Below are 57671 nucleotides of genomic sequence, written 5' to 3' on the forward strand. Positions count from 1 at the left end.
GCGCATCCGCGAAGACATCGCACTGGCCAAGCCGTTGAAGGTGGTGGTCGATTGCGGGAACGGCGTAGCCGGCGTGATCGCGCCGCAACTGATCGAAGCACTGGGCTGCAAGGTCATCCCGCTGTTCTGCGATGTGGATGGCAACTTCCCCAACCATCACCCGGACCCGGGCAAGCTGGAGAACCTTGAAGACCTGATCGCCAAGGTCAAGTCCGAGAACGCCGACCTGGGCCTGGCCTTCGATGGCGATGGCGACCGCGTCGGCGTGGTAACCAACGCGGGCACGGTGGTCTTCCCTGATCGCCTGCTGATGCTGTTCGCCAAGGATGTAGTGTCGCGCAACCCGGGCGCCGACATCATCTTCGATGTCAAATGCACCCGCCGCCTGACGCCTTTGATCAGCGGCTATGGTGGCCGCCCAGTAATGTGGAAAACCGGTCACTCGCTGATCAAGAAAAAAATGAAAGAGACCGGTGCGCTGCTCGCAGGCGAGATGAGTGGACACATCTTCTTCAAGGAACGTTGGTACGGCTTCGACGACGGCATCTATAGCGCCGTTCGCCTGCTGGAAATTCTCAGTCAGGACAAGCGCAATGCCGAACAAGTATTTGCCGCTTTCCCCAATGACATCTCGACGCCGGAAATCAACATTCAGGTAACCGAGGAAAGCAAGTTCACCATCATCGAAGCATTGCACCGCGACGCCCATTGGGGAGAAGCCAACATCACCACCCTGGACGGCGTGCGGGTCGATTATCCGAAAGGCTGGGGTCTGGTGCGCGCATCGAACACCACGCCGGTGCTGGTATTGCGATTCGAAGCGGAGACCGAGGAAGAGCTCAAGCGGATACAGGAAGTCTTCCGCGCGCAGCTTTATACTGTTGCGCCCGATCTCACCCTGCCGTTCTGACTTGCGGAGCCTTGCATGACCCTCAGCCGTGAAGCTGCCACCCAATTCGCTCAGGTTCTGTCTGAAGCGTTGCCCTACATCCGCCGTTTCGTCGGCAAGACGCTGGTCATCAAGTACGGCGGCAACGCGATGGAAAGCGAGGAGCTGAAAACCGGCTTCGCCCGCGACATCGTGCTGATGAAAGCAGTGGGCATCAATCCGGTGGTGGTGCACGGCGGCGGGCCACAGATCGGTGACCTGCTCAAGCGTCTGAATATCGAAAGCCACTTCATCGACGGCATGCGGGTGACCGACAGCCAGACCATGGACGTGGTGGAGATGGTGCTGGGTGGCCAGGTCAACAAGAGCATTGTCAGCCTGATCAACCAGCACGGCGGCAGCGCCATTGGCCTGACCGGCAAGGACGCGAAGCTGATTCGCGCCAAGAAGCTCAAGGCCACGCGGCAGACACCCGAGATGACTTCACCGGAAATCATCGACATCGGTCATGTCGGCGAAGTTACAGGCGTCAATACCGAACTGTTGGAAATGCTGGTGCGCGGCAACTTCATTCCGGTCATCGCCCCAATCGGCGTTGGGCCGGACGGTGAGTCGTACAACATCAACGCCGACCTTGTAGCGGGGAAAGTTGCAGAAGCCTTGAGGGCAGAGAAACTGATGCTGCTGACCAACATCGCCGGCTTGATGGACAAACAAGGCCAGGTCCTGACCGGACTGACCACAGCGCAGGTGGACGATCTGATCGCTGACGGCACCATCTACGGCGGTATGCTGCCCAAGATTCGCTGCGCCCTAGAGGCAGTACAAGGTGGCGTACACAGCGCGCACATCATTGATGGCCGCGTCCCGAATGCCGTACTTCTTGAAATCTTCACGGATATAGGTGTCGGTACGCTGATCACCAACCGCAGGTAGGTCGGCCGTAAACAAGAAACCCAGCACTTGGACACAGGTGCTGGGTTTTTTAATGCATCACTGAGACTGGCCTAGCAGCTCTCCGACTCGCTGATGTTCACGGGCAAAACTGCTTTCAGCTTGCTTACGCGCTTGCCTGTAGCGCTCGATATCCCGCCGCAGGCTAGCCTGCTCCTTGCTGAGGTTATCGATCTGGGTCACGAGTTGTTCGGGCACTGTGCGACCGGCGCGCTCATGGCCTGCGGCCTGACTTTGAAGATTTGCCTGCTGCGTACGCAAGGATTGCAGATTCCCGCGCGTGATTCCGATAACGCTATCGAGCTCCGAGAGCTTGCGCACCTTGGCTCGCTCGACATCTTCGACACTGGCATACAGACGCAGCAGTTGAGCATCCGACGTGGCGCGCGCTTGCGCCTCGAGCAACCGCTGGCGTTCTTCCGGCGTAGGCGCAGGTGGCACTACACGGGTCACGCGGCCCTGAGCGTTGAGAACCTCATACCCCTTGCCGATATGCTGCGGCGGAACGCCTTGACGATTGAGCACCACGACGCCCTTGTCATCGACGTAGCGATACAGCTCAGCCTGCACCGCTGCTGCCCCCAACATCCCCAACAGCAGCAGTAACCCGCTCCCTATTCGCATCTTCCTGCCTTTTCGTTTTCAGTGTGCCCGGCACAGCGCACCGAAACGCCTGATATTTTTATGTCGAGCACTGCGCGTATTTACAAACCTTAGCTCTGCGTTCAGCAATAAGCACACCAACTGACGAGTCCAGCCTTGGCTCGTCTCAAGGTATTCCCATAACCTCTGCCAGAGCAGCGCTTTGAGGCTCTCGCGGTATGCTGCGCTACTTCGTGGCAGCTAATGGTCCTAACCGCCCCAAAATGTCAGTAGCTGACAAACCAGAGTTCAGCGTTACACAACGACTCGCCGGAGAAGGCTTTCAATCAGGCTGAGCGGCTGCAGATGACACTCAAAGTCAAATCCCGTATTGGTCGCGATACGCCATGACTGCCGGCAAATGCTGACGAAGCTGCTCATCCTCTGCCAGGAAATCCAGGACCTGCGTCAGCGACACGATGCTCACCACAGGCATGCCGTAATCACGCTCCACTTCCTGGATAGCTGATAGCTCACCCTGACCGCGCTCCTGTCGGTTCAGCGCAATAAGCACGCCCGCAGCCTCGGCGCCTTGGGCGCGAATGATCTGCATGACTTCGCGAATGGCCGTGCCGGCCGTGATCACATCGTCCACGATCAGCACGCGCCCATTGAGCGGGGAGCCTACCAGCGTGCCGCCCTCGCCATGATCTTTAGCCTCTTTGCGATTAAAGCACCAGGGCAAATCACGGTCGTGGTTTTCGGCAAGGGAAATTGCCGTTGCCGCTGCCAGCGGGATGCCCTTGTATGCAGGTCCGAAGATCACATCGAAATCGATCCCACTGTCCATGACCGCAGCGGCGTAGAACCGTCCGAGCTGAGCCAAAGCCGAACCGCTATTGAACAGTCCCGCGTTGAAAAAATAAGGGCTGGTACGGCCCGATTTCAAAGTGAACTCACCGAAGCGCAGAACCCCGCGTTCGATGGCGAAGCGAATGAAGTCGCGCTGGTACGCCTGCATGAAGAATATTCCCGGAAGACACTGGCTTAGCTAATTGCAAAGAGCTTGGGTTATCATACACGCACGTGTTTTTAGGGGCCATTTATGCGGATCATCAGCGTCAACGTGAATGGCATTCAAGCGGCGGCACAGCGGGGTCTTCTCAGCTGGTTGCAAGCGCAGAATGCCGATGTCATCTGCTTGCAGGACACCCGTGCCTCCGCAGTTGAACTTGACGATCCCGCTTACCAGCTCGACGGGTATTTCCTCTACAGCGTCGACGCGGAAATTCCTGAACAGGGCGGCGTCGCTCTGTACTCGCGGCTCCAGCCGAAAGCCGTGATCATGGGTCTAGGCTTCGAGACTGCCGACCGCTATGGCCGCTATCTTCAGGCCGATTTCGACAAGGTCAGCATTGCAAGTCTGCTCCTGCCTACCGGCCGCGGCGGGGACGAAGATCTGAACCAGAAATTCAAGTTCATGGACGACTTCGCCCACTATCTGGACAAGCAGCGCCGCAAACGCCGTGAATACATCTATTGCGGCTCGTTGTACGTCGCCCATCAGAAGCTGGACGTGAAGAACTGGCGCGACTGCCAGCAGGCCACAGGCTTTCTCGCCCCAGAGCGCGCATGGCTGGACGAGATATTCGGCAACATGGGTTACATCGATGCCCTGCGCGAAGTCAGCCGCGAGGGTGACCTATACAGCTGGTGGCCGGACACCGAACAGGCTCAAATGCTGAACCTGGGCTGGCGCTTCGATTACCAGATCCTCACATCAGGCATGCGCCGCTTCGTGCGCAACGCGCGCCTGCCGCGGCAGCCTCGCTTCTCTCAGCACGCACCTCTTGTCGTGGACTACGACTGGACATTGAGCCTGTAAGGGCAAACTTCTGCCCACTCGCTGACTCATAGCCCTCGCGCAACCTTGCAATAAGAGCCGTAGCTGGCAGTTACTTCACGAGCCGCCAGCAGAATGGATACCGGTAAGGCTTGCCTTCATTGGCGCGGATGCCGGCGATTACCACCAGCACCAACGCGACCACACTGATCAGTGCCATCAGTGGAAAGCCAATCAGTATCCAGGCCAGCGCACCGCAGATCATCAGCAAAATACTGAAGGTGATCTGGAAATTCAGCGCTTCCTTGCCTTGCTCGTCAACGAAGGGATCCATGTCCTTCTTGAGCTGCCAGACGATCAGCGGCCCCAACACGTTGCCGATCATTGGCATGAGAAACCAGAAGAACGCCGAGTAGTGACAGAACATGGCCCACTGGCGCGCTTGCGCAGAGGGTTGAGGAATAAGTTCTTGATCAGCCATGGCGTTCTCCTTTTTCAGTCAGCCAGCGCAGCGGTTTGCAGGGCGAACAGCTCGTTCATGCCGCCCTGTGCGAGTGCGAGCATGGCGTTCAGCTCATCGGGCTGGAAAGGCGCGCCCTCTGCAGTGCCCTGTATTTCAATGAAGCCGCCAGCACTGGTCATCACCACGTTCAAATCGGTTTCTGCCGCAGAATCTTCCAGGTAGTCCAGGTCGAGCACGGGCTCACCCTGATAAATACCCACCGAAACTGCCGCCACCATCTGCTTGAGCGGATCACCACCCTTCAACCCGCCCCGCTTCTTCATTAGCTTCAAGGCATCTGCCAACGCAACCATTGAACCGGTTATCGAAGCCGTACGGGTACCGCCGTCAGCTTGAATCACATCGCAGTCGATGTAGATGGTGTTCTCGCCCAACTTGCTCATGTCCAGCGAAGCGCGCAGTGAACGGCCTATCAAACGCTGGATCTCCAACGTTCGGCCACCCTGTTTGCCGCGACTGGCTTCTCGCTGATTACGATCGCCTGTCGCACGAGGCAACATGCCGTACTCGGCTGTCAGCCAACCTTGACCCTGCCCTTTGAGGAAGCGAGGTACGCCATTCTCGACGCTGGCGGTGCAGATCACCTTGGTGTCACCGAACTCCACCAGCACTGAACCTTCGGCGTGCTTGGTGTAGTTGCGCGTGATGCGGATGGAACGCAGCTGATCGGCGGCGCGGCCACTGGGTCGCTTCATGAGGCTTGTCCTGCTTATGGGAAATGAACGGCGACCATTATAGAGCGCAGTAACGTCACAACGGCCACCGCCGAGCTAAATGGCGCCGCGCTTCGTCTATCACCTTGGCGGTGCGGGCTTAAAGGTGCCGGGTCGACTGGCGGGCGCAACACAGAGGTTTTTCCTTTACAATCCTTCGCCTTTCGCACCGCACTGAGGGCTTCCCAATGATCCACAGCATGACCGCTTTCGCGCGTGCCGAGCAGGCTGTCGATAACGGCACCCTCAGCTGGGAAATCCGCTCGGTGAACCATCGTTATCTTGAGCCACACCTGCGTCTTCCGGATGCGTTCCGGGAGCTGGAAGGAGCCACTCGCGAAGCGCTACGCAAGGGCCTATCGCGGGGCAAAGTGGAATGCACCCTGCGCTTCGCGGAAGACTCCGCGGGCCGCTCGATGCAAGTGGACAACGAGCGCGCCAGCCAGTTGATCGCCGCCGCTGAAAGCGTCGCTGCGCTGATCAAGCAGCCGGCGCCGCTCAATCCGCTCGAGATCCTCGCCTGGCCAGGGGTCCTGGTGGGTGACTCGGCCGATCCGCAGACGCTCAACACCGCAGCCCTGCAGTTGTTTCTCACGGCGCTGACGGAAATGAAGGCGGGACGGCTCCGCGAAGGCGAAGAACTTGCGCGTCTGATCAACGAGCGCCTCGACTTGATCGCCGATGAGACCGCCACGCTACGCGCCCAAGTTCCGCACATGCTCGCTGCCCAGCGTCAGAAGATCCTCGATCGTTGTGCAGAGATGCGCGTCGAACTCGACCCGCAGCGCCTCGAGCAGGAAATCGTGATGCTTGCACAGAAGAGCGATGTGGCCGAGGAGCTTGACCGCCTCAGCACCCATGTCAGCGAAGTGCGACGGGTGCTCAAGTCAGGCGGCGCCGCCGGACGGCGACTCGACTTCCTCATGCAGGAGCTCAATCGAGAAGCCAATACCCTGGGCTCCAAGGCATTCGATACGCGCAGCACCCAGGCCGCGGTCAACCTCAAGGTGCTCATCGAGCAGATGCGCGAACAGGTCCAGAACATCGAATAGCAACTACGCTTGGCTATGGTGAATAGACGCCCGCCAGGCATAACTCAGCAATCGTACAGAGAATCACATGTCAGCCTCTACCGGCACGCTCTACATCGTTTCTGCACCTTCCGGGGCGGGCAAAACGAGCTTGGTCAAGGCCCTGCTCGATGCGCAACCGCAGGTTCGGGTCTCGGTTTCCCATACGACACGCCCAATGCGTCCGGGTGAGGTAGACGGGGTCAACTACCATTTCGTCAGCCGCGAAGAATTCCTACAGCGTTTGGAACACAATGAGTTTCTCGAGCACGCTGAAGTGTTCGGCAACCTGTACGGCACGTCGCAGCGCTGGGTCGAACAAACGCTTGAGGAAGGCTACGACCTGATCCTGGAGATCGACTGGCAGGGCGCGCAGCAGGTGCGCCGCCTGATGCCCCAAGCGAAATCCATTTTCATCCTGCCTCCGACCCAGGAGGCGCTTCGTCAGCGCCTGACCAATCGCGGCCAGGACAGCGATGAGGTGATTGAAAAGCGCATGCAGGAAGCGGTTAGCGAAATGACGCACTTCGTCGAGTATGACTATCTTGTGATCAACGATGACTTCGCCCACGCCCTGATCGATCTGCAGGCGATCTTTCGCGCCAATCAGCTTTTGCAGACCTCACAGCAGCAACGATTTCAGCACCTGCTGGAGCAGCTACTCGCCTGAGTGCAGCCGCTCAGGTTCTTGCCCGTGGCTTTCGTATTGCACGAGCGGACTGATTCATGGGTAGCCTTCCGGCGCGGAAACGTTTTACCGCTTCCCTATTGGCTGGTGATTTTTTAGACTATCCCGTCCGCTCGCCCATTCGGGCACGCTTTACCGCTATTGATGAGGAACACCATGGCCCGCGTTACCGTTGAAGACTGTCTGGACAACGTAGATAACCGCTTCGAGCTGGTCATGCTCGCTACCAAGCGCTCGCGCCAACTGGCCACCGGTGGCAAAGAGCCCAAGGTAGCCTGGGAAAATGACAAGCCAACCGTTGTTGCCCTTCGTGAAATCGCCTCCGGCCTGGTGGACTACGACGTCATCGCCCAGGACGAAATCGTTGACGACGAACCGCTGTTCGTACAATACGAGGAAGAGCCGAACGAGGCCCTCTGACTAAATGCCAGGTCGAAGTCGAACCGCAGACATAGCGCCGCGCCAGCAGGGAGAATCTCCTTGCCAGCCATAGACGCTCTTGCCGATCGCCTGTCGACCTACCTCGGCGCTGACCAGGTCAATCTGGTCCGCCGTGCCTATTTCTACGCCGAGCAGGCCCACGACGGCCAGCGTCGACGCAGCGGTGAAGCCTACGTCACCCACCCCCTCGCAGTAGCCAATATCCTCGCCGACATGCACATGGACCATCAGAGCCTGATGGCCGCGATGCTGCATGACGTCATCGAAGACACCGGCATTGCCAAGGAAGCACTGACCGCTCAGTTCGGTGAAACCGTCGCCGAACTGGTGGACGGCGTCAGCAAGCTGACCCAGATGAAGTTCGAAACCAAGGCAGAAGCCCAGGCCGAGAACTTTCAGAAGATGGCCATGGCAATGGCCCGCGACATTCGCGTGATCCTGGTCAAGCTCGCTGATCGTCTGCACAACATGCGCACCCTCGAGGTACTCGCCGGCGAAAAACGCCGGCGCATCGCCAAGGAAACCCTGGAAATCTACGCGCCCATCGCCAACCGGCTGGGCATGCATGCCATGCGCATCGAATTCGAGGACCTGGGATTCAAGGCGATGCACCCCATGCGATCGGAGCGCATCCGCGCAGCAGTTCGCCGCGCGCGAGGGAACCGCAACGAGATCGTCGAGAAGATCGAACAGTCGCTCATCCACTGCCTGGAGCGTGACGGACTGCAAGGTGAGGTAGTCGGGCGAGAAAAGCACCTCTACAGCATCTACAAGAAGATGCGCGGCAAGCGTAAGGCGTTCAACGAGATCATGGATGTCTACGCCTTCCGCATCGTCGTTGACAAGGTCGATACCTGTTATCGCGTGCTCGGCGCGGTGCACAGCCTCTACAAACCGCTGCCTGGTCGCTTCAAGGATTACATCGCGATCCCCAAGGCCAACGGCTACCAGTCCCTGCACACCACGTTGTTCGGCATGCACGGCGTGCCCATCGAGATCCAGATTCGCACCCGTGAAATGGAGGAGATGGCAAATAACGGCATCGCCGCGCACTGGCTCTACAAATCCAACGGCGAGGAGACGCCTAAAGGCACTCACGCGCGGGCCAGGCAATGGGTCAAGGGCGTGCTTGAGCTGCAGGAGCGCGCCGGTAACTCGCTGGAATTCATCGAAAGCGTCAAGATCGACCTGTTCCCGGACGAGGTCTACGTTTTCACCCCAAAGGGCAGCATCATGGAGTTGCCCAAGGGCTCGACGGCGGTGGACTTCGCTTATGCGGTCCATACGGATGTCGGCAACACCTGCATCGCCTGTCGCGTCAATCGGCGCCTGGCGCCGCTGTCCCAGGCGCTTGAAAGTGGCTGCACAGTTGAAATTGTCACAGCCCCTGGTGCTCGCCCGAATCCCGCCTGGCTGAACTTCGTGGTCACCGGCAAGGCGCGAACGCACATTCGCCACGCGTTGAAGCTTCAGCGGCGCTCGGAGTCGATCAACCTCGGCGAGCGCCTGCTGAACAAGGTGCTCACCGGGTTCGAAACAAGCCTGGACAAGGTCTCGCAAGAGCGCATCCAGGCGGTGCTCAACGAGTACCACATGGAGGTCATCGAGGATCTTCTCGAAGACATCGGCCTTGGCAATCGGATGGCCTATGTCATCGCCCGGCGCCTTCTGGCCAGTGAAGGCGAACAGGCACCGAGCGCCGAAGGTCCGCTGGCCATCCGCGGCACCGAAGGCCTGGTGCTGAACTACGCCAAATGCTGCACCCCGATTCCTGGCGACCCTATCGTGGGGCATCTTTCCGCCGGCAAGGGCATGGTCGTGCACCTCGACACCTGCAGGAACATCGCCGATGTCCGCCACAATCCGGACAAGTGCATACAGCTGTCCTGGTCCAAGGACGTCACCGGCGAATTCAATGTAGAGCTACGCGTCGAACTGGAACACCAGCGTGGTCTGATCGCACTGCTTGCCGGGAGCGTCAATGCAGCTGACGGCAATATCGAAAAGATCGGTATGGACGAGCGCGATGGCCGCATCAGCGTTGTCCAGTTGGTAGTGAGCGTGCATGACCGCGTGCATCTGGCCCGCGTGATCAAGAAGCTACGGGCGATCAAGGGCGTCATGCGTATCACCCGGATGAAAGCCTAGTTCCGACAACGATGCCGCCCAGGGCTTTTGCAGCTTCGCTTCAGCCCGTATCCTCTGAGGCCGCACTCTTCTATCGGAGCACCCCATGAGCAAGACCGTGATCCACAGCGACAACGCCCCAGCCGCCATCGGCACCTATTCTCAGGCGATCAAAGCGGGCAACACTGTCTACATGTCCGGCCAGATCCCATTGGATCCGAAAACCATGGAACTGGTCGAAGGTTTCGAGGCGCAGACCGTGCAAGTCTTCGAGAACCTCAAGGCGGTAGCCGAAGCGGCCGGCGGATCGCTGAAGGACATCGTCAAGCTGAATATCTTTCTTACCGACCTCGGCAACTTCGCCACCGTCAACGAAGTCATGAGCCGTTACTTCCAGCAGCCCTACCCCGCTCGTGCCGCTATCGGCATCGCCGCGCTACCGAAGGCGGCACAGGTCGAGATGGACGCCATTCTGGTGCTTGAGTAACGAACGGCTATCCAGCCTAGCCTTCGGCCGGTTGCAAGGAGCGCGACTGATGGCGCTATCCGGCCGTCTGGCACCACGCTTGCTGCTCGCCTCTACTGGCCTGCTCGCCGCTTGCGCCCTGTACCTGGCTGAACCGAGGTTCTTGCAGGCTTTTCGGAATAACCTTTTCGATCAGTATCAACGCTGGCAGCCGCGTCCAGCGCCCGAGAACTCCAAGGTGCTGGTGCTCGATATCGACGAGGACAGCCTTACGCGCCTTGGCCAATGGCCCTGGCCCCGAAACCTGATGGCGCAATTGCAGACTCGTCTGCACGATGCCGGCGCAGCGGTAGCTGTGTATGACGTGCTTTTCGCAGAACCGGATCGCAGCTCACCGGCCCAGCTGGCCAAGCAGCTGCCCATCGAGCTGGCAACTCAGCTCAATCAGTTGCCCGACCACGATCAGCAATTCGCCGCATCCCTCTCACTTCGGCCCAGCGTGCTAGGGTTTGCGGCAACACGGGCACCCACCCAGGCAACCCCAACCCATCGCTTCGCCGTGAAGCTCAATGCCGACGCCGGCATGCCCGGATTCCCGGCCTATGCCGGAGCCATCACGGCGCTACCGGAATTAGAGGCCGCCGCGGCTGGCAGTGGCGCCATGACCTTCCAGCCCGATGGGGATGGCGTTGTGCGGCGCGTACCGCTGATGATTCGGGCAGGCGATCACCTGCTGCCCTCGTTGTCGGCAGAGGCATTACGCGTCTATCTGAAACACCACATTTACCGGGTCGACGCCGACGAGCGCGGCGCCATCACGCACATCGATATCGGCAGCACCCGCCTCCCGACCAATCGCAGCGGCGAGCTCTGGGTGCACTACCGGGCCGACATGAGCGCTCAGAGCATTCCTGCGTGGCAGCTGTTTCAGGAGCAGCCGGACGCCAGGTTGCAGGGAGCAGTGGTGTTGATCGGCAGCTCGGCGCAAGGCCTGCAGGACCTGCGTTTCAGCCCGCTAGGCGGCATGATCCCCGGGGTCCATATACATGCCCAGGCAATTGAGCAGTCGCTGTTCGGCGCGCCCTTGCAACGGCCACATTGGGCGAGCCCGATCGAGGCACTGACGCTTCTGCTAGCCGCACTCCTGCTCTGTGGCGTCACGCTGACCACGGGTGCGCTGACAGGGGCCCTGGTATCGGCAGGCATGCTGGTTGCGCTGAACCTCGCCGCCTGGTGGGCCTATTCGCGCCATGGTTTGCTGCTCGATGCACTTAGCCCATCCATCGGCCTCGTGCTGACCTATCTAGGCGCCAGCGTTGCCCGGCACCGGGCCAGCGAAAGACAACAGCGCTGGGTGCGTGACGCCTTCTCGCGCTACATTTCACCCAATCTGGTAGAGCATCTGGTCAGTCACCCCGATCAGCTGCAGCTCAGCGGCGAACGTCGGCATTGCAGCTTCGTGTTCACCGATCTCACGGGCTTCACCACTCTGATGGAAGGCCAATCGCCGGAGCGGGTGGTAAGCATGCTCAACGAATATCTGGAAGGCATCATCCAGATCGCGTTTCGTCACGAAGGAACCCTGGAGCGCATTATCGGCGACGGCATGGCCATTCTGTTTTCAGCGCCAGTGGTTCTGCATGATCACCAGCGCCGCGCCCTCGCCTGCGCACTCGAAATTCGCCAGTTCACCCGTCAGCACGCGGTTGCCCAGCAAACCAGCGGGATAGCTCTGGGCGTGACTCGCATCGGTGTCCACAGCGGCGACGTAGTGGTGGGCAACTTCGGCGGCGCGACGCTATTCGACTACCGCGCGCTGGGCGATGCGGTCAACGTCGCGGCACGCCTGGAAAACCTCAATCGCCATATCGGCACCGAACTCTGTGTCTCGGAGACGATTCGCGACGCCAACCCGGACGCACCCATGCGTCCTGTTGGCAATGTAGTGCTCAAAGGCCGGCAGCAGCCGATCAGGCTCTACGAGCCCTGCGACACGGAAAGAGATTTTGCCTACGAGGCAGCCTATGAACTGATGGCGGGCGGGGACGAAACAGCTCGAGAGGCTTTCGAAAGGTTGCACGCTCAACGGCCGGCCGACAACCTGGTGCGCTTTCACCTGGAACGTCTGCGCACCGGCATGGGTGGTGAGCTTATCGTGATGACTGAAAAGTGATGCTCAGCGAACACTGATCTCTACCCGACGATTACGCGGCTCGGAAACACCATCGGCCGTCTTGATCAGCAGGTTGCGCTCGCCATGGGACTCGATGCGCAAGTCGATCACCTCGATATTTCGTTGCCTGAGCAGCTCTGCCACCGCCTTTGCACGGATCAGCCCGAGCTGTTCGTTCCACCGCGCGCCACTGAGCGTATCGGTGTGGCCAATCACCGAAACCGCCGATGGTCCGCGCAGACGTATTGCCTCGAAGACATCGTCGATGGTGCGCTCCGATTCCTCCGTCAAATCAGCGCTGCCAATCTTGAAATGCAGCTGGAAGCGTTGGGGCAGCGGCGGCTGGGCGGCCAGTGCAGCGGCAAAGTCGCGGGATATACGCGCCTCGGTTACCTCGAAGGGCCCCGACCTCGTCCCGCTGGGGCCGATGTTGGTGCCTTGATTCTTACGATCCAGCCGTGTCTGCCCGTTGGCATCTTCGATCACCACGGAACCCGTGGTCCCATCCGGACTTTCCAGCAGCACTACGTAATTGCCCGTCGCGCATCCCGAGATCACAAGAGCCAGGCACAACAGCGCAAACCTTCTACAAAACTTTCGAATCACTCGCTGACCTTCACCAGAAAATGCGTGCCCCTGACGCCAATGGTGCCGGTCGGGGTCTTCAATTCGACGGCTTCCGGCCTTAGCTTGGCAATCACGCCGGAGATGAAGTTCAGCGTGCCGCGACTGATTCGGGCGCTCAACTTCAGTTCTTCACGGGCTGGTTCGAACGCGTACTCATCCAGGATGAATTCGCTGTTTGGGCCGAACGACATCACGGTGTTATCGCTCAGGGTGACGCCCATCGCGCCCTGGGCGCCAGTACGCAGCGTGGCGCCGAGAATCACGGCCTGCCCCACGCGCGCCTCGATGGTCTGACCACGGCTGGTCACTGTTGCCGGAGCTTGGACCTTCATGATGTAGCCGATCGGCTCACTTATCTCGTCGGCCAGCGACACTCCAGACATCGCCAAAAAGCCAAGGACGAGCACTGTTCGGGTGAATTTCGACGCTGCATCCTTTTTACTGACCATGATTTATGTACTCTCCATAGCTGGCCAATGGCCTGCGAGTCGACGCTACTGCAACCTAAGGTTCGGTCGCCCGATGTTCTGGCACTGCCGTCAAGTAATCGCCGCAGGATGCAGTATGACCTCAAGCAAATACAAGCTCAGCTACGAGACCTGGGCCTCGGCGCTAGTCACCCTGTTCGTGCTCTTGCCCACCGTACCGGCGCTCATGCTGGTTAATTTTGAGTGGTTCGACCTGCGCAGCTTGTTGCTTGCAGAGCTCCTGCTCATGTTTGCGGGCCTACCGGTGCTGCTGGCCTGGCTGAGCAGCATCCGCCGCTCGCTCCGCGTTCTGAACGAAGACACGCGGCGCATCCGCCAGCTCGATTTCAGCGCGTGCAACAGTTCCGGCTCGCTGATTCGCGAGCTTGACGACCTGCATCGCCAGCATGACGCCATGCGCGGTTCGCTGAGAGCCCAGAACCAGGCCCTCGAAGAAGCACAGGAGAAGCTCGCCAGCCTGGTGGAAAACGGCCTGTTGCTCTCCTCCGAGCGGGATAAGCATCGGCTGCTGCAGCACATCCTTCTGCAAGGCAAGCGCATCTCTAACGCTGACGCCGCAACGCTGTACCTGATGACCGACCATGACAGCCTGCGCTTCACGTTGCGTTCGAAGGCCGACCATTTACCAGACATCGAACTACCGCTACATGATCCGCAGACGGGTGTGCCCAACGAGCGGCACGTTTCGACCTATGTGGCGCTACGCAGGGAGACGGTCATCATCGATGACGTGTACCGCGATACGCGCTTCGATCTCTCCGGCACGCGCCGGTTCGATGAGGAGTCAGGCTACCGAACGGTATCGATGCTCTGCATACCGCTGATTGCACGCGGTGGCGAAGTGCTCGGCGTATTGCAGTTCATGAATGCGCTGGATCCGGCCAGCCGCGAAGTCACCAGTTTCTCCAGGCAAAGTCTGAGATTTGTCGAGGCGCTGGCCTCGCAGTCGGCGGTGGCACTGGAAAACCACAACCTGATCGACTCACAGACCGCCCTGATCGATTCCATGATCGAGATCCTCGCCGGTGCGATCGATGCCAAGAGCGCCTACACCGGCGGACACTGCGCCCGCGTTCCCGAGCTCGCCATGATGCTGGCTGAGAAGGCGTGCGAAGCCGATGAAGGCCCCCTGGCGGACTTCAGATTCGAAACCGATGACCAGTGGCGGGAGTTTCGCATCGGCGCCTGGCTTCATGATTGCGGCAAGATCACGACCCCAGAACACATCGTCGATAAGGCCACCAAGCTGGAGACCGTCTACAACCGTATCCACGAGATCCGCATGCGCTTCGAAGTGCTGCTGCGTGATGCCATGATCGAACGGCTGGAAGCGCTGGCTACGGGCGAGTCACCAGAAGCGGTCGAGGCACGCTACACCGAAACGGCAGCACGCCTGACAGAGGAGTTCGATTTCGTCGCCGAGTGCAATATTGGCAGTGAGCAAATGGCACCGGAGCGCATCGGACGGCTCCAGCGGATCGCCGAGCAAGGCTGGACCCGCCATTTCGATGATCGCCTCGGCATCTCTCACGAGGAAGCGGCTCGCCTGGAGGCTTTCCCAACCGTCGCATTGCCGGCGTTCGAGAGACTGCTGGCGGACAAAGCCGAACACCTCATGCCGCATACTGCGACCAAGGCGCTGGACCCGAAATACGGCTTCAAGATGAGCGTGCCCGAGCACCAGTTCAACTTCGGCGAACTCTATAACCTGAGCATCAACCGCGGCACGCTGACAGCCGAGGAGCGTTTCAAGGTCAACGAGCACATCGTCCAGACCATCGTGATGCTTGAGAACCTGCCATTCCCAAAAGAACCTGCAGCGGGTGCCGGAATACGCCGGCACGCATCACGAAACGCTTCTGGGGACCGGCTACCCAAGAAAGCTGGGGCCCGAGCAGCTATCCATTCCGGCGCGGATCATGGCCATCGCCGAACATCTTCGAAGCGCTGACCGCCTGCGATCGCCCCTACAAGGAGGCCAAGCCGCTGAGCGAGTCGCTGCGGATTCTGGCGCGCCTGCGCGACCGCGGTCACATCGATGCGGATCTCTTCCGGCTCTTCCTGACGTGCGGCCTGCACAGCGCCTATGGCGAACGCCACCTTCGGCCCGAGCAACTGGACCAGGTGGACGTCGCTTCGCTTCTACAGCCGCAAGTTACGTCAGCAGAGTAGCCAGAGCGCCCGAGTTCAGATCGCGACCCGACCGTCCCACAACTCTTTGTCGTCGAGCTGAAGGGTATCGACATAACGCGGCAAACCGCTGATCTCTTCCAGCTCGGTCATACCGGCGAGCTGGCTGACGATGCGATAGCGCTTGCCGGCGGTTTTGTCTTGTAGCGGATAAAGCACAGCGATCTGCTGGGCCAACTCGGTCAGGGTCGACATGGTGCGGGGACTGCTCTGGGTGTGTGAAAAACCAGGCTATTTACTACGAATCGCTGCCGATTGCGCGACACAGCCGACGCCTAGCAGCCCACTCATCGGAACGGCTTGTTCAACTCCGCAACCAGTGAATCGTAACGGCGCTCAGCATTGGCTTTAGCCAGGCATGCGGCGGTGAAAATCCGACCGCTTCGGACAATTTTTGTCGGTAAACCAGCCGTGCGGTAATTAATTGCCAATCATCGGGCAACTTTCGCCTCACCCGTTGTCTCGTTCATGGGCGTGCACCAAACCAACCATAAGCGCGCCGCATCAGAGCCTGACGTGAGGTCCCTTTCCAATGCTGACACTTTCCATCAACGGCGCCGACCTCGAGGCCGACGTTCCCGAAGACATGCCCCTGCTATGGGTCCTGCGCGACGTACTGGGCCTGACGGGTAGCAAGTACGGGTGCGGTATCGCCCAGTGCGGCGCCTGCACCGTTCACCTCGACGGCCAGGCAGCACGCTCGTGCGTGTTGCCGGTGGGTGAGGTGAAGGATCGCAAGGTCGTGACCATCGAAAGCATCGGCAACACCGATCTCGGCCAGCAGGTGCAACAGGCATGGTTGGAGGACGAGGTGGTGCAGTGCGGTTACTGCCAGTGTGGGCAGATCATGTCGGCCGTTGCGCTGCTGGAGAAGAACCCCCAGCCGGACGACAAGGCCATCGACCAGGGCATGGCCGGTAATCTGTGCCGCTGCTGCACCTATACCCGCATTCGCAGCGCCATCAAGCGCGTCGCTCAAGCATGAGGAAGCGCAAGATGGCCAACCGGGAAACGACCCTGCAATCCCCTTCGCGCCGCACCCTCCTGAAAATCAGCAGCCTGGCATTGGGTGGCCTGGTAATCGGCTTTTCGCTCCCATTTGCCGGGCGCAGCTTTGCCGAGCAGATTCTCAATGAGGGGCCTGAAGATCAGCCCATGTCCAACGCCACGGCGCTGGATGCCTTTATCAGCATCGACCGCGACGGCCAGGTGACCTTTACCGTACCGAAGATCGAAATGGGCCAGGGTGCGCAGAGCGGCCTGGCCGTGATGGTGGCCGAAGAGCTGGAGATCGAACTCGACCAGATCACCCTGAAGGAAGCACCGCCTAACGAGCAGATCTACAACGACAAGCTGCTCAATTTCCAGGCCACGGGCGGTTCGACCTCGATCCGCAGCAACTGGGAACCGTTGCGCCAGGCCGGCGCGGCGGCGCGGCTGCTGCTAATCCAAGCTGCTGCACAACGCTGGCAGGTTGGCGCCGACACCCTTCGCGCCGAGAAGGGCCGCGTGCTGGGCGGCACGAATGGTCAGAGTTTCGGTTATGGCGAACTGGTCGAAGACGCCTCCAAACTGCCAGTGCCAGAGGATATTCCACTCAAGCCCGCCGAGCAGTTCCGCCTGATAGGCAAGCCCACCCGCCGACTGGACACGCCAGCCAAGGTCAACGGTACTGCCCGCTTCACCATCGACCTGGTCGTTCCCGGCATGAAGTACGCCTCTGCCCGCGCCTGCCCAGTACTAGGCGGCACGGTACGCAACGTCGACGAGCGCGCCGCCCGGGCCGTTCCGGGGGTGATCGAGATCATCCGTCTGGAAAATGCCGTGGCGGTGATCGGTGAGCACACCTGGGCAGCTTTCGCCGGCGTGCGTGCGCTGGGCATCGAATGGGACCTCGGCGACAACGCCGGCATCGATTCCGCGCAGATGGAGCGCGACATCAAGGACGCGCTGGACAAGACCGGGGCCATCGCCAATGAACAAGGCGACATCGATAAGGCGCTCAAGGATGCGGCCAAGACATTCGAAGCCGAATACCAGATGCCCTTCCTTGCCCATGCCGCGCTGGAACCCATGACCTGCGTTGCCCAAGTACGCTCCGACGCAGTTGAACTGTGGGTCGGCACCCAGGTGCCGGTAAGGGCGCAGACGGCAGCCGCTGAAGCCTCGGGACGCCCCGCCGAGCAGGTCATCGTCAACAACCAGCTCATCGGTGGCGCCTTCGGCCGTCGCCTGGAGGTGGACTTCATCAGCCAGGCCGTAGCGATTGCAGCCAAGGTGGACTACCCGATCAAGCTGACCTGGACGCGAGAAGAAGACACCACCCACGACATGTATCGCCCACATTACATCGACCGCTTCTCCGCTGCGCTGGATGCCGAAGGCCGCTTGCAAGGCTGGCGTCATACCATTGCCGGCGCTTCGGTCCTTGCGCGCTTTGCGCCTGCTGCGGTACCCGAGAACGGCCTGGATGGCGATGCCGTGGAAGTGGCCATGCATCCGATCTACGCCATGCCCAACTTGCGAGTGAATTACGTGCCGGTGCCGCCCAAGGCGCTGCATCAGTCCTGGTGGCGCGGCGTCGGGCCGTTACGCAGCACCTATATGTTGGAAAGCTTCATCGATGAAGTTGCACGCAGCGTAGAGCAGGACCCAGTCGAGTACCGCATGGCGCTGCTCGGTAGCCATCCACGTGCTCAGGCGGTGTTACGCCTTGCAGCCGAGAAATCGGGATGGGGCGAATCGCTGGAAGCCGGCCACGGCCGAGGCGTCGCTGTGCAGGAAGTGTTCGGCAGCTTTCTCGCCACGGTGGTCGAGTTGCAGGTGACCGAGGACAAAGGCATCAAGCTCAAGCGCCTGGTCGTCGCGATCGATTGCGGCCAGGTGATGAACCCGGTGTCGGTCAAATCGCAGATCGAGGGCGGCACGCTGTTCGGGCTGTCCGCAGCGCTGTTCAACGAGATCACCGTCAGCCAGGGTCGCGTCGAGCAGACCAACTTCCATGATTACCGCCAGCTGCGGATCAGCGATGCGCCACCGGTGGAGACCTACATCGTAGAGAGCCGCGAAGCACCCGGAGGCGTCGGCGAGGCCGGCACCGCGATGATCGCGCCCGCACTGGTCAATGCCCTGGCCACTGCCAGCGGCACCCGTATCCGCCGCCTGCCGCTGGCTCGCGCCGGCTATTACGTGATTTGAGGAACCCGGCATGAAGATTCGATTATTACACCGCAGCCTGCTGGGTGCTGCGCTCGCCGTCTGCGCTGGTGCAGCCTTAGCGCAGCCGGCGGACCAAGCGCTGCTCGAACGCGGCCAATACCTGACGCAGGCGGCCGACTGCCTGGCCTGCCACGTCACCGACGGTGGCAAGCCCTACGCTGGCGGTCTACCGGTGAAAATGCCGTTCGGCACCCTGTATTCGACCAATATCACCCCGGACAAGGAGACCGGGATCGGTAATTGGAGCGACGATGACTTCGTAGAAGCCATGCAGCAGGGCGTTAGCCCGGACGGGAAACACTATTACCCGGCGTTTCCGTACACGTCCTACACCTTGATGCCACGCGAGGACATTCTGGCGATCAAGGCCTACCTGTTCAGCCTGGAGCCGGTAAACCAGCCGAACAAGGAAAACGACATCGGCTTTCCGTTCAACCAGCGCTGGGGCATCGCGCTCTGGAACATGCTGTTCCTTGACGATGAACGCTTCGAGCCGGACCCGGAGCAATCCGAGCAATGGAACCGCGGCGCCTATCTGGTAGAAGGCCCGGGTCACTGCGGCGAGTGCCACACGCCGCGCAACTTCATGCAAGCGAAGAAGGCTTCCGAGGCCCTCGGCGGTGCAACCATCCAGGGTTGGGCGGCCTGGAACATCACTGGCGATGAACAAAGTGGCATCGGCGGATGGCCGGACGAAGCGCTCGCCAGCTACATGGCGACCGGCGTCGCGCCGGGTTATGGCGTGGCCGGTGGCCCCATGGCTGAGGTAGTCAATCATAGCCTGCGGCATCTGACGCCAGAGGACATCCAGGCGATAGTGGTCTATCTCAAATCTGTGCCGGCTCAGCCAGCTGAGGTCAAGCGACCCGATGACAAAGCGCTGGCGAACGAGCCGCCGTCAGAGAGTCGTCATCCGCTGGGACAAAAGCTGTTCGCCGATGCCTGCGCCAGCTGCCACCACTGGGACGGTAGCGGGCGGCAAAGTGACTACGCCTCCTTGCGTGGATTACGCACGGTCAACGATCCGAACGCGCTTAATCTGGTACAGGTCATTCTCAATGGCGACGCCCTGCACGGCCCGAACGGCCATCATTTGATGCCGGCGTTCAACCGCCACTTCAATGATCGGGAAGTCTCGGCCTTGAGCAACTTCATGCTGAGCCACTTCGGGTCCCAGGCGGGCGAGCTGACGCCAGAAACCATTGCCGAGAGGCGGAAGGAAGGACACTGACCCCAAAATAGTTAGACGCAGCCACCTAGCCAGCGATACCCATCGGGCATGAACAGGCGCCCGATGGGTATCGCCTCGCTGACGCCCAAGCCCCAGGAGCGCCCAGATGCAAGACCAGCCCCGCAAGTGATGTAACCCCAAGACACCGCCGTTCCGCTTAGTTCCGTAGCAGAATGGTCATTCGTCGCAAACCCGCCCGCCATTCGTCGCATGGCCACTTGCATGATGGCACTTGCCGTATTCTCGCCGGCTATCGGAGTCAGAGAATCCGATTCGCAGTCCGGCATATAAATCGCATCCAACACGCCCGTACTGTGCTGCGCCATGCGATTGGCGCCGCGGGGATCCCCCGCGAACAACTGTGGTCCGCCTCGCTGGCGGTTGTTTGTCGAAACATCGGGCTTCCCGATTGGATGTGAAATGAAAACACCACGTCTGCTACAAGGTCGCCGCGGCCCTGTGCTCTCCGTTGTCCTGTTGCTGCTGATCGTTGCTAGCGTAGCGTTCTGGCAGTTACGCCCGACCGCCCCATCCACGCCGGCTACCGGTGCTGCTGCCAGCATGCTCGAGGCATTGCAGGAATCAACCGAACCCTGGAAAGCCAATCGACGCGATCTCTCCGTGCTGATGGCCGATCTGCGCGGCGCGACCATTGCCAGTGCGGCGCTGGATAAGGACGCCGTCTACATCAGCCTGCAAGACGGCCTGCACTATTGGGTGCCGGATCAATCGGGTCGCGTCGCGCAACTGATGCTCGACCACTACGCCAGCAGCGAGGGCCAGCTGTTCCCGCTGACACTGTTCGAAACCGACGGCGAAGCGCCCTGGTACAAAGCTGTGGTGCCCTATGCCCCCTTCATCCTGCTACTGCTCGGCGCGCTGACCTATCTTGCGATCAAGAGCCAAGCGTTTCAGGTACAGCGCAAGGGTAGTGGCATCAGCTTTGCCGATGTGGTGGGCGCTGGCGAGGCCAAGCAGGCCTTGAGCGACGTCACTGCCTATCTTCGCGACCCCGCAGCCTACGCCGCGCTGGGCGCCCGCCCGCCTAAAGGCGTGTTGCTGACCGGCGAGCCCGGCACCGGCAAGACCCAACTGGCCAAGGCGCTGGCGACCGAATCCAACGCCAGCTTCATTCAGGTGACCGGCAGCGACTTCTCGTCAATGTACTTCGGCGTCGGCATCCAGAAGGTCAAAGCGCTGTTCCGCACTGCGCGCAAGCAGGCACCCTGCATCATCTTCATCGACGAGATCGACGGCATCGGCAAGCGCGCCGAGCAGCAGCGCTCCAGCGACGCCGAGAGCAACCGCATCATCAACCAGTTCCTCGCCGAGATGGACGGCTTTGACGGCGCCAGCGGCGTGCTGGTGCTGGGTGCGACCAACTTCCCCAATTCGCTTGACCCTGCTCTGGTACGTGAAGGCCGCTTCGACCGCTCCATTGCCGTCGGGCTGCCAGGGCTGAGCGACCGGGAAGCGCTGTTCCGCCTCTACGCGGCCAAGATCCGCGCCGAGCAGGATCTGGACTTCCCACAGCTGGCGCGTAATACCGTTGGCCTCACACCCGCCGCTATCGCCTATATCGTCAACCATGCCGCCTTGCTGGCCGCACGTGGCGAAGCTAAATCAGTGACCATGGCGCATTTCGTCGACGCAGTGGAAACCTGCCGCATCGGCGAGCAGCCATCCGGCGTCACGCCCATGTCACCCACCGATCGCAAGCGTATCGCCGTGCATGAGGCCGGCCACGCACTTGTCGCCGCCGCGCTGAAAGTTGGTCGGGTGGAGAAGGTGACCATACTGCCGCGCGGTCAGGCCCTTGGGGTCACGCTGGTAACTCCGGTGGAGGACAAGCGCCTGCACATGGAATCGGAGCTGCGCAACCGCATCCAGATGCTCCTGGCTGGCCGCGGCGCAGAACAGCTGTATTTCCATGAGGTGTCCTCCGGTGCCGGCCAGGACCTTCAGGAAGCCTCGAAGATCGCGCTGTCGATGGTTGGCGCGCTGGGCATGGGGCCGAACGGCTCGCTGCTCAGCCTGCAAGCGGTACGCGACGCGCACATCGAGTTCGATTCTGGCGAGTCGATTCGTGCTGCTGATACGCTACTCAAGCAACTCGACCGCGAGTGCATGGCCTTGCTCCAACGGCTAAAACCAGCGCTGGACCAGATCGCCGACAAGCTGCTGGCTGAGGAAACCGTGCCAGGTGAAGAGGTGCTGGCAGCCATAGAACGGCTACCGGAGCATCATCATGAGGCGAGCGTCAGCTCGATCATCGGCCACGCCATGAGCAGCATCGATCGCGTTGCTGCCAGCGCCATGGAGAATGCACCCTACCTCGATCTCGCGCCGATCGAGCAACCCGAGGACGATGGTCCGGGCATGCTCTGATAACTTGCCGGGACGGAAAAAAGAAGCCCATGCGATATGCATCGCATGGGCTTCTTGGTTTTCGTATGCCAAGCGGCTGAACAACCTGTTTACGGCAAAACCACCAGATGGTTCGGCAGCTCGTTGCGCTCATGAGTCGCCGGCACGTGTTGTTTGAGCAGCGAACCGCAGGTTTCGATGCAGGTCAGGAAACCCTCAAGCACCTGGCCGTTGCGCACGTCTTCGGTAAAGGTGTCGACAATCGATTGCCAGACGCTGTCATCGATGCGGCTGGAGATTCCCTGGTCCACGAGAATTTCCACATAGCGCTCGGCTTCAGAGACAAAGATCAGCATGCCCGTTCCGCCAACGGTGTGATGCAGGTTCAGCTCGATGAACTGGCGCCGCGCCAGATTGCAGGCGCGCCAATGGCGAACCGAGCGGGGGATCAGCCGGCTGGTCAGACTCGGAATACGGAAGACTACCGCCAGCACGACGAAGGTCAACCATTGCACCAGCAACAGTTGCCAGGCTGCCAGCCATCCCGTGAAGAACAGCAGCGCGCCAGGAAGGATAAGCGCTAGCAGGCTCGCCCAGAGCAACGGGATGTAGCGGTAGTCATCGGCCTGTGCGGCCAGCACGGTTACCAGTTCGGCATCGGTATCACGCTCGATGCGATCGATCGCCTCGGATACCTGTTTCAGCTCGCTTTCGGACAGTAAGGTCATTGCGTATTCATCTTCGATGGGTGCTCTCGTTTAGCCGAATTGATCGGCTGGTCATTCGAAACTGGCGACGTCCAGATCATCACCAGCCACCCGAAGCACCGCCGCCGCCAAAGCCGCCACCGCCGCCGCCGAACCCACCGCCACCAAAGCCGCCTCCGCCGCCCCGGCCCATGCCACCGAGCAATGCGCCCAGCAACAAGGCGCGTCCGGCACCCCGACCACCACCGCGGCCGCCCCGGCCACCGCCAATCACGAAGATCGCGACCAGCATCAGGAAGAAGCCGAGAATCCCCAGCCCACCGGGCTCCTGTGCGCCCATGGGCATGGCCGGCTGCATACCTGCGGTACGCAGGGGATCGCCGCCCAGCACCTGAATCATTGCGGCAGTGCCCTCGGTGATACCGCGGGTGAAGTCACCCTCACGGAATGCGGGGGTGATGATGCGGTTGATGATGACCGAGGATTGCGCATCGGTCAGTCGACCTTCCAGACCATAGCCGACTTCTATTCGAACTCGGCGGTCATCGCGAGCGACGATCAGAAGCGCGCCAGTGTCTTCGTCCTTTTGACCGATCCCCCACTTGCGGCCGAGATCCACGCCATATTCTTCAATACTCCGACCCTGAAGATCGGGCACGGTTACGACCACCACCTGCTCGCCACTCGCTTGCTCATGGGCAGCAAGCATGCTGGTGAGGCGCGCTTCGGCCTGGGTGTCCAGTAGCTCGGCCTGGTCAACCACCCTGCCGGTCAGTGCAGGTAGCTCGACCTCCTGTGCACCAGCACCACTTGCCCAGATGAGCAGCGCGAGGATCAGCGTAAGCGGACGCGTCATTGAAACTGCACTTGCGGCGCCTGGTCAGCGTTCTCGGCCGTGGCCTCGAAGTTCTCGCGGATCGGCATGTCGCTATACATCAGGCTGTGCCAGATACGACCGGGGAAGGTGCGAATTTCAGTGTTGTAGCGCTCGACTGCGGCAATGAAATCCCGGCGGGCCACGGCGATGCGGTTCTCCGTGCCTTCGAGCTGCGATTGCAAGGCAAGAAAGTTCTGATTGGATTTCAGGTCCGGGTAACGCTCGGACACCGCCATCAAACGGCTCAAGGCGCCGGTCAGCTGGTTCTGCGCTTGCTGGAATTGCTGCAGTTTCTGCGGATCATCGAGATCGTCCGCGCTGAGCTGAATCGAGGTGGCGCGTGAACGAGCTTCGATGACCGCCGTCAGCGTCTCCTGCTCCTGGCGGGCAAAACCTTTGACCGTCTCGACCAGGTTGGGAATGAGATCGGCGCGACGCTGGTACTGGTTCTCCACCTGCGACCAGGCCGACTTCACCTGCTCATCGTATTGAGGAATGTTGTTGATGCCGCAACCTGCCAGCAGCCAGGACATGAACAGGACAACCGTCAGTTGCCAGGTGAATCGATAACGCTGCGTCTGCATGATTCGCTCGTCCGCCAATATGTGAGTACATCCATAGGGATGGCCGAACGGCGAGAGAGTTCAGCTTATGCGTACGAGCCGGCCCGTTTCGAGCGACGGCTGAGGTGATATGACTGCGTCCTTGCACATGATCGCCAGCAAGCTGGCTCCTACATCAAGAGCGCTCCCGACTACCAGGGTCCAAGGTCCAGGGTCGGCTTGCTGGCGAAGGCTCAAAACGGGATCTACAGGTTTAAGTGCAGGCCGGAGGTTTTTCGTGGGAGCCAGCTTGCTGGCGATCAGCCGGAGCCGCATCGCTGGAACGATTCAGATCACACCGGATTGCCGCAAGGACAAAATCTTGTCGAAACTCAACCCCAACACGTTCTGCAGGACCGCTTCGCTGTGCTCGCCAAGCAGCGGAGGCGCTTTGCGGTATTCGACTGGCGTCCCGGAAAGACGGATCGGGCTGGCGACCTGCGGCACGGTCCCGGAGAGCGGATGTGACATGTCCACCCTCAGTCCACGCGCTTGTACCTGCGGATCGGCAAATACTTGAGCCAGATCGTTGATCGGCCCGCAGGGCACCCCAGCCTGCTCCAGGAGCGTGACCCACTCAGCCGTGGTACGGAATACCGTGACCTGACGGATCATCGGAACCAGTTCCTTGCGATGGGCGACACGCGCCTTGTTGCTGGCGAAACGTGGATCACTTGCCCACTCCGGATGCCCGGCAGCCTCGGCGAATTTACGGAACTGCCCGTCGTTGCCGATGGTTAGGATGATGTCTCCGTCAGCAGTGGGGAAATCCTGATAGGGCACGATATTCGGGTGAGCATTGCCCATTCGCTTGGGCGCGACGCCCGTGGTCAGGTAGTTCATCGCCTGATTCGCCAGACAGGCCACCTGCACGTCCAGCAGCGCCAGCTCGACATGCTGCCCTACGCCTGTCTGCTCGCGACTGTTGAGCGCAGCGAGTACGCCGACGGTGGCGTAAAGCCCGGTCAGGATATCAGTCAGCGCGACGCCGACCTTGACCGGCCCGGCGCCCTCTTCCTCCTCGGCGCGTCCGGTCAGGCTCATCAACCCGCCGAGGCCCTGGATCATGAAGTCGTAACCGGCACGATTCGCGTAGGGGCCGTCGCTGCCGAAACCGGTGATCGAACAGTAGATCAACTTGGGATTGATGGCTTTCAGGCTTTCATAGTCCAGCCCGTAAGCCGCCAGCCCGCCTACCTTGAAGTTCTCCAGCAGCACATCGCAGTGTTCCACCAGTTCGCGAATGATCCGCTGGCCTTCTGGCTGGGTGAAATCCAGAGTCAGCGACTGCTTGTTGCGGTTGGCTGACAGGTAATACGCCGCTTCCGATGTGTCTGCGCCCAGGTCGTCCTTCAGATACGGCGGCCCCCAGTGACGGGTGTCGTCGCCGGTGCGCGGACGCTCGACCTTGATCACATCAGCGCCCAGGTCGCCGAGTATCTGCCCGGCCCAGGGGCCGGCGAGCACGCGCGACAGGTCGAGGACGCGGATATGAGAAAGGGCGCCAGGCATGGGGTGAAGCCTCGAGATTCAAGTGAGCGTTGCGTGGATCGGGCGCGTAACCGACGCTTTTATCCATCCACCACATGGGTTTGAAGTGGATGAACGAAGCGCCATTCACCTTTATGGGCAGGGTTAGAAGAACGCCTGGATGCCGGTCTGCGCGCGACCGAGAATCAGCGCATGCACATCGTGAGTGCCTTCGTAAGTGTTGACCACCTCAAGGTTGACCAAATGCCGCGCTACACCGAACTCGTCGCTGATGCCGTTGCCGCCGAGCATGTCGCGGGCAAGGCGCGCCACGTCCAGGGCCTTGCCGCAACTGTTGCGCTTCATGATGGAGGTGATTTCAACAGCAGCGGTGCCTTCGTCCTTCATCCGGCCGAGGCGCAGACAACCTTGCAGGGCCAAGGTGATCTCAGTCTGCATGTCGGCCAGCTTCTTCTGGATCAGCTGATTGGCGGCCAGCGGACGACCGAACTGCTGACGATCGAGCACATACTGACGCGCGGTTTGCCAGCAGAACTCGGCAGCGCCCATCGCTCCCCAGCTGATGCCGTAACGGGCAGAGTCCAGACAGGTGAAGGGGCCGCGCAGGCCACGCACATCAGGAAACGCGTTCTCTTCCGGGCAGAACACGTTGTCCATCACGATCTCGCCGGTGATCGACGCGCGCAGGCCGACCTTGCCGTGAATCGCAGGCGCGCTAAGGCCTTCCCAGCCTTTCTCCAGCACGAAACCGCGAATGGCACCCTCATCATCCTTGGCCCACACCACGAAGACATCGGCGATCGGGCTATTGGTGATCCACATCTTGGCACCAGACAGGCGATAGCCCCCGTCGACCTTCTTGGCACGCGTGACCATGGAGCCCGGGTCGGAACCGTGGTTCGGTTCGGTCAGGCCAAAGCAGCCGATGAATTCACCGCTGGCCAGCTTGGGCAGGTACTTCTGCTTGGTTTCTTCATTGCCGAATTCGTTGATCGGCACCATGACCAGGGAAGACTGCACGCTCATCATCGAGCGATAGCCTGAGTCGATGCGCTCGACTTCCCGAGCGATCAGGCCGTAGCACACATAGTTCAGCCCGCTGCCGCCATAGGCCTCAGGGATGGTCGCGCCAAGCAAGCCGGTATCACCCATCTCCCGGAAAATCGCCGCATCAGTGCGCTCATGGCGGAAGGCTTCCAGCACCCGTGGTGCCAGTTTGTCGGCAGCGAACTGCTGGGCACTGTCACGCACCATGCGCTCTTCATCGGTGAGCTGCTGATCGAGCAGCAGCGGGTCGATCCAGTTGAAGCTTGCTTTGCCGGCCATGGGTGGTCCTCTTGTCGTAGACGATGAACCGGGCCCTTGGCCCGGTGCAGCATTCGGATGGGTTGATCCTAGAAGCTGCAGCGGCAACCAGCAAACGAGTAATTCGCAACAACCTGTGCGCTTTACTCACTCCGAGCTATGCTCAAGCTAGTGAATACCAAACTATTAGTGAGGCAGTCGCATAATGCGTCGCAAGATCCCCAGCACCGCCGCGCTCATCGCCTTTGAGGCAGCCGCGCGCCACCAGAGCTTTACCCGCGCCGCCGAAGAGCTGGCGTTGACTCAAAGCGCAATCTGCCGACAGATCGGCGGGTTGGAAGAATTCCTCGGACTGGAGCTGTTCCGCCGCTCCCGCCGCGGCGTGAAACTGACCGAGGCCGGGCAGTCCTATGCCAGGCGTGTCGCCACCCAGCTTGATGCGGTAGAGCGCGATACGCTGTCGGTGATGGGTCAGCAGGGTGCGCAGACAATCGAACTGGCGATCGTGCCGACCTTTGGCACGCAGTGGTTGCTGCCCCGGCTGCGGCAGTTCCAGGCGCTGCATCCTGAGATCACGGTGAACCTGACCAACCGTACCCGCCCTTTTCTGTTCGCCGATACCGAATTCGATGCAGCGATCTATTTCGGTGATGGCGACTGGTCCGGCACCGTCGCCCATCCATTGATGCCAGAACAATTGCTGCCCGTCTGCAGCCCGGCCCTGCTGGACGATGCGACCGAGCTTACGCCACACGGCATTGCCGAAATGCCGTTGCTGCAGCAGACCACGCGCCCCTATGCCTGGCGGCAGTGGTTCGATTCGCTGGGGCTGAAAGTCGCACGCGACATGACCGGCCCCCGCCTGGAGCTGTTCTCCATGCTGGCCCAGGCCGCCGAACACCGGATGGGCGTTGCGCTGATCCCACCTTTCCTCATACAGCGAGAACTCGCCGAAGGACGACTGGTAATCGCAAACACTCACTCCTATCGCCAAGTAGGTCAGGCCTACCATTTGATGATCCCGGAACGCCGAGTGGAGTCCTCTGCCATGCATGTCTTGCGTGACTGGCTGCTGGACGAAGCACGTGCCTGGATGGCGCAGCAGGATAGGAACGAACCGCACTGAAATGCCGTCGCCATCCTGAATTCAGCAGGGCCGACCCTGCGCTTTGTGAACCGGCAACTTGAATCGACGCCGGCGGTAGTTCTTACTGGCCCCCGCGCCGGGACCAACAGGATGTAGCTCGCCGGCGCCTGTCATCCAGATCACCCAGCCTCATTCAGCCAAGGAAAGGTAGAAGCATGAGCGGATACGTCCCCAACACCCCCCAGGCGAAGCGCGAAGCCGAGCTGCGCAATGTCGAGCCGGCCGATATCCACGCCCAACACTGGGCCGAATACGAACGCCATGCCAAGCAACCGGCGAAGCCAGCCGAAAAGATAAAACTGGCCCTGCGCATCGGCGTGTTCTTCGATGGCACCGGCAACAATGCGACCAATACTGCGCTAGGTATCGCATGCGGGGCGCATCATCCTGTGCGAAAAGAAGATCTCGACTCTGCCTGCAAGCCCTATATGGCTGACCCAGATAGTAGTTATGGGAACGATGTAACCAAGTTCGTAAATTGATGGAGCTGTACATTGAAAGCGCCAGCCCCGAGGGCGATGGCCCGCAAAAACAGCTTTCACGCAAGATCTATGTCGACGGAATCGGTACTGAGGCCGGCACGGAGGACAGCTTCCTAGGTGCGGGGATGGGTCGTGGCGAGACCGGGGTAAAAGGCTGCGTGCAGAAGGCATTCACTTTGATCGCATCCGCCGTGACGCGAGCCGTCTCAGAAAACCCCGATTGCACAATCAGCTCGCTGACGTTCGACACTTTCGGATTCAGTCGGGGAGCTGCGGCCTCAAGGCACTTTGCCAACGAAATTGTTAAAGGACTACAGGGGCCGTTGAGGAGCATTCTCCAAGACACTACCAGACGTTTCGCTCCGGGTTTCATAGAGCGATACCAGTACGGTATCGACGTGGGGTTCATTGGCTTGTTCGACACTGTCGCATCAGTTGGCGGACTAGCCAATTTGGGAAATATTCGAAGTGCCATTACGCCCTGGGTCAACCTCTACTTGCCCCGCAAGTACTTCAAACATGTGGTACATCTCGTTGCCCGAGACGAAGTGCGCGCCAACTTCCCTTTAAGCCGAGTCAAGCCAGACCACCCAGAGTTAACTCTGCCAGGAGCTCATTCAGACATTGGAGGCGGCTACCTTCACGAGGCAGAAGAGTGCGTACTTGTCAGTCCCATGCAGGCATTGACGGTAAACGTAGGAATCGATGTCCGAACAACTTCTATCTATAAAGAAGCAGAAACTGCCATGAAGCGCCTTGTTGCTAAAGGTTGGGCTCCTTCCAGTCTGGAGATAGTCACTCCGGCGCCGCAGCTCCTGCCCCGAGATTTGCAAGACCGATTAGCGCCACGGCAACAGAGGGTCTATGCCGGCCTGCAACTCAAACGCTCCGTTAGTGGGGCGCTTTCGAGAGTATATCTACGAGTGATGTACCAACTAGCTAAACGCGCAGGGGTACGCTTCGATGCGATGGACGAGCACAACCCCAATTATTCGCTCCCGAACGAGCTACAGTCGATTTGCGAACGCTTTTGCAAGGGCGACTACAGCACAACCTCCGATGAGGACGAGCTTCTGAGAAGTCGATATATCCATGTCTCTGCCCACTGGAACAACCCGCTCGGCAAACTGACGCATGACGGCGCTAAGCTGGTTTACATCAATGCCCCCGATACGGACGGGATTCGTCGACAGCATCCCCACGAACCTGAATGGACTCTACTGTGATGAAGCTATTGGCGGCCCTTGCAAGCACCCTATTTTTATTTGGTTGTCAGATTGCCGGTCCGTTAACGGCCGAGCCGGACCCAAAGACCCCATGGTGGAGCCTAGAGTTTGCTGCTCCCCTCTATATGACCGGCTGGGTCAAGGCGAGCGTCGTAGAGGACGTGCAAGGAAAGCTCTTCAATCATGGCAGCGCTGGGGTGATTGGAAGCGGCGATTATGGAAATAAAAGAGAAGTAGCCAAGGGTTGGCCTAAGGGACTAGCAGGCAGCGGAATACGTACCGTCGAAGGGGCAAATCTGCCTAAGCGGATCTACGTACGATGGCAGTCGGTGGTGGAGCCTCAGACGTATCACGCGTGGATTGATATTCCCGAGCAAGCTAGAACGATTATGTACGAGTCAACTCACCGCCTATGCCCGGAAGCACCACAGCGGAAAGTAAGCCAGATAGCCTCGTTACACCTAGGCTTGGCCCCAGGTGGGATTATCCAGGTTTGGGTACGAGACCAGTGTCATGAGCCAATAAAAGTTGCCCGCGGCAAAGCTGAGATAGAACCACTCGGACCACATCTCGGAAAGTCCGATGGAAACTACTATCCGCAACCTGAAGCCTCGAAGCGCTACGTAGATCGGTTCGGCATTCCCTATGGAAGCTGGTAGATGCGACCGGACTAGGCAGCGCGCTCGTGGATCAAGCCGCCTCGACCTTCTTCTTCCGCGGCTTTAGATACTTGGTCAACCCCTGAAACCACATCACCAATGCAGGGTTGCCCTGGATCTGAATATCCTTGTTCTGAATCCCTTGCATGAAGGCGAGCTGCTTGTTCTTGGCGTTCATCGTATCGAAACCGAAGGCGCTGTCCTTGAAGCCGATAGCGAATGCTGGCTCGTTTACTGGGCCGCCATGGCTGGTGACGCGCTGATCCTTGACTCTGTAATGCCGGGCAACCTTGCCGTCTAGCGTATGCAGCTGGAAGGTCAGGTCTTTATCGCCGAGTTGTTTTTGAAAGTCAGGGTTGGTGCGGCTGGCCTTGGTCATCAGCCGACCAAGCATCCAGAGAAGAAAGCGAAATTTCATGATTGGCCGACCATTGGCGAGAAAACCGGCATTGTAGCGGCTGCCCCGAACGGGGAAAGCAGGAGAACAGAGGGGTCTGGAGTGGACTGTCCAGTCAGGCTGGCCCGGAGCCTGGCGGCCCCGGGCAGACGCAGATTCAGTTGATCGCGTCTTTCAACATCTTTCCCGGCTTGAATGCTACGGTGTTGCTGGCCTTGATGGTGACGGGCTCACCCGTCTGAGGATTCTTGCCCGTACGAGCGCCACGATGACGTTGCAAAAAGGTGCCAAAACCAACCAGGGTCACGCTGTCCTTGCGGTTCAACGCGTTGGTGATTTCATCAAGTACAGCATTGAGTACACGATTGGCCTGATCCTTGGTGAGATCAGCCTTTTCGGCGATGGCGGCGGCGAGTTCCGGTTTGCGCATAATTGGCCTCTACGACTTTATTGTTTTTGTGCTTGCTGTTCTCCGAACAGCATCCCGGCGCGCCGCAGCAGCTCTACGTTGCGGCAGCGCCTCGGGCAGCATGGCACGCTGCTAGCACTCGCGCCAGTCCCCGCCACTTGTTTGCTAAATCATTCAGACGACTTTAATGACAGAACTTGGGGCAGTTCGGCCAACACTGGTGGCAGCTGTTTGTTTAAAGCCAGACGCTCCTGCACGGCCGCTCCGGTGAGTGCATACCCGAGCAAGGTGCCATCAGAGGATCGAAACAATGCTCTCAAATCGCTGCCCTGGCCCTCGACACTCCAACTACCCTCGCTTTCAGCCGCTGGGGGCGACACCACCAGCGGGCATATTGGCGTTTTAACGGTGATCGGCATCGGCCCGTAGGTAACGGGTGTCGGTTGGCCCGCAAGCGTTTTGCCCAGCGCACGCACGCCACTCATCAGCGGCATGACATAGAACAGGTTGAGTCCATCTACCTCAGCACAATCACCCAGCGCGTATACGTGTTCGGCCGAGGTGCGCAGCATTCGATCGACTTCGATACCGCGGTTGACAGCCAGTCCCGCAGCGGCAGCCAGTTCGATTCTGGGACGCAGCCCCACAGCGCTGACCACCAGATCGCAATCAATCCGCTGACCATTGGACAACCGCGCTTGCAGCACATCGCCTTGCCGCTCAAGCCTCTCCAGGACAGGCCCTAGATGAAAACGCGCACCTAGTGACTCAAGCCCGCGCTGCACCGCGGCGGCGGGCTCTGGCGGCAGAAGTGACGGCATGATCTGCTCGCATGGCGCGACGAGCTCGACTTCGTAGCCGCCATGCAACAAATCGTTGGCGAATTCGCAACCGATCAGCCCGGCTCCGAGAATCAATATGCGCCGTTTACCATGGGCGGCTTCACGGAAACGGCCGTAATCGAGAAGGTCGTTGACTGGGAAGACCGCGTCCTGGGCGTCCCCGGCTACGGGTACCCGGATGGTCTGTGCACCCCAGGCGATCACCAGATCGCGGTACGGCACCGGCTCGTTGCCGATCCAGACCCGACGATGCGCGGGGTCGAGCCGCGTGACCTGCGTATGGGTGCGGATCTCTGCATTAAGCTGAATCGCCATCGGCCCGGCCACCGTCATGCCCAGAGCGTCGGCGCTCTTGTTCATGGCGAAGCCGGTGGACAACATGGGTTTGGAGTAAGAGCGCCCGTCATCGGAGGTGATGAGCAGCAAGGGCGTTTCGCTGTCGTGCTTGCGAAATTCCCGCGCCAGGTTGTAACCCGCCAGCCCGGTACCGATGATTACCACCGGCGGTTTCTTGTTGTTCAACTCGTTCATATCAGCCGATCGCGATCATTTCGAAGTCCATCTTGCCTACGCCACAGTCTGGGCACAGCCAGTCTTCGGGAACGTCTTCCCAGGCAGTGCCCGGCGCGATGCCCTCGTCCGGCCAGCCCTCGGCTTCGTCATAGATGAACCCACACACCACGCATTGCCACTTTTTCATTATTCACCTCGATCAGTCTCGGTTGCGCTGCACGCTATAACAGAATGCCGCACTCGCCAAACCTCGCGCCACGGGTGATAGACCCACCGGCCGCGAAAGATTTCAGGGCAAAAACGAAACGGGCGGCCTAGGCCGCCCGTTTCGTATTCAACCGCAGCCTCAGCTGCCGTTAGAGACTCCCACCAATGGATCGCTGATCCCCATCACATAGAAGCCAATCAAACCGATGGTGCCAGCCAGTACGAGGTAGTACAGCGTCGGCAGCATGGTCTTGCGCAGCGTGATGCCTTCGCGGCCCAGCAAGCCGACCGTGGCCGAAGCCGCCACCACGTTGTGAATGGCGATCATGTTGCCCGCCGCAGCGCCCACCGATTGCAGTGCTACCATCAGCGCTCCGGAGAGGCCGAGCAGCCCCGCAGTGTTCAGTTGGAACTGCGAGAGCATCAGGTTGGACACAGTGTTGGAACCGGCGATGAAGGCACCCAGCGCGCCGACTGCAGGCGAGAAGAACGGATAAACACCGCCAACGCTATTGGCAACCAGTTGCGCCATCGCCACGGGCATCGAGACCAGATCCGAGCCGTTTACGCCGGAGTTGATCAGGATCCGTACCATTGGAATGGTGAAGATCAGCACGAAGCCAGCGCCCAGTAGCGTTTTGCTCGACTCGGAAATGGCAGCGCCGAGTTGTGCGGCCTTCATCCGATGCAGGAAGAAGGTCACCAGCACCACCATGCAGAGAATCCCGCCAGGCAGATACAGTGGCTCCAGCGTGCCGGACACGCCCGCTTCACCAAGGATGTCACGCCAGCCGAAACTCACCGACATCAGGGCCGCCTTGAGGTCCGGGAATACTCGCGACATCACCAGGAAGATTGCCAACAACAGGTACGGTGCCCAAGCCATCGGAACGGAGATCGGCGTGCGTCCTGCGACGTCGTCGATCTTCATCTCGATCTTGCCCATCCACTCCACCGGCCATTCGCTCGCTGGTGCGAAGTCCCAGCTGGTCTTGGGCAGCAGGAAGCCTGCCTTGGCTGCTGGAACGACGATAGCCAGGCCAACCAGCGCGCCGATCATCGAAGGGAATTCCGGGCCGAGGAATACACCCGCTGCCGCGTAAGGAATCACGAATGCCAGACCGGTGAAGATGGCGAACGGCGCCATCGCCAGGCCCTCGCCCCAGGAGCGATTACGACCGAAGAAGCGCGTCATGATGCAGATCATGATCAGCGGCATGAGAATGCCGCACAGCGCATGGATGATCGCCACACGGGAGAAGATCAAATGGAAGAACACATCCCAGCTGCTGCCCACCGTCGCCAGCTGACCACCGAGAGTAGCCTGATCAAGACCACCGGCGACTCCCACCAGAATCGGCGTACCCACTGCACCGAAGGACACTGGCGTCGACTGCACCATCATGCCCAGCACAACTGCCGTTAGCGCCGGGAAGCCCAGCGCGACCAGCAGCGGCGCAGCCACCGCAGCCGGCGTACCGAAGCCCGACGCGCCTTCGATGAAGCAGCCAAACAGCCACGCCACGATCAGCACCTGAACGCGTTTGTCCGGGCTGACGTTGGCAAAACCGCGACGGATCGAAGCGATGCCCCCGGAGTGTTTCAGCGTGTTGAGAAGCAGGATGGCGCCGAAGATGATCCAGAGGATCGCGGCGGTAAGAATCAGGCCCTGCAGCGTGGAAGCCAGGACCCGGTTGAAGGTCATGTCCCAGGCCAGCAGGCCAATCAAGGCGGTAAGCACGAAAACCAGCGGCATTGCGTACTTGGCCGGCCAGCGAAAGCCGATCAGCAGTACCCCCGCTAGCACCAGCGGCACGAAGGCCAGTATGGACAGCAGTGTCTGACTCATTGTTGGGTTCCTTGTTTTTTGTTGTGAACCACTTCTATCCGGGAAAGCCCGGTCCCACGCATGGCCGATGTGGGCACCACATCAGCCCGAGAAGCTGACCAACAAGTCACGCTGGCCGACCCCTCTTGCTCGAAAGCCCCGAGCGCTATAAGCGTCCGGGGCTTGTCAAATCGATCCGGTCACCGACTCTCGTCGGCCACCGGTTTTGCGATCGATACCGCTCAACCTACCTGCTGCTTGAAGCGCTGGCGCCACGCATGCAGCAGCGGCTCGGTGTACCCGCTCGGCTGCTGGCGACCCTTGAACACCAGATCACAAGCCGCCTGGAAGGCTGCCGATCCAGCATAGTCGACGGCCATTGGACGGTAGGCGGGATCGCCAGCGTTCTGCTGGTCAACCACCTTGGCCATGCGCTCCAGCGTCTCGCGAACCTGCGCCTCATCGACCACACCGTGGTGCAGCCAGTTGGCAAGATGCTGGCTGGAGATTCGCAGCGTGGCGCGGTCTTCCATGAGGCCGACATCATGGATGTCCGGCACCTTGGAGCAACCGACGCCCTGTTCGACCCAACGCACGACATACCCAAGGATGCCCTGGCAGTTGTTGTCCAGCTCCTGCTGGATGGCCTCGGCGGACCAGTTGCGCTCCGGCGCGACCGGAATGGTCAGCAGATCATTGGTCAGCTTGTCCCGCTCACCGGCCAGGTCGATTTTCTCCAACTCGGCCTGAACAGCCTGCACATCGACCTGGTGATAATGCAGCGCGTGCAGTGTGGCGCCAGTCGGCGACGGCACCCAGGCGGTATTGGCGCCAGCCTTGGGGTGCGCGATCTTCTGCTCGAGCATGGCGGCCATCAGGTCGGGCATGGCCCACATGCCCTTGCCGATCTGCGCCTTGCCACGCAGGCCGCAATTCAGACCGACCAGCACGTTGTTGCGCTCGTAAGCCTGGATCCACGCGGTGCTCTTCATGTCGCCCTTTCGCAGCACAGCGCCCGCTTCCATGATGCTGTGCATCTCGTCCCCCGTGCGGTCGAGGAAGCCGGTATTGATGAACGCGACGCGGTTCTTCGCGGCGCCGATGCAAGCCTTGAGGTTGACGCTGGTGCGGCGCTCCTCGTCCATGATGCCGACCTTGAGGGTGTGGCGCGGCAGTCCGATGAGGTCTTCGACGCGTCCGAACAGCTCGTCGGTGAACGCCACTTCGGCAGGGCCATGCATCTTCGGCTTCACGATATACATCGAGCCGGTGCGCGAGTTGCCCTTGCGCTGCTGGTCATGCAATGCGATCAGACTGGTCACCACACCATCCATAATGCCTTCCGGGATCTCGTGGCCTTCGCCGTCGATGATCGCAGGGTTGGTCATCAGGTGACCGACGTTACGAATGAACAACAGCGAACGGCCGTGCAGCTTCAGATTCGAGCCGTCCGCCGCGATGTATTCGCGATCCTCGTTCAGGCGGCGGGTGATGCGCTTGCCGCCCTTCTCCAGGTCCTCGACCAGGTCGCCCTTCATCAGGCCCAGCCAGTTGCGGTAGACCAGCACCTTGTCATCGGCGTCGACTGCAGCGGTAGAGTCTTCACAGTCCATGATGGTGGTGACGGCCGCTTCCATCAGCAGATCCTTCACGCCAGCAGCGTCGGTCTGGCCGATCGGGCTGTTCGGATCGATCTGGATCTCGACATGCAGGCCGTTGTTCTTGAGCAGGATGGCCGTTGGCTCGACAGCCTCGCCCTGGTGACCGACGAACTTCTCCGGCTGCTTCAAGCCCGTCACGTTGCCGTTTTCCAGGGTGACCTTGAGTTGCCCATCCTGCACGCGGTAGCTGACCGAGTCGGCATGGCTACCTTCAGCCAATGGCGCGGCCTGATCGAGGAAATTGCGTGCAAAAGCGATGACTTTTGCGCCACGCACTTCGTTGTAGCCCGGCCCCTTCTGCGCGCCGTTCTCTTCGCTGATGGCGTCTGTGCCATAGAGCGCGTCATACAGCGAGCCCCAGCGGGCATTGGCGGCGTTCAGGGCATAGCGAGCGTTGCCGATCGGCACGACCAACTGCGGGCCGGCCTGGGTGGCGATCTCGCTGTCGACGTTGCTGGTGCTGATTTTCACGTCGCCTGGCTCGGGCTGCAGGTAGCCGATGGATTCGAGGAAGGCACGGTATGCCGGCATATCGCCGATCGGGCCGGGGTTGCTGCGGTGCCAGTTGTCCAGCTCGACCTGCAGGCGATCGCGCTCGGCAAGCAGGGCACGGTTCTTCGGCGCCAGGTCGTGGACCAGCTGATCAAAACCGCTCCAGAAAGCAGCCGCTTCGACGCCGCTGCCGGGCAGGACTTCATCTTCGATAAAACGCTGCAGGTTGGCCGCGACTTGCAGGCGGCCCAGGGTTACTCGTTCGGTCATGTTGTTCTCCTTTTCCGATTCAGTTGGCGATAGCGGCAACACCGGCTTTGGCGACCTGTGCGTCCTGCGTGGCGGTCACGCCAGACACGCCCACCGAACCGACCACCTGACCATCGACGATCACCGGGACACCGCCCTCCAGCGAGCACACGACCGGCGCGGACAGGAAGGCGTTGCGGCCGCCATTGACCATGTCTTCATAGCCCTTGGTTTCGCGACGACCCACCGCGGCGCTGCGGGCCTTCTCGGTAGCGATGTAGGACGCGATCGGCGCACAGCCATCCAGACGCTCAAGCGCCAGCGGGTGGCCTCCGTCGTCGGCGACGACGATGGTCACGGCCCAACCATTGTTCTGCGCTTCGGTACGTGCCGCGTTGAGGATGGCGGTCACTTCGTTCTGGGTCAGCATGGCTTTGGTCTTCATGGTCTCTCCTGTCTTCAGATTCGGTTGTGCGTGTTTACCGGTGGGCTTCAGCCCACCGAAATCAACGTCAGGTTTTTAGGGCGAGCTTCACCCCATCGCCTCCTCGACAATCTCGATCCAGTGCCGCACCGGCGTCCGTCCGGCGCCGTCGAGGTGCGTCTGACAACCGATGTTGGCGGTGACGATGACTTCAGGTTTGCCGCTTTCAAGTGCAGTGAGCTTGTTGTCGCGCAGCTGTTTGGACAGCACCGGCTGGGTGATTGAATAACTGCCCGCCGAGCCGCAGCACAGATGCGCATCAGGTACCGCAGTGAGCTGGAAGCCGAGCCGGGTGAGCACGTCTTCGACCGCGCCGCCGAGCTTCTGTGCGTGCTGCAAGGTGCATGGGCAATGAAAGGCCATGCGCTTGTCCGCTTTGACGTTCAGGCGTTCGAGCTCAGCGCCGCGCATCACCTCCACCAGATCCTTCGCCAGCAGGCTCACTCGGGCAGCCTTGATCGCATATGCGGGGTCATCCTTGAGCAGATGACCATAGTCCTTGATGAAGGCACCGCAACCGCTGGCGGTCTGGACGATAGCTTCGGCACCGCCTTCGACGGCTGGCCACCAGGCATCGATGTTGCGCCGAGCACGGTCGAGTCCGGCCTCCTGAGCGTTGAGGTGATAGTCAACCGCGCCGCAGCAACCCGCCTCGCGCGCCGTTGATACGCTGATACCGAGGCGATCGAGCACCCGTGCCGTGGCGGCATTGGTATTGGGCGACAGGCTTGGCTGCACGCAGCCTTCGAGCATCAGCACACGTCGCGCATGCATCACCTGCGGTCGCGGCTTGGCTGGGGTTACTTGGCGCGGCATGTGCGCACGCAGTGTCGCCGGCATCAGCGGACGCAGCGCATTGCCCGTGCTCAGCAGCGCCTTGAACAGGCCCGGACGCGGTATCACATTGCGCAAGCCGGTGCGCAGCAGGCGTTCACCCGCCGAGCGCTGTACCTGCTGCTCCATGAAGTCCCGGCCGATATCCAACAGGTTGTGGTACTGCACGCCTGACGGGCAGGTGGTCTCGCAGTTACGGCAGGTCAGGCAGCGGTCCAGGTGGGTCTGGGTGCTTTCAGTGACTTCGCCGCCTTCGAACATTTGCTTCATCAGATAGATGCGCCCACGCGGCCCATCCAGCTCGTCGCCGAGCAACTGATAGGTCGGGCAGGTCGCATTGCAGAAGCCACAATGCACACAGGAGCGAAGGATACTTTCCGCTTCCTCGGCACGCGGCAGCTTCTTCGCCGCTTCACTCAGATTCGTTTGCATTATTCAGGTCGCTCCCAACGCCAATTGGCTCTTTGCGTCGGCGCTTCGCGCCAACCCTTCGGGACGCGCCCCAGAAAGCGCAATCCATCGTTGTTCGTCATTCATTTGGACCACCAAACTTCTCTCTTGGGCCAGTCGCGCTGGGCGCGACCTAAACCTCAGAGTACATACGGCCGGGATTGAAGATTCCCTGCGGGTCGAGCGCTGCCTTGAGCTGGCGGTGATAACGCAACAAGGGCTCCGCCAGCGGCTGGAACGGGCTCGTGGCCGCATCAGCGGTGAAGCAGATCGCATGACCACCTACTTCGCTGACGATGGCGCGAATGGTTTGCGCATCGGCATCGGACTTCAGCCAGCGCTGGGCTCCGCCCCAATCGATCATCTGCTCGCCCGGTAGCGCCAGCGCGACGGTGTCAGTCGGCAGCGACAGGCGCCACAGCGGCCGAGCGTCGTTGAAAAAGCCCAAGCGGTGTTCGCGCAGGTCATGCCAGTAGCCGACATCCAGCGTCTCGCCGCCGATGCGGTCACAGGCGGCGTTAACCGAGCCTTCGCCGCCCTCCAGACGCAGATGCAGCGCCTGACCATCATGGCTCGCCGCGGTGATCGGCACCGGTTGCTGCCCCCACTCGGCAAGCTTGAGCAGCGCCCGATCGACCGGCATCTCGACCCGCAGGCTGCGGCACAGGCGCGGCTTGGGCAGCACCTTCAGCGATACTTCTGTGATCACGCCGAGACAACCAAAGCTGCCGGCCAGCAGGCGAGACAGGTCGTAGCCGGCGACGTTTTTCATCACTTCGCCGCCGAAGCGCAGATGCTTGCCATGACCGGTGATCACCCGCGAGCCGAGTACGAAATCGCGCACCGAGCCGGACCAGGGCCGACGCGGCCCGGACAGGCCGGCCGCGATCATGCCGCCAACTGTTGCTCCGTTCCCCAGATGAGGCGGTTCGCAAGGCAGCATCTGGTTGGCTTCATCGAGCGCGGCCTCCAGCTCTGCCAATGGCGTGCCGGCGCGCGCGGTAACTACCAACTCGGTCGGGTCATAGGTGACGATGCCGCGATGGGCGCGAGTGTCGAGCAAGGTGCCCTGCACCTCACGGCCGAGAAAAGTCTTGCTGCCGCCGCCCTGGATACGCAGCGGGCTGTTGCTGGCCAGCGCCTGGTTGACCTGTTCCAGCAGCTGTTGGCTGGCGTCGAAGGAAACCGTCATCAGAAGCGCTCCAGTTCAGGGAATGGCAATTGCCCGCCATGGACATGCATCCCGCCGAATTCAGCGCAGCGATGCAGCGTCGGGATGTTCTTGCCCGGATTGAGCAACCCGCTGGGGTCGAACGCGGCCTTCACTGCATGGAAGAGGGTCAGCTCGTCCGCATTGAATTGGGCGCACATCTGGTTGATCTTCTCGCGCCCGACACCGTGTTCGCCGGTGATCGAACCGCCGACTTTGACGCAAAGTTCAAGAATCTTGCCGCCCAGCGCCTCGGCGCGCTCCAGCTCGCCTTCGGTGTTGGCATCGAACAGGATCAACGGATGCATGTTGCCGTCGCCGGCATGGAACACGTTGGCCACGCGCAGGCCGTACTCCTCGGACAGATCGGAAATCCCCTTGAGCACACCCGGTAGCTCGCGACGCGGGATGGTGCCGTCCATGCAGTAGTAGTCCGGCGAGATGCGTCCGACTGCCGGGAATGCGTTCTTGCGCCCCGCCCAGAACTTGACCCGCTCGGCTTCATCCTTCGCCAGACGAACTTCGGTAGCGCCGGCCAACTTGAGCACTTCGCCCACCCGCGCGCAGTCGTCGTGAACGTCGGCTTCGACGCCGTCCAGTTCGCAGAGCAGGATCGCCTCGGCGTCCACCGGGTAACCGGCATGAATGAAGTCCTCGGCGGCGCGGATCGACAGGTTGTCCATCATCTCCAGCCCGCCGGGAATGATGCCTGCGGCAATGATGTCGCCCACCGCGCGGCCTGCTTTCTCCACCGAGTCGAAAGCTGCCAGCAGCACCTTGGCCACCTGTGGCTTGGGCAGCAGCTTGACCGTAACCTCGGTGACGATGCCAAGCATGCCCTCGGAGCCGGTGAACAGCGCCAGCAGGTCGAAGCCGGGCGAATCCAGCGCGTCGGAGCCGAGCACCATACGCTCACCCTCGACGGTGAGAATTTCCACCTTGAGCAGGTTATGCACGGTCAGCCCGTATTTCAGGCAATGCACGCCGCCAGCGTTCTCGGCCACGTTGCCGCCAATGGAACAGGCGATCTGCGAGGACGGATCGGGCGCGTAATAGAGGTCAAATGGCGCCGCCGCCTGGGAGATGGCGAGGTTGCGCACGCCGGGTTGCACGCGGGCAAAGCGTCCAGCCGGATCGACTTCGAGAATCTTGTTGAAGCGCGCCATCACCAGCAGGATGCCCTGCTCCAACGGCAGCGCGCCGCCAGAAAGTCCGGTTCCGGCGCCGCGCGCCACCACGGGCACACCGCGCTTGTAAGCAATCTTCAACAGCGTTTCGACCTGCTCGATGCGCTCAGGCAGAACCACCAGCATCGGCGTGGTGCGGTAGGCGGAGAGTCCGTCGCACTCATATGGCTTGAGATCTTCACCGCGATGCAGGATGTCGAGATCAGGCAGCTGCGCCTGTAGCTCGTTGAGGAGCGCTGCCTTGTCGACTCTGGGCAGCTCACCGTCGACGCGTTCGTCGTAGAGGATATTCATGGCAGTGGGTGCTCTTAGATGTTCACCGTCAGCACGGCCAGCTGCGGTGGTTTGACGCATCATCTGCCCCGCCCCAGCTGACGTCCACCCTAAAACCAACTGGTCCTACCAGTTTCTTTCACTAGCCTTTCGCTGTAGATCGATGCGCACCGCGAAATGAGGGCCTAGGGACAACCAATACACCGACACGGTAAACTTCACCCAAACTGGTCCTACCAGTTACGGAGAAGCCATGTTGCAAGAACATACTCACGAAAAACGTCAATTGGCGGACGTGGTAGCTGAGCGAATCGAGCGCCTGATCGTCGATGGGGTGCTCAAGGTAGGTCAGGCACTGCCATCGGAACGACGTCTGTGCGAGAAGCTCGGCATATCACGCTCAGCACTGCGCGAAGGCCTGCGAATCCTGCGCGGCCGGGGCATCATCGACACCGCTCAGGGTCGTGGCTCTCACGTCGCGAGGCTTTCCGGCGAACAGGACGCCAGCCCGCTGATGCATCTGTTCAATTCGCAGCCGCGTACGCTCTACGACCTGCTCGAAGTCCGCGCCTTGCTGGAAGGCGAGTCGGCGCGACTGGCCGCGCTACGTGGCACCGATGCCGATTTCATCCTGCTGCGCCGCCGCTACGAAGAGATGCTGGCTGCGCATACGGCTGAAAGCGCCGATCCGCGCGAACATGCCCGCCTCGACCATGCCTTTCATCTGGCTGTCAGCGAGGCCTCGCATAACCCAGTACTGGTGCACACGCTGCAATCGCTGACCGACCTGATGCTCTCCACCGTGTTCGCCTCGGTGAACAATCTCTACCACCGGCCAATGCAGAAGCGGCAGATCGATCGTCAGCATTCGAGGCTCTTTCATGCCATCACCGAACGACTGCCCGATCAGGCTCAGCGTGCCGCACGCGACCATATCCACAGCATTCGCGACAACCTCAAAGAGATCGAGCAGGAAGAGCAACGCCTGGTCCGCGCGACAATGCGCCTGGAAGGCTGGACCTGACTGGGCTTGGAGCGACGTTTTTGCCGCGTGCTAGACTCGCCGCTTCTTTTCGCTGCCCATATTACTCGTGCCCAACTCTCAGAACTGGCTGCCTGCCGACCGCCTCGCCTCCCCGCTCGCGCCCGACCTTCACGACTGGCTATATGAAGACAAAGGCTCGCTGACCCGGCGCCTCACAAAGCTGGCCGACGGCGCATTCAGCGTCACGCCACTGACCGAAGGGTGGCAGCCGCTGCGCGAAGACGAATGCGCGGCGCTGGGCGTAGCGGATGGGAGCCAGGGCTGGATTCGTGAGGTATTTCTGAGTGGGCATCAGCAGCCTTGGGTCTTTGCCCGCAGCGTTGCAGCCCGCCACGCTCTGGAGCAGTCCGGCCTGGACTTGCTGCACCTTGGCAGCCGCTCATTGGGCGAACTGCTGTTCAGCGACCCCGCATTCAAGCGCGGCCACCTGGAAGCCCGGCAATATCCTGCCGAGTGGCTCCCCGAAGCTGTGCGCCAACCTCGGCTCTGGGCGAGGCGCTCGTGCTTCAACCAGGACGATCTGCACGTACTCGTTGCCGAGGTGTTTCTGCCCGAGCTGTGGCAAGCCGCACGGATCATCCCCTGAACGCGGCACAGACTGCCTAACCTGACTTTATCGATCGGAGACCCGCTGATGTTTCAGAAGCTTCTGCAATCGAGCAATCGCCTGCACCCGCGTGCCTGGGACTTCATCCAGTTGATGCGCCTGGATCGGCCGATCGGCACCTATCTGCTGCTATGGCCGACGCTCTGGGCGCTGTGGATCGCGGGCGAAGGCTCACCGAGCCTCAAGAACATCGTCATTTTCGTCCTTGGCGTGATCCTGATGCGCGCTGCGGGGTGCGTGATCAATGACTTCGCAGATCGCAACCTCGATGGCCACGTCAGCCGGACCAAGGGTCGGCCACTGGCAACCGGCAAGGTATCGGTCAAAGAAGCCTGGATTCTATTCGCCATTCTTGTCGCCCTGAGTTTCATTCTGGTCCTGTTCACCAACGCTGCAACCATCTGGTTGTCGTTCGGCGCGCTTGGCGTGGCGGCGCTTTACCCCTTCATGAAGCGCTACACCTACTACCCGCAAGTGGTACTTGGCGCGGCGTTTTCCTGGGGCATGCTGATGGCATTCACTGCCGAGCGGGGCGAGCTGCCGCCGGAAGCCTGGCTGCTGTTCATCGCCAACGTGATCTGGACTGTGGCTTACGACACCTATTACGCCATGGCCGACCGCGATGACGATCTGAAAATCGGCATCAAGTCCACCGCGATCCTTTTCGGCGAGGCCGACCGCATCATCATCGCCACCCTACAGGGGCTCGCGCTGTTCTGCCTGATCCTTGCCGGCGTGCGTTTCGAGCTGGGTCAGTGGTTTCATCTGGGCCTGACCATTGCCGCGCTGTGCTTCGCGTGGGAATTCTGGAAAACCCAATCCCGAAAGCCCCAGGTGTGCTTCAAGGCCTTCTTGCACAATCACTGGGCTGGCCTGGCGATCCTTGCAGGGATCGTTCTGGATTATGCGACCAAGGCCGGCTAGAGCGGCTCAGATGATGCGCGAGGAGCAGACGCAACCTATTGCTGTCACATCCCTGCAATATTTCCGTTATCTAATGCCGAGCGACAAGAACCGGACCGAGAGCGGACATGAACGGCAAATGCATATTGATAGTCGATGACGAAGCGCCAATTCGCGAGATGATCGTCGTGGCGCTGGAAATGGCCGGCTACGAATGCCTGGAAGCCGAGAATACCCAGCAAGCCCACGCGCTTATCATCGATCGTCAACCGGACCTGATCCTGCTTGACTGGATGTTGCCTGGCACTTCCGGCATAGAGCTTGCGCGCCGACTCAAGCGCGACGAGATGACCGCCAACACGCCCATCATCATGCTCACCGCCAAGGATGCCGAGGACAACAAGATCCAGGGTCTGGAAGTAGGTGCAGATGACTACATCACCAAGCCTTTCTCGCCTCGTGAGCTGGTGGCACGCCTGAAGGCCGTGCTGCGCCGGGCTGCACCGAGCGACAATGAAACACCGATCGAAATCGGCGGCCTGCTTCTCGACCCCATCAGCCACCGCGTGACCATCGACGGTACGCCTGCTGACATGGGACCCACCGAGTACCGCCTCCTGCAGTTCTTCATGACTCACCAGGAGCGCGCTTACACCCGCGGACAATTGCTCGATCAGGTCTGGGGCGGCAATGTGTATGTCGAAGAGCGCACCGTGGATGTACATATCCGACGCCTGCGCAAAGCACTCGGCGAAACCTATGAAAACCTGGTGCAGACCGTGCGCGGCACAGGCTACCGTTTTTCCACCAAGAGCTGAACGAACCGCAACCGCTGCGCGTCAGTGGGCGTAGTAGATGATTTCCGGCCGGCATCAAGCTGCCTCAAGGAGCGTTAGCGGTGAATCAAGATTGGCAAGGCGCTCTAGTTCGCCGCCTGCTTCTGATATTGGCAGGATGCCTGCTGATCGGTCTGATTACGGGCGAGTACGCCTGGGCCCTGGTCGTCGGCCTGACCGGCTACCTCGGCTGGACGCTGTATCAGATCAGGAGGCTTCTGCTCTGGCTCAAGAGCGACCAGGCTGACCAGCCCCCACCGGATAGCCACGGCCTGTGGGGCGAAATATTCGATAATCTTTATCAGCTCCAGCGCCGTGACCTGCGCCTGCGCGGTCAGCTGCAGTCGGTGATCGATCGGGTACAGGGCTCGACTACCGCGCTCAAGGACGCGGTGATCATGCTCGACAGCGACGGCAATCTGGAATGGTGGAACCCTGCGGCCGAGCGCCTGCTGGGGCTGAAGAAGCCACAGGATACCGGTCATCCGGTGACCAATCTGGTGCGCCATCCGAGCTTCAAGGAATACTTCGACAAGGGCCGCCACGAGGAACCCCTCGAGCTGTCTTCGCCGGTCAATGACCGACTCTGGTTGCAAGTGACCATCACCCGCTACGGCAACAGCGAGCACCTGATGGTGGTGCGCGACATCACCCGCCTCCATCAGCTGGAGCAGATGCGAAAGGATTTCGTTGCCAACGTGTCACACGAGCTGCGCACGCCACTGACGGTTATTGCCGGTTATCTGGAGACGATGCTCGAACACACAGACGAAATGCCACCACGCTGGCCGCGGGCGCTGAACCAGATGAACCAGCAGGCCGGGCGCATGCAGCATCTTCTAAACGACCTGCTGTTGCTGGCAAAGCTTGAGGCGACCAGCCCACCTTCCAACACGCAGCCCGTGGCCGTCGCCAAATTGTTGCAGTCCATCAAGGGCGACGCTCTAGCGCTGTCAGCCGAGCGCAAGCACCAGATCACCGTAGAAGCGGACGACACCCTGATGCTCAAAGGCAGTGAAAGCGAGCTGCGCAGCGCTTTCTCCAATCTGGTATTCAACGCGGTGAAGTACACGCCTGACAACGGCGAGATCCACGTTCGCTGGTGGTGCAACGAGCACGGTGCGCATCTGGCGGTGCAAGACTCAGGTATCGGCATCGAGTCAAAACATCTGCCGCGACTGACAGAACGCTTCTACCGGGTCGACTCGAGTCGCGCCAGCAATACGGGCGGGACGGGCCTGGGCCTGGCAATCGTCAAGCATGTGCTGCTTCGCCATCAGGGCCGCCTGGATGTAAACAGCACTCCGAGCAGGGGGAGTACCTTCACCTGTCACTTCCCGTTGAGCCAGGCGACGGTAATCTGAGCAAGATGACCGGCCGGCACCCTCGCCTGCCGGCTCCTTGAAATAACCCCGACCCGGCCCCATCCTTGGGCGGTCATTGACTACCCGACACCCTAATGGACCCTTCCCCCGCTAGTTACGCCGCTTCCTCCTATTTCGCCGATTTCGGTCTGATTCTCTTTGCACTGTTCCTGGTTCTGCTCAATGGCTTCTTCGTCGCCGCTGAGTTCGCCATGGTCAAGCTGCGCTCGACCAAAGTGGAAGCCATCGCCAAGGAGCATGGCTGGCGCGGGCACATCCTGCGCAAGGTGCACACTCAGCTGGACGCTTATCTGTCGGCCTGCCAGCTGGGTATCACCCTTGCGTCCCTGGGGCTCGGTTGGGTCGGTGAGCCAGCGTTCGCCCACCTGCTGGAGCCCGTGTTGGCCGCAGCCGGCGTGCAATCGCAAGCCGTTGTGCACGGCATCGCGTTCTTCACGGCCTTCTTCATCATTTCCTATCTGCACATTGTCGTCGGTGAGCTGGCACCCAAGTCCTGGGCGATCCGCAAGCCCGAGCTGCTGTCCCTGTGGACGGCCGTGCCGCTCTACCTTTTCTACTGGGCCATGTACCCGGCGATCTACCTGCTCAATGCCAGCGCCAATGCCATTCTGCGCGTGGCTGGCCAGGGCGAGCCCGGCAGCCATCACGAGCACCATTACAGCCGTGACGAGCTGAAGCTGATCCTGCACTCGAATCGTGCGCTGGACCCCGCCAATCAGGACATCAAGGTTCTGGCATCCGCTGTGGAAATGAGCGAGCTTGAGGTCGCCGACTGGACCAACTCGCGGGAAGATCTACTGCAGCTGGAGCATGACGCCTCCCTGGCGGAAATCCTGGAACTGATTCGACGCCACAAATACAGCCGCTACCCCGTCTACAACAGTACGCGGGGCGAATACATCGGCCTGCTGCATATCAAGGATCTACTCCTGGCGCTGGCCAGCGACGGGCAGCTCGCGCAGCACTTCGATCTGGTTGCGCTGCTGCGACCGCTGGAGCGCGTGTCTCGCCACTTGCCGCTCAACGCCCTGCTCGATCAGTTCCGCCAAGGCGGCGCGCATTTCGTGCTGGTCGAGGAAGGGGACCACAAGGTGGTGGGCTTCCTGACCATGGAGGACGTACTCGAGGTTTTGGTGGGCGACATTCAGGATGAACACCGCAAGACCGAACGCGGCATCCTCGCCTATCAACCTGGGAAGCTGCTGGTACGCGGAGACACGCCGCTGTACAAGCTGGAGCGCCTGCTCGGTGTGGACCTTGACCACATCGAGGCTGAGACCTTGGCAGGATTGGTCTACGAGACGCTCAAGCGCGTCCCAGACGAGGATGAGGTGCTCCATGTGGATGGTTTGCAGATCGTCATTAAGAAGATGCGCGGACCAAAGATCGTGCTGGCTAAAGTTCTCAAATATCGAGAGCTGCCGAGCCAGTTCTAAGATAGTAGGGAGCCGTCTAGCGTCTCCGCCTCCTGCAGTGGCCATGATCAACTTCTACGGTTCGATCTATCAGGGCTGAGCAAGCTTATCCATTGGTATTAAGCCGATCGTCAGCACTATCACTTGGCCATGAATAGCCATACATTTGGCGTCGCCACTTCTATGAAGTTGATTGACCTGCGAACATCAGAGCAGGCACGACCCTTGCTAAGACTCTAACAATGACAATAAAACATCGCAGCTAGCGCTTCCTGCGCTGCCTGCAAAACCTGGCTAGGTCAGGCCAGGCGTTTTGCCACTCGCCTCAGCGGACTCGATGCGAACGGCGCACATATGTGCTGTGAGGATTCACGGTGCCTGTGCGAAATCTTAGTGCCTAAGCACTACCGGCAAGGATGCCGGGCTTGACAGATTTCGCGCCTGCCGAGGGCGGCGCGGTACCCCAGACCGTTTCGCAGATGCCATCGATGACCCAGCTACCATACGCAAAGACCGCCCTGGCCCTGGTGGCCGCCCTTTCCCTGACAGCGTGCGCCCAGTTCGAGCCGCGACCGCTGACCGAGCAGGCCTTGAGCGATCAGTCCCGGGCTGATCAAGAGAGCGCCCGACAGGATGTCGAGCCTATCGCCGGTACGCTGACGTTGGATGAGGCCATGGCCCGCGCGCTGAAGTACAACCTCGACCGCCGAGCGCGCATGTTCGAAGAAGCATTGGCCTTCCAGCAGTACGATGTGTCGCGCTACGACATGCTGCCCAAGCTGCTCGCCCAGGCCGGCTACAGCTCGCGCAACAACGATAAGATCAGCCAGAGCCGCAACGCCGAAGACGGTTCCTTGTCGCAGTCGCGCTTCATTTCTCAGGACCGCGACCACACCGTCAGCTCCCTGGCGCTGAGCTGGAATATGCTCGACCTCGGGGTCGGTTACTACGGCGCCCGTCAGCAGGCCGACCGCGCTCTGGTGGCCGGCGAGAAGCGCCGCAAGGCCATGCACCTGCTCATGCAGGACGTACGCACGGCTTTCTGGCGAGCCGTCAGCGCCCAGAAACTGCAGAGCGAAGTTCGCGCCGCTACCCTGCTAGCCGAAGGTGCGCTGACTGATTCGCGCCAAGCCGAGGCCGAGCGCCTGCGCAACCCGATCGACTCGCTGCGTTACCAACGTCAGGTGCTGGAGAATCTTCGCCTGCTCGAAGCCATCGAGCAGGAGCTGTCTACCGCACAGACCGAACTGGCACTGCTGATCAACGCCCCGCTCGGACAGCCGATCACCCTTGCTGAACCGCCCTTCCAACTCGACCGGCAGGCCCTCGATGTACCGGTTGCAGTCATGGAGGACACAGCCCTAGGTGCAAACGCCGATCTGCGTGAGGCGCACTACAACGCGCGTATCGCCCGCGAAGAGACACGCAAGACTCTGGTGCGCCTGTTCCCCAGCCTGAACTTCAGTTATGGCCTGAACTACGACACCGATAGTTACCTGGTCAATCGCCAATGGAACGAAGCCGGGGCGCAGCTCTCTTTCAACCTGTTCAATCTGCTGACGGGGCCGAGCCAGCTCAAGCTAGCCGAAGCTGGGGTGGCCCTGGCCGACCAGCGTCGGGTATCGATGCAGATGGCAGTACTGGCCCAGGTCCACCTGGCGCGCCAGCAGTTGGCCAACGCCCAGCACCAGTTCACCCGCGCCGACGCCATATGGGAGATTGACCGCCGTATTGCCGAGCACATGGATAATCGTGAGGCCATCCAGGTGCAAAGCAAGCTGGACCAGGTGGCCAACCAGACCACCGCGATCCTAAGTCTGCTGCGCCGCTATCAGGCGCTGGCACAGGCGCAGACCGCTGAAGCCCGCTTGCAGGCAACGATGGGCGTGGACCCGGAAATTGGCAGCGTCAGTGACCTGACGCTTGCGCAGCTGACGCGCACCTTGACCGACGGTCAACGCACTTGGCAGAAGCTCGCGGCCGACGCGGGCCAAGGCGGTACTCAGTGAACCGTTTGCCGCTTGCTCTGCTGCTGGCACTTAGCGCGGGCATGGTTCAGGCACAGACGCCCGAGCAGGCCCCGGCGCGTGCCGGGCTGGAGCGCCAAGAAATCCGAGCCCAACTGCTGCCCCGTCAATTCACCACTCTGGCGGCGGAGATCGGCGCCAAGGTAAACAAGCTATCTGTACCCGAGGGCGGTGCCTTCAAGGCCGGGCAGACGCTGGTCGGCTTCGATTGCAGTGTGCAGCAGGCCATGCTGCAGAAGGCACGTGCCGAGCTGAACGCAGCCGAAGCAACCGACAAGGCCAACCAGCGCCTGGCCGAGCTGAACTCGGTCGGCAAGCTGGAGGTGGACCTTGGACGCGCGGGCCGGCAAAAGGCCGTCGCTGAAGTCGGTGCTCAGCAGGCCGTGCTCGGCAAATGCAGCATCACTGCGCCGTTCGCCGGCCGCGTTGCCGAGCAGAAAGTCCGTGAGCAACAGTTCGTTCAACCTGGCCAGCCACTGCTGGACATACTCGATGACAGCGTACTGGAGCTCGAATTTCTGGTGCCTTCGGCCTGGCTCGTCTGGCTGCGTACCGGGCAAACCTTCGATGTAGAGATTGATGAAACCGGTCAGCGCTATCCGGCTAGGTTCGAGCGCATTGGCGCCCGAGTCGACCCGATAAGCCAATCGGTGAAGGTTGCCGCATCAATCGACGGTCGCTTCCCCGAGCTGATCGCCGGCATGAGCGGTCGCGTGCGTGTCACTCCGCCCACCCCCAAACCCTGATTCTGATACGCAGGCCTGCCCACCTGCGTTTGAACCGCTGTGCATCGAGGTCCGACATGGCCGATAAAACCCGCACCACTTCTACCCCTTCCCGACTGGTACGTGCCCGCCCACGGCCACTGGCACTCGAGCAGCGCTTCGTCTTCGACGGCGCTGGCGCGGGCGATGCAGTCGATGCCACGCCCGGCCAGCCAGTCGCCGAACCGGCAACCGAAGCAGGCAAGGCGTCAATTGAGGTAGAGGTGGCACGACCCGCAGCAGCCGAGCGTCAGCCGGCCACAGAGCAGCCTGGCCTGTTCCGGGTTAGCGGCAACCATCCGACGCTTGATGAAGCGGCGGCTACCGCTGCCGAGCAGATTCGCCAGTTCCTGGCCCAGGCCAGTGATGCGCAGCTTTTCGAGCTATTCAACGGCGGGCAAACCACGCCAAGCGAACAGTGGACGACCGAGCTCGCGCGGCTGCGCACGTCGATCGCGGACGGCACACTGGAGATCGGCATATCGCTGCTCGATAACGCGCAGATCAAGGGCGCCTTGGCTGCCTATGCACCAGATGGCTCCGGCGGTGCGCCGGTCATTTTTCTCAACCAGGACTGGCTAGGCGTACTGGACGCGCAGCAGGTATCGCGCCTGCTGGTCGAGGAGTACGGGCATCATCTGGACCATCTGCTAAACCAGGGCGCCGACACCGCAGGTGACGAAGGTCAGCGCTTCGCCGCCAAGGTCAGCGGCATCGATACTGCGACCCCAGGTTTCGCTGGCGACAACGACCACTCCACCCTGCAGATCGACGGCGAGTCGATCAGCGTCGAGTTTGCCACCCTGACGTTCAGCAACGCTTATCAGGTGAACGTGGGGACTACCCCCGCCGGCAAGGAATCGAACAGCCACGATTTCGTCTTCACGGACCTCGGCCAGGTAATCGTCAACGATGCCGCCAACAGCCGCTTCTTCAGCGGCAACGACGTTTCGGCCACCGCGGTGACTATCGGCTCGACCACCTATTACGGCTGGATTAGCCGCCCAGTCAAAAGCGGCGGCGTGGTGCGCGGGTTCTATTTCTGGACCGACATGGACTTCACCTCGCTTGCCCTGGCCCAAGCCGATGGCAACCAGGACGGCGATAGCAATGTGGCGGACAACCGCGGCTTTCTGCTGGTGGTCGATCAGGCCTGGTTCAACAGCCTCGGCTGGAAGAACCAGGCGGCGAACCTCAAGAACGTCGGTTCGTCGTCCGACCGGGTCGACTCAGCACTCAACACTTTGGTCGGCGCAGAAGTGGCACCGGTGGCCGTGGCTGATATAGCCAACGGTGAGCCAGGCACAACCGGTGGTGCCGCGGTCGAAGCGGGGACGGGCACGCCTGGTAGCGCAGCGGTAGGCAACGTACTTAGCAACGACACCTCGGGCAACAGCAAGGTGGTCAAAGCAGTCGGTACCGGCGGTGCCGATCAGGCAGTCGCTGCCTCGACCACCTCACTCGCAGGTGGCACTGTGGTGGTCGGCCGCTTCGGCACCCTGACCCTGGGCGCCGATGGCAGCTACCGCTACGTGGTCAACGATGCCAATCCACAGGTCGACGCCCTGCGCAGTACCAGCGATACCTTGGTCGATACCTTCACCTACAGCATGGCCGATGCTTCGGGCAAGACTGCCACTACCACCCTCAGCGTGACCATCCGCGGCGCGAACGATGCCCCAGTGGCGAACAACGACTACAACACGGCGAAGGAGTCGATAGCCGGTTCGGGGCAGTACGGCGCTTCTGACACCAGCGGCAGCCAGGCGATTGGAAATGTACTGAGCAACGATACGGACGTGGATCGCTATGGGGAAACAAAGTCGGTAGTCGACCTGAACATCTCTGGTTCCGCAGTGGGCAGCACTGCAGCCACGCAGACCATCCTTTCCTTCGCAACCCTTCCCAGCAACGTCAGCGCAGGCTATTACGTTTTTAGCAATAACATTGCATTGAGGGACGCAAACGGAGTTCAAATTACAGTCTCCAGCATCGATTCAGTGGCAAAAACCTTTACTTTGAGCGGCAAGGTAGCCACGCCATCGCTAGCGGAAAATCAATCCCAGGTGCTGGGCTTCGCAAACAACGCATCAGGTAGCGCCGCGTATAAGGAAGCCACTATCAGCTCCAGCACAACCTCCGCTGGCCCGACGGTGAGCATCGCCACCTTTCAGGGGAACATCGCTGTAGGCATGACGGTGAATGGCACGGGACTGGCTACTGCCCCAACCGTCACCTCGATCAATTACAACGCCAGCGGAAACATCGTATCGGTCGTTCTCAGCCAGTCAGTCGCGATAACCAACCAAGCGCTCACCTTTGGCAGCAGCCAGAGCGCTGGCACTACCCTGGTGGGCCAATACGGCAGCCTCCTGCTCAATGCCGATGGCAGCTATACCTACACGCCTATTGCCAATAACCCCGCGCTAAGTGCGGGCCAGTCGGCAGTCGAGCGGTTCCAGTACACAATGCGCGATGCCGGAGGCGCCACCAGTAGTGCCAGCCTCTACATCACCGTGCTTGGCTCCGGCACTAACGACCCGAACGCCGTGGCGGACACGGCCTTGGCTACCGAGCGCGGAGGGATCGCTGACAGCGCTTTGGGCGTCGATCCATCAGGCAACCTTCTCGGCAATGACGGCGCCAACGGCGGCACCAACCAGGTCGTCTCGGCGCGCGCCTCAAGCAGCAGCGCCAGCACCGCGGTGAGTAGTAACACCCAGATCATCGGCCTCTACGGAAAGCTGACGCTGAATGCTAACGGCCTCTACACCTATGAGGTGGATAACAGCAACCCGACTGTCCAAGCGCTGCGCGATGCCAACACAACCCTGACCGACACCTTCATCTACACCATCGAGAACGGGCTTAGCGCTAATGGCGTGCGGCTGCAAGATTCCGCCACGCTGACCATCACAATCCGCGGCGCCAATGATGCGCCGGTAGCAACCGACACCAGCGCCACGGCAATCGAAGCCGGCGGCGTTAACAACGCCCTTGCCGGCTTCAACCCCAGCGGCAATGTGCTGGCTGCTGTCAGCGACCTCGACGACGCCCAGAGTGAGTTACGCGTGACCGCCGTGCGCCTTGGCGGCGTAGAGGGCGCCGGTAGCACTGGCGTTGTGGGGTCGTCACTGACTGGCCTCTATGGCTCGTTGACACTCACCGCCAACGGTCACTGGACGTATGTCGTCGACAACAGCAATCCAGCAGTCCAGGCCTTGAACCCAGGCGACACACTGCTTGAGCGCTTCAACTACACCGTCACCGACCGCAACGGCACCGGTCTGTCCGACATCGCCGTACTGTCCATCACCATCAAGGGCGCGGCCGACACGGTCGCGGTCAACAGCGTATTCGTCAACGAAGCCTCGCCCTATGCTGTGTTCACCGTCAGTGGCAGCGCCGGGGTAGCCGTTACTCTGGCATTGAGCGACTCGGGCCTGCCGACCAGTGACACTCTCGCCACCCTAACGGGCGCTAACGCCGATATCAGCGGTGCAATGGAGTACTTCAACGGCGCCGCTTGGGTGAGCTACACCCCCGGCGCCTCGGTGCTCATTCCCAGCGGCGACAAGTTATTGGTCCGCGTGGCCGTCAACCAGGACAATGTCCACGAAGGCAACGAATCATTCACCCTGATCGCCACTACTGGCGGCGGCGATAACGTAATTGGCATCGGCACCATCAACGATGAAGGCGAAGGCGACGTCTACCTGGGCGGTAATACCAGCGGCACGCCGGACGCGCCCGGCAGCGGCGGCTATCCGAGCCTGGACGACGACCGCCCGACGCTCAGTGTCGCCAACGTCTCGATTACCGAAGGAAGCTATGCCGAGTTCATCGTCAGCGTCGACAAGGCGGCGACAACAGCGATCAGCTTCAGCCCGGTGCTGGCCAGTGGCACGGCAAGTGTGGGCGTCGATACAGGGACGACCGAGCAGCTGGAGCGCTTCGACGGGAATGGCTGGGTGGTGGTCACCGGGCCGGTCAGCATCGCCCCCGGCGAGTTGTCAGTACGCCTGCGCGTTGCCACGTTGGATGACAGTTTCGTCGAGCAAACCGAGACCTTCAGCCTGCTTACCGGCTCGGTATCCGGCACGGTAACCAATCTGGCCGGCGCCGAGGGGATTGCGACCATCCTCGACAATGACATTGCGGCACCCAGCAACCGGGCGCCGGTAGCCGCCGACGACAGCCTGACCGCCACCGAGGACACACCCGCTACCTACACTGCCGTACAACTGCTCGGCAACGACAGCGACCCCGATCACGACTCGTTGAGCATCGCCTCGGTCACCAGTGGCATTGGCGGCAGCGTGGTTCTGAATCAGGACGGCAGTCTGACCTTCACTCCCGATGCCAATTTCAATGGTGTGGCCACCTTCACTTACACCGTGACAGACGGCAATCTGGTATCGAACACCGCGACGGTGAGCATTACCGTCGCGGCGGTCAATGATCCTGCCGTCATCGGCGGGGTCGACACCGGTTCGGTGACCGAAGACTTCAACGTCACCCAGGGCAATCTGACCTACAGCGGTACGCTGACCGTTGCCGACCCGGATGCCGGTGAAGCCGGCTTCCAGCCCACCGTCACCGCACCGGCCGGAACACTGGGCACCCTGACCATCACCACCACCGGCACCTGGACCTACAGCGTGCCGAACAGCGCGGTGCAGTACCTGAAATCCGGTGAAACCAAGGTCGAGACCTTTACCGTCAGCACCGTGGACGGCACCCAGCAGACCGTCAGCGTGACCATCCACGGCGTAAGCGACATAGCCGTTATCGGCGGCAACGCGGCGGGCGCAATGACCGAGGACCTCAACGTCAACGGACAGGGCAACCTCACCACCAACGGCGCACTCACCGTCAGCGACCCGGATGCCGGTGAAGCGGGCTTCCAGCCCACCGTCACCGCACCAGCCGGAACACTGGGCACCCTGACCATCGCCCCCAACGGCACCTGGACCTACAGCGTGCCCAACAGTGCGGTGCAGTACCTGAAATCCGGGGAAACCAAGGTCGAGACCTTTACCGTCAGCACCGTGGACGGCACCCAGCAAACCGTCACCGTGACCATTAGCGGCGTAAACGACGCAGCTGTATTCGCGCCAACCGGGCAGCAGGGCTATGTTCAAGAGGACACGCTGCTTACCTCGGAGGGCCAACTCAGCGTGACCGATGCCGATCTGGATGAGGCTGTGTTCGTGGCCCAATCATCCACCAGAGGACACTATGGCGACTTCAGCGTCGACGTGGGTGGAAGCTGGCGCTATGTATTGGATAACGCCAACCCGGTTGTCCAAGAGTTGGCAACGGCCGATAGTCGCAACGATACATTCACCGTAACAACTCGTGACGGTAGCACTACGGCAGTAATCATCACCGTGCGTGGTTTAGACGAGCCCCTTTTGACGACACCGCCGCTGCCGCTGCCGCAGCCAGTACCTGCACCTATGCCAGAACCACAACCAGCACCGCAACCACAGCCGGCACCGCCGCAGCCAGCACCCCGACCAGAACCCGTGCCAGAGCCCGTACCGCCCGCCCCACAGCCGCAGCTCGTGCCACCGGCCGCGGTCACGCCACCGCAACCTGATGCTCCATTGCCTGTTCCGCCCCCTCTGGCTCCGGAGTCAGTCGCTCCACCTGCTCCGCCGGTGCCGTTCGATACAACGGTAGCACCAGCCAATACGCTAGCCGCACCGGCCGCGGTCGCGGCACCACTTATTGCCGCTCTGCAGAGCCGCGACCTGGACCTGGCAATGAACAGCCGATCCAGTTTCTCTGATGTGTATACCCAACGGGCTGGCTTCCGGATTTTGGTGATCGAAGCGCCGCAGCCACGCCTAAGCCAATATCACGGCGTAGCAGATCAATACGCCGACGCTGGTATCCAAACCAGCTTCTCGGTGCCATACGACGCATTTGCTCACACAGATCCGAACGAGCGCATCCTGCTGAGCGCTACCCAGGCCAATGGCCAACCCCTGCCTGCTTGGGTGCGCTTCGATCCGCAAAGCGGCAAGTTCGAGCTCAAATCACCGGCAAACTACCGCGGGGAAATAACCATCAAGGTCGTGGCACGCGACAGTCAGGGCCGCGAAGCCAGCTCGCTGTTCCGCTTCAACGTGGGGGACCGCAAGACCAGCGACGCCAGCGACGCCAGCGACGCCAGCGGCAGAACCACGTTGTCCGATCAACTTCGTCAGGCGGTCGGCCAGCGCCCGGTCAAAGCGCTCGAACGGGCAATGTCCAGCACCGGATCAGAACACGCCCAGACCGAACGCGGCTCGCGCGACGTTCGGCCGGGTAACAAGGCAGGTTGAGCATGGATCGTTCGCCCCTGGCGGGCCTACTGGAGCTTGGCCGCCAGGCTCGGCAAGCAGAGTCACTGGCCGAGCTGCAGTTCCTGCTAGTCAATGACAGCCACACGCTGCTGCCCTACCGACAAGCAGCACTCTGGCTCGCGGGCGGCGTACGAGCCCTATCCGGCGTGGTGCAGATCGAAGCCAACGTACCCTATGTGCTGTGGCTAGATGCACTTTGCCGGCATCTGG

At 60.9% G+C, this 57671-nt stretch carries 49 protein-coding genes and 1 pseudogene (2 of these 50 only partly in view); 28 read left to right on the forward strand and 22 right to left on the reverse strand.

The annotated features are described in order from the left end of the window. Together algC and argB are read left to right on the forward strand one after the other, a co-directional pair. Nucleotides 1-910, forward strand: partial view of a phosphomannomutase/phosphoglucomutase gene (algC, locus tag EA797_RS21895; RefSeq protein ID WP_208644466.1) — the 3' portion only. It extends 482 nt beyond the left edge of the window; only the last 910 of its 1392 coding nucleotides appear in the window; its start codon lies beyond the left edge, outside the window; its stop codon occupies nt 908-910. Between the two features lie 15 nt (nt 911-925). Further along, nucleotides 926-1825, forward strand: coding sequence for an acetylglutamate kinase (gene argB, locus EA797_RS16515; protein ID WP_122167165.1), 900 nt, complete (start codon nt 926-928; stop codon nt 1823-1825). Nucleotides 1826-1882: 57 nt separating this feature from the next. Here argB and EA797_RS16520 read toward each other — a convergent pair whose 3' ends face one another. Continuing rightward, nucleotides 1883-2467 (reverse strand): DUF4124 domain-containing protein, encoded by a 585-nt coding sequence (locus tag EA797_RS16520; RefSeq protein ID WP_122167167.1) that lies wholly within the window; start codon nt 2465-2467, stop codon nt 1883-1885. Nucleotides 2468-2804: 337 nt separating this feature from the next. Further along, the gene (gene pyrE / locus EA797_RS16525) at nt 2805-3446 is read right to left on the reverse strand and encodes an orotate phosphoribosyltransferase (RefSeq protein WP_122167169.1); all 642 of its coding nucleotides are present in this window, start codon (nt 3444-3446) and stop codon (nt 2805-2807) included. A gap of 84 nt (nt 3447-3530) precedes the next feature. On the opposite strand from pyrE, the gene EA797_RS16530 reads away from it, so the two are divergent. Further along, nucleotides 3531-4310 (forward strand): exodeoxyribonuclease III, encoded by a 780-nt coding sequence (locus EA797_RS16530; protein WP_122167171.1) that lies wholly within the window; start codon nt 3531-3533, stop codon nt 4308-4310. Between the two features lie 70 nt (nt 4311-4380). On the opposite strand, the gene EA797_RS16535 is transcribed toward EA797_RS16530, so the two are convergent. Both EA797_RS16535 and rph read right to left on the reverse strand, forming a co-directional pair. Then, the gene (locus tag EA797_RS16535; protein ID WP_122167173.1) at nt 4381-4749 is read right to left on the reverse strand and encodes a DUF4870 domain-containing protein; all 369 of its coding nucleotides are present in this window, start codon (nt 4747-4749) and stop codon (nt 4381-4383) included. Nucleotides 4750-4763: 14 nt separating this feature from the next. Further along, entirely contained in the window at nt 4764-5486 is a 723-nt protein-coding gene (rph, locus tag EA797_RS16540) for a ribonuclease PH (protein WP_122167175.1), read from the reverse strand. 206 nt (nt 5487-5692) lie between these two features. Between rph and EA797_RS16545 the strand changes: the two genes are divergently transcribed. The 6 genes from EA797_RS16545 (at nt 5693) to EA797_RS16570 (ending at nt 12469) form a co-directional block, all read left to right on the forward strand. Beyond that, nucleotides 5693-6556, forward strand: coding sequence for a YicC/YloC family endoribonuclease (locus tag EA797_RS16545; RefSeq protein ID WP_122167177.1), 864 nt, complete (start codon nt 5693-5695; stop codon nt 6554-6556). Between the two features lie 67 nt (nt 6557-6623). Then, a complete protein-coding gene (gmk, locus tag EA797_RS16550; protein WP_122167179.1) occupies nt 6624-7244 on the forward strand; it encodes a guanylate kinase in 621 nt (206 codons plus the stop codon). Between the two features lie 174 nt (nt 7245-7418). Beyond that, a complete protein-coding gene (gene rpoZ / locus EA797_RS16555; RefSeq protein WP_045431137.1) occupies nt 7419-7682 on the forward strand; it encodes a DNA-directed RNA polymerase subunit omega in 264 nt (87 codons plus the stop codon). 60 nt (nt 7683-7742) lie between these two features. Then, complete coding sequence (gene spoT, locus EA797_RS16560) at nt 7743-9851, forward strand: bifunctional GTP diphosphokinase/guanosine-3',5'-bis pyrophosphate 3'-pyrophosphohydrolase (RefSeq protein WP_122167181.1); 2109 nt, start codon at nt 7743-7745, stop codon at nt 9849-9851. 85 nt (nt 9852-9936) lie between these two features. Next, on the forward strand, nt 9937-10317 hold the full coding sequence (locus tag EA797_RS16565; protein WP_122167183.1) for a RidA family protein: 381 nt from the start codon (nt 9937-9939) through the stop codon (nt 10315-10317). A 49-nt stretch (nt 10318-10366) separates the two neighbouring features. Continuing rightward, complete coding sequence (locus EA797_RS16570) at nt 10367-12469, forward strand: CHASE2 domain-containing protein (RefSeq protein ID WP_122167185.1); 2103 nt, start codon at nt 10367-10369, stop codon at nt 12467-12469. Nucleotides 12470-12472: 3 nt separating this feature from the next. Here EA797_RS16570 and EA797_RS16575 read toward each other — a convergent pair whose 3' ends face one another. Both EA797_RS16575 and EA797_RS16580 read right to left on the reverse strand, forming a co-directional pair. Then, a complete protein-coding gene (locus EA797_RS16575) occupies nt 12473-13042 on the reverse strand; it encodes an OmpA family protein (RefSeq protein WP_244214143.1) in 570 nt (189 codons plus the stop codon). A 29-nt stretch (nt 13043-13071) separates the two neighbouring features. Next, nucleotides 13072-13545, reverse strand: a complete 474-nt coding sequence (locus EA797_RS16580; RefSeq protein WP_122167187.1) for a FecR family protein — start codon at nt 13543-13545, stop codon at nt 13072-13074. Nucleotides 13546-13660: 115 nt separating this feature from the next. Here EA797_RS16580 and EA797_RS16585 point away from each other — a divergent pair, with 115 nt between their 5' ends. Beyond that, a complete protein-coding gene (locus EA797_RS16585; protein ID WP_208644465.1) occupies nt 13661-15535 on the forward strand; it encodes an HD domain-containing phosphohydrolase in 1875 nt (624 codons plus the stop codon). After that, nucleotides 15444-15848, forward strand: coding sequence for a hypothetical protein (locus tag EA797_RS22140; protein WP_256046631.1), 405 nt, complete (start codon nt 15444-15446; stop codon nt 15846-15848). The genes EA797_RS16585 and EA797_RS22140 overlap by 92 nt, the downstream gene beginning before the upstream one ends. Here EA797_RS22140 and EA797_RS16590 read toward each other — a convergent pair. Beyond that, on the reverse strand, nt 15772-15969 hold the full coding sequence (locus EA797_RS16590; protein ID WP_122167189.1) for a hypothetical protein: 198 nt from the start codon (nt 15967-15969) through the stop codon (nt 15772-15774). The genes EA797_RS22140 and EA797_RS16590 overlap by 77 nt on opposite strands. Before the next feature lie 337 nt (nt 15970-16306). Between EA797_RS16590 and EA797_RS16595 the strand changes: the two genes are divergently transcribed. The 4 genes from EA797_RS16595 to EA797_RS16615 all read left to right on the forward strand — a co-directional run bounded on the left by EA797_RS16595 (nt 16307) and on the right by EA797_RS16615 (nt 22612). Then, on the forward strand, nt 16307-16759 hold the full coding sequence (locus EA797_RS16595) for a (2Fe-2S)-binding protein (protein WP_122167191.1): 453 nt from the start codon (nt 16307-16309) through the stop codon (nt 16757-16759). An 11-nt stretch (nt 16760-16770) separates the two neighbouring features. Continuing rightward, the gene (locus EA797_RS16600; RefSeq protein ID WP_122167193.1) at nt 16771-18972 is read left to right on the forward strand and encodes a xanthine dehydrogenase family protein molybdopterin-binding subunit; all 2202 of its coding nucleotides are present in this window, start codon (nt 16771-16773) and stop codon (nt 18970-18972) included. Nucleotides 18973-18982: 10 nt separating this feature from the next. Next, the gene (locus EA797_RS16605) at nt 18983-20224 is read left to right on the forward strand and encodes a c-type cytochrome (RefSeq protein ID WP_122167195.1); all 1242 of its coding nucleotides are present in this window, start codon (nt 18983-18985) and stop codon (nt 20222-20224) included. A gap of 420 nt (nt 20225-20644) precedes the next feature. Continuing rightward, a complete protein-coding gene (locus EA797_RS16615; RefSeq protein ID WP_122167199.1) occupies nt 20645-22612 on the forward strand; it encodes an AAA family ATPase in 1968 nt (655 codons plus the stop codon). Between the two features lie 89 nt (nt 22613-22701). On the opposite strand, the gene EA797_RS16620 is transcribed toward EA797_RS16615, so the two are convergent. The 5 genes from EA797_RS16620 to EA797_RS16640 form a co-directional block, all read right to left on the reverse strand. Continuing rightward, entirely contained in the window at nt 22702-23319 is a 618-nt protein-coding gene (locus EA797_RS16620) for a TPM domain-containing protein (RefSeq protein ID WP_122167200.1), read from the reverse strand. Between the two features lie 79 nt (nt 23320-23398). Continuing rightward, nucleotides 23399-24154, reverse strand: coding sequence for a TPM domain-containing protein (locus EA797_RS16625; RefSeq protein WP_122167202.1), 756 nt, complete (start codon nt 24152-24154; stop codon nt 23399-23401). Next, nucleotides 24151-24759, reverse strand: a complete 609-nt coding sequence (locus EA797_RS16630; protein WP_122167204.1) for a LemA family protein — start codon at nt 24757-24759, stop codon at nt 24151-24153. Before EA797_RS16630 ends, EA797_RS16625 begins: the two co-directional genes overlap by 4 nt. 306 nt (nt 24760-25065) lie before the next feature. After that, on the reverse strand, nt 25066-26289 hold the full coding sequence (locus tag EA797_RS16635; protein WP_122167206.1) for a CaiB/BaiF CoA transferase family protein: 1224 nt from the start codon (nt 26287-26289) through the stop codon (nt 25066-25068). Nucleotides 26290-26412: 123 nt separating this feature from the next. Further along, nucleotides 26413-27594 (reverse strand): acyl-CoA dehydrogenase, encoded by a 1182-nt coding sequence (locus tag EA797_RS16640; protein ID WP_122167208.1) that lies wholly within the window; start codon nt 27592-27594, stop codon nt 26413-26415. Nucleotides 27595-27778: 184 nt separating this feature from the next. On the opposite strand from EA797_RS16640, the gene EA797_RS16645 reads away from it, so the two are divergent. From EA797_RS16645 to EA797_RS16655, 3 genes and pseudogenes are all read left to right on the forward strand, one after another. After that, a complete protein-coding gene (locus EA797_RS16645; protein WP_122167210.1) occupies nt 27779-28699 on the forward strand; it encodes a LysR family transcriptional regulator in 921 nt (306 codons plus the stop codon). Between the two features lie 176 nt (nt 28700-28875). Continuing rightward, nucleotides 28876-30428 (forward strand): annotated as a pseudogene (locus EA797_RS16650) (phospholipase effector Tle1 domain-containing protein). Next, nucleotides 30428-31087, forward strand: coding sequence for a DUF2931 family protein (locus tag EA797_RS16655; protein ID WP_122167392.1), 660 nt, complete (start codon nt 30428-30430; stop codon nt 31085-31087). Before EA797_RS16650 ends, EA797_RS16655 begins: the two are co-directional and overlap by 1 nt. A 31-nt stretch (nt 31088-31118) precedes the next feature. On the opposite strand, the gene EA797_RS16660 is transcribed toward EA797_RS16655, so the two are convergent. From EA797_RS16660 to glcD, 10 genes are all read right to left on the reverse strand, one after another. Then, nucleotides 31119-31505, reverse strand: a complete 387-nt coding sequence (locus tag EA797_RS16660) for a helicase (protein WP_122167212.1) — start codon at nt 31503-31505, stop codon at nt 31119-31121. Between the two features lie 136 nt (nt 31506-31641). Then, nucleotides 31642-31914, reverse strand: a complete 273-nt coding sequence (locus tag EA797_RS16665) for an HU family DNA-binding protein (RefSeq protein WP_014854330.1) — start codon at nt 31912-31914, stop codon at nt 31642-31644. A 149-nt stretch (nt 31915-32063) separates the two neighbouring features. Continuing rightward, a complete protein-coding gene (locus tag EA797_RS16670) occupies nt 32064-33266 on the reverse strand; it encodes an NAD(P)/FAD-dependent oxidoreductase (protein WP_122167214.1) in 1203 nt (400 codons plus the stop codon). Nucleotide 33267: 1 nt separating this feature from the next. Further along, nucleotides 33268-33435, reverse strand: a complete 168-nt coding sequence (locus EA797_RS16675; protein WP_122167216.1) for a rubredoxin — start codon at nt 33433-33435, stop codon at nt 33268-33270. A 159-nt stretch (nt 33436-33594) separates the two neighbouring features. Then, nucleotides 33595-35304, reverse strand: a complete 1710-nt coding sequence (locus EA797_RS16680) for an L-lactate permease (RefSeq protein ID WP_122167218.1) — start codon at nt 35302-35304, stop codon at nt 33595-33597. A 221-nt stretch (nt 35305-35525) separates the two neighbouring features. Beyond that, nucleotides 35526-37706 carry a malate synthase G gene (locus tag EA797_RS16685; protein WP_122167219.1) on the reverse strand — a complete coding sequence of 727 codons (2181 nt, stop codon included), beginning with the start codon at nt 37704-37706 and terminating at the stop codon, nt 35526-35528. Nucleotides 37707-37725: 19 nt separating this feature from the next. Then, nucleotides 37726-38130 carry a heme-binding protein gene (locus EA797_RS16690; RefSeq protein ID WP_122167221.1) on the reverse strand — a complete coding sequence of 135 codons (405 nt, stop codon included), beginning with the start codon at nt 38128-38130 and terminating at the stop codon, nt 37726-37728. Nucleotides 38131-38217: 87 nt separating this feature from the next. Then, on the reverse strand, nt 38218-39435 hold the full coding sequence (glcF, locus tag EA797_RS16695; RefSeq protein WP_122167223.1) for a glycolate oxidase subunit GlcF: 1218 nt from the start codon (nt 39433-39435) through the stop codon (nt 38218-38220). Nucleotides 39436-39586: 151 nt separating this feature from the next. After that, entirely contained in the window at nt 39587-40645 is a 1059-nt protein-coding gene (gene glcE / locus EA797_RS16700; RefSeq protein WP_122167225.1) for a glycolate oxidase subunit GlcE, read from the reverse strand. Continuing rightward, entirely contained in the window at nt 40645-42144 is a 1500-nt protein-coding gene (gene glcD, locus EA797_RS16705) for a glycolate oxidase subunit GlcD (protein WP_122167227.1), read from the reverse strand. Before glcD ends, glcE begins: the two co-directional genes overlap by 1 nt. Nucleotides 42145-42376: 232 nt before the next feature. On the opposite strand from glcD, the gene glcC reads away from it, so the two are divergent. From glcC to EA797_RS16755, 10 genes are all read left to right on the forward strand, one after another. After that, nucleotides 42377-43147: a transcriptional regulator GlcC gene (gene glcC, locus EA797_RS16710; RefSeq protein WP_122167229.1), complete on the forward strand. Its 771-nt coding sequence runs from the start codon at nt 42377-42379 to the stop codon at nt 43145-43147. A 67-nt stretch (nt 43148-43214) separates the two neighbouring features. Further along, nucleotides 43215-43754 carry a chorismate--pyruvate lyase family protein gene (locus EA797_RS16715; RefSeq protein ID WP_122167231.1) on the forward strand — a complete coding sequence of 180 codons (540 nt, stop codon included), beginning with the start codon at nt 43215-43217 and terminating at the stop codon, nt 43752-43754. A gap of 48 nt (nt 43755-43802) precedes the next feature. Beyond that, entirely contained in the window at nt 43803-44699 is an 897-nt protein-coding gene (gene ubiA, locus EA797_RS16720; protein ID WP_122167233.1) for a 4-hydroxybenzoate octaprenyltransferase, read from the forward strand. Between the two features lie 107 nt (nt 44700-44806). After that, entirely contained in the window at nt 44807-45496 is a 690-nt protein-coding gene (phoB, locus tag EA797_RS16725) for a phosphate regulon transcriptional regulator PhoB (RefSeq protein WP_021207221.1), read from the forward strand. Nucleotides 45497-45576: 80 nt separating this feature from the next. After that, the gene (gene phoR / locus EA797_RS16730; protein ID WP_122167234.1) at nt 45577-46878 is read left to right on the forward strand and encodes a phosphate regulon sensor histidine kinase PhoR; all 1302 of its coding nucleotides are present in this window, start codon (nt 45577-45579) and stop codon (nt 46876-46878) included. A gap of 95 nt (nt 46879-46973) precedes the next feature. Continuing rightward, the gene (locus EA797_RS16735; protein WP_122167236.1) at nt 46974-48335 is read left to right on the forward strand and encodes a hemolysin family protein; all 1362 of its coding nucleotides are present in this window, start codon (nt 46974-46976) and stop codon (nt 48333-48335) included. A gap of 467 nt (nt 48336-48802) precedes the next feature. After that, complete coding sequence (locus EA797_RS16740) at nt 48803-50323, forward strand: TolC family protein (protein ID WP_122167394.1); 1521 nt, start codon at nt 48803-48805, stop codon at nt 50321-50323. Further along, nucleotides 50320-51087 carry an efflux RND transporter periplasmic adaptor subunit gene (locus EA797_RS16745; protein ID WP_122167238.1) on the forward strand — a complete coding sequence of 256 codons (768 nt, stop codon included), beginning with the start codon at nt 50320-50322 and terminating at the stop codon, nt 51085-51087. The genes EA797_RS16740 and EA797_RS16745 overlap by 4 nt, the downstream gene beginning before the upstream one ends. A gap of 56 nt (nt 51088-51143) precedes the next feature. Further along, entirely contained in the window at nt 51144-57440 is a 6297-nt protein-coding gene (locus tag EA797_RS16750; RefSeq protein WP_122167240.1) for a VCBS domain-containing protein, read from the forward strand. A gap of 2 nt (nt 57441-57442) precedes the next feature. Continuing rightward, nucleotides 57443-57671, forward strand: partial view of an efflux RND transporter periplasmic adaptor subunit gene (locus EA797_RS16755; protein WP_122167242.1) — the 5' portion only. 1073 nt of this gene lie beyond the right edge of the window; 229 of the gene's 1302 nt are visible here — the first part of the coding sequence; it begins with the start codon at nt 57443-57445; its stop codon lies beyond the right edge, outside the window.

The sequence above is a fragment of the Stutzerimonas zhaodongensis genome, from assembly GCF_003696365.1.
Lineage (GTDB): Bacteria > Pseudomonadota > Gammaproteobacteria > Pseudomonadales > Pseudomonadaceae > Stutzerimonas > Stutzerimonas zhaodongensis.

Bases quoted from the DNA above. Each gene is read 5' to 3' on its own strand.
- EA797_RS16680 (WP_122167218.1), bottom strand. From the start codon at position 35,304: ATGAGTCAGACACTGCTGTCCATACTGGCCTTCGTGCCGCTGGTGCTA.
- phoB (WP_021207221.1), top strand. From the start codon at position 44,807: ATGAACGGCAAATGCATATTGATAGTCGATGACGAAGCGCCAATTCGC.
- EA797_RS16630 (WP_122167204.1), bottom strand. From the start codon at position 24,759: ATGCAGACGCAGCGTTATCGATTCACCTGGCAACTGACGGTTGTCCTG.
- EA797_RS16595 (WP_122167191.1), top strand. From the start codon at position 16,307: ATGCTGACACTTTCCATCAACGGCGCCGACCTCGAGGCCGACGTTCCC.
- EA797_RS16685 (WP_122167219.1), bottom strand. From the start codon at position 37,706: ATGACCGAACGAGTAACCCTGGGCCGCCTGCAAGTCGCGGCCAACCTG.
- glcE (WP_122167225.1), bottom strand. From the start codon at position 40,645: ATGACGGTTTCCTTCGACGCCAGCCAACAGCTGCTGGAACAGGTCAAC.
- glcF (WP_122167223.1), bottom strand. From the start codon at position 39,435: ATGCAAACGAATCTGAGTGAAGCGGCGAAGAAGCTGCCGCGTGCCGAG.
- EA797_RS16645 (WP_122167210.1), top strand. From the start codon at position 27,779: ATGCGTCGCAAGATCCCCAGCACCGCCGCGCTCATCGCCTTTGAGGCA.
- EA797_RS16580 (WP_122167187.1), bottom strand. From the start codon at position 13,545: ATGGTCAGTAAAAAGGATGCAGCGTCGAAATTCACCCGAACAGTGCTC.
- EA797_RS16640 (WP_122167208.1), bottom strand. From the start codon at position 27,594: ATGGCCGGCAAAGCAAGCTTCAACTGGATCGACCCGCTGCTGCTCGAT.
- EA797_RS16655 (WP_122167392.1), top strand. From the start codon at position 30,428: ATGAAGCTATTGGCGGCCCTTGCAAGCACCCTATTTTTATTTGGTTGT.
- EA797_RS16635 (WP_122167206.1), bottom strand. From the start codon at position 26,289: ATGCCTGGCGCCCTTTCTCATATCCGCGTCCTCGACCTGTCGCGCGTG.
- EA797_RS16565 (WP_122167183.1), top strand. From the start codon at position 9,937: ATGAGCAAGACCGTGATCCACAGCGACAACGCCCCAGCCGCCATCGGC.
- pyrE (WP_122167169.1), bottom strand. From the start codon at position 3,446: ATGCAGGCGTACCAGCGCGACTTCATTCGCTTCGCCATCGAACGCGGG.
- EA797_RS16530 (WP_122167171.1), top strand. From the start codon at position 3,531: ATGCGGATCATCAGCGTCAACGTGAATGGCATTCAAGCGGCGGCACAG.
- glcD (WP_122167227.1), bottom strand. From the start codon at position 42,144: ATGAATATCCTCTACGACGAACGCGTCGACGGTGAGCTGCCCAGAGTC.
- EA797_RS16520 (WP_122167167.1), bottom strand. From the start codon at position 2,467: ATGCGAATAGGGAGCGGGTTACTGCTGCTGTTGGGGATGTTGGGGGCA.
- EA797_RS16670 (WP_122167214.1), bottom strand. From the start codon at position 33,266: ATGAACGAGTTGAACAACAAGAAACCGCCGGTGGTAATCATCGGTACC.
- EA797_RS16600 (WP_122167193.1), top strand. From the start codon at position 16,771: ATGGCCAACCGGGAAACGACCCTGCAATCCCCTTCGCGCCGCACCCTC.
- EA797_RS16570 (WP_122167185.1), top strand. From the start codon at position 10,367: ATGGCGCTATCCGGCCGTCTGGCACCACGCTTGCTGCTCGCCTCTACT.
- rpoZ (WP_045431137.1), top strand. From the start codon at position 7,419: ATGGCCCGCGTTACCGTTGAAGACTGTCTGGACAACGTAGATAACCGC.
- EA797_RS16740 (WP_122167394.1), top strand. From the start codon at position 48,803: ATGACCCAGCTACCATACGCAAAGACCGCCCTGGCCCTGGTGGCCGCC.
- EA797_RS16605 (WP_122167195.1), top strand. From the start codon at position 18,983: ATGAAGATTCGATTATTACACCGCAGCCTGCTGGGTGCTGCGCTCGCC.
- EA797_RS16750 (WP_122167240.1), top strand. From the start codon at position 51,144: ATGGCCGATAAAACCCGCACCACTTCTACCCCTTCCCGACTGGTACGT.
- EA797_RS16665 (WP_014854330.1), bottom strand. From the start codon at position 31,914: ATGCGCAAACCGGAACTCGCCGCCGCCATCGCCGAAAAGGCTGATCTC.
- EA797_RS16625 (WP_122167202.1), bottom strand. From the start codon at position 24,154: ATGACGCGTCCGCTTACGCTGATCCTCGCGCTGCTCATCTGGGCAAGT.
- EA797_RS16585 (WP_208644465.1), top strand. From the start codon at position 13,661: ATGACCTCAAGCAAATACAAGCTCAGCTACGAGACCTGGGCCTCGGCG.
- EA797_RS16735 (WP_122167236.1), top strand. From the start codon at position 46,974: ATGGACCCTTCCCCCGCTAGTTACGCCGCTTCCTCCTATTTCGCCGAT.
- rph (WP_122167175.1), bottom strand. From the start codon at position 5,486: ATGAAGCGACCCAGTGGCCGCGCCGCCGATCAGCTGCGTTCCATCCGC.
- EA797_RS16690 (WP_122167221.1), bottom strand. From the start codon at position 38,130: ATGAAGACCAAAGCCATGCTGACCCAGAACGAAGTGACCGCCATCCTC.
- EA797_RS16675 (WP_122167216.1), bottom strand. From the start codon at position 33,435: ATGAAAAAGTGGCAATGCGTGGTGTGTGGGTTCATCTATGACGAAGCC.
- EA797_RS16545 (WP_122167177.1), top strand. From the start codon at position 5,693: ATGATCCACAGCATGACCGCTTTCGCGCGTGCCGAGCAGGCTGTCGAT.
- argB (WP_122167165.1), top strand. From the start codon at position 926: ATGACCCTCAGCCGTGAAGCTGCCACCCAATTCGCTCAGGTTCTGTCT.
- EA797_RS16660 (WP_122167212.1), bottom strand. From the start codon at position 31,505: ATGAAATTTCGCTTTCTTCTCTGGATGCTTGGTCGGCTGATGACCAAG.
- EA797_RS16590 (WP_122167189.1), bottom strand. From the start codon at position 15,969: ATGTCGACCCTGACCGAGTTGGCCCAGCAGATCGCTGTGCTTTATCCG.
- EA797_RS16535 (WP_122167173.1), bottom strand. From the start codon at position 4,749: ATGGCTGATCAAGAACTTATTCCTCAACCCTCTGCGCAAGCGCGCCAG.
- ubiA (WP_122167233.1), top strand. From the start codon at position 43,803: ATGTTTCAGAAGCTTCTGCAATCGAGCAATCGCCTGCACCCGCGTGCC.
- EA797_RS16620 (WP_122167200.1), bottom strand. From the start codon at position 23,319: ATGACCTTACTGTCCGAAAGCGAGCTGAAACAGGTATCCGAGGCGATC.
- glcC (WP_122167229.1), top strand. From the start codon at position 42,377: ATGTTGCAAGAACATACTCACGAAAAACGTCAATTGGCGGACGTGGTA.
- EA797_RS16615 (WP_122167199.1), top strand. From the start codon at position 20,645: ATGAAAACACCACGTCTGCTACAAGGTCGCCGCGGCCCTGTGCTCTCC.
- gmk (WP_122167179.1), top strand. From the start codon at position 6,624: ATGTCAGCCTCTACCGGCACGCTCTACATCGTTTCTGCACCTTCCGGG.